The organism is Kitasatospora sp. NPDC048715, assembly GCF_043198905.1.
Lineage (GTDB): Bacteria > Actinomycetota > Actinomycetes > Streptomycetales > Streptomycetaceae > Kitasatospora > Kitasatospora lactacystinica.
On record NZ_JBICVH010000017.1, the window covers coordinates 223,502 to 279,514 of the forward strand.

General features: G+C 73.1%; 44 protein-coding genes, 1 rRNA gene and 1 pseudogene (1 of these 46 running past the window's edge). 16 read left to right on the forward strand and 30 right to left on the reverse strand.

Translation table 11 applies throughout. The features are described 5' to 3' along the window. A protein-coding gene (ftsX, locus tag ACGFSC_RS29890) for a permease-like cell division protein FtsX (protein WP_359904252.1) crosses the window boundary here: on the reverse strand, window positions 1-888 show its 5' portion. Its footprint begins 24 nt before the window's first position; the window shows 888 of its 912 coding nt (coding positions 1-888); the start codon lies at window positions 886-888; the stop codon falls past the left edge of the window. A gap of 78 nt (window positions 889-966) precedes the next feature. Then, entirely contained in the window at window positions 967-1,656 is a 690-nt protein-coding gene (ftsE, locus tag ACGFSC_RS29895) for a cell division ATP-binding protein FtsE (protein ID WP_030059730.1), read from the reverse strand. A 351-nt stretch (window positions 1,657-2,007) separates the two neighbouring features. On the opposite strand from ftsE, the gene ACGFSC_RS29900 reads away from it, so the two are divergent. Continuing rightward, window positions 2,008-2,202 (forward strand): hypothetical protein, encoded by a 195-nt coding sequence (locus ACGFSC_RS29900; protein ID WP_359904255.1) that lies wholly within the window; start codon window positions 2,008-2,010, stop codon window positions 2,200-2,202. 67 nt (window positions 2,203-2,269) lie between these two features. On the opposite strand, the gene prfB is transcribed toward ACGFSC_RS29900, so the two are convergent. From prfB to ACGFSC_RS29915, 3 genes are all read right to left on the reverse strand, one after another. Beyond that, window positions 2,270-3,382, reverse strand: a complete 1,113-nt coding sequence (gene prfB, locus ACGFSC_RS29905; protein WP_359904258.1) for a peptide chain release factor 2 — start codon at window positions 3,380-3,382, stop codon at window positions 2,270-2,272. 81 nt (window positions 3,383-3,463) lie between these two features. Beyond that, window positions 3,464-4,741, reverse strand: a complete 1,278-nt coding sequence (locus ACGFSC_RS29910) for a serine/threonine-protein kinase (RefSeq protein ID WP_359904260.1) — start codon at window positions 4,739-4,741, stop codon at window positions 3,464-3,466. A 225-nt stretch (window positions 4,742-4,966) separates the two neighbouring features. Beyond that, the gene (locus ACGFSC_RS29915) at window positions 4,967-6,880 is read right to left on the reverse strand and encodes a serine/threonine-protein kinase (RefSeq protein WP_359904263.1); all 1,914 of its coding nucleotides are present in this window, start codon (window positions 6,878-6,880) and stop codon (window positions 4,967-4,969) included. Window positions 6,881-7,259: 379 nt separating this feature from the next. Between ACGFSC_RS29915 and ACGFSC_RS29920 the strand changes: the two genes are divergently transcribed. Both ACGFSC_RS29920 and hemC read left to right on the forward strand, forming a co-directional pair. Next, window positions 7,260-10,112 (forward strand): FtsK/SpoIIIE domain-containing protein, encoded by a 2,853-nt coding sequence (locus ACGFSC_RS29920; protein ID WP_359904266.1) that lies wholly within the window; start codon window positions 7,260-7,262, stop codon window positions 10,110-10,112. 741 nt (window positions 10,113-10,853) lie between these two features. Next, window positions 10,854-11,786 (forward strand): hydroxymethylbilane synthase, encoded by a 933-nt coding sequence (gene hemC / locus ACGFSC_RS29925; protein ID WP_359915649.1) that lies wholly within the window; start codon window positions 10,854-10,856, stop codon window positions 11,784-11,786. 519 nt (window positions 11,787-12,305) lie between these two features. Here hemC and ACGFSC_RS29930 read toward each other — a convergent pair. Together ACGFSC_RS29930 and ACGFSC_RS29935 are read right to left on the reverse strand one after the other, a co-directional pair. After that, window positions 12,306-12,860 carry a hypothetical protein gene (locus ACGFSC_RS29930; RefSeq protein WP_359908497.1) on the reverse strand — a complete coding sequence of 185 codons (555 nt, stop codon included), beginning with the start codon at window positions 12,858-12,860 and terminating at the stop codon, window positions 12,306-12,308. A 17-nt stretch (window positions 12,861-12,877) separates the two neighbouring features. Continuing rightward, complete coding sequence (locus tag ACGFSC_RS29935) at window positions 12,878-13,288, reverse strand: ATP-binding protein (RefSeq protein ID WP_359908500.1); 411 nt, start codon at window positions 13,286-13,288, stop codon at window positions 12,878-12,880. 219 nt (window positions 13,289-13,507) lie between these two features. On the opposite strand from ACGFSC_RS29935, the pseudogene ACGFSC_RS29940 reads away from it, so the two are divergent. The 4 genes and pseudogenes from ACGFSC_RS29940 to ACGFSC_RS29955 all read left to right on the forward strand — a co-directional run. After that, window positions 13,508-13,690 (forward strand): annotated as a pseudogene (locus ACGFSC_RS29940) (helix-turn-helix domain-containing protein); the annotation flags it as partial. An 87-nt stretch (window positions 13,691-13,777) separates the two neighbouring features. Continuing rightward, entirely contained in the window at window positions 13,778-14,764 is a 987-nt protein-coding gene (locus ACGFSC_RS29945; protein WP_359908579.1) for a transcriptional regulator, read from the forward strand. Window positions 14,765-14,778: 14 nt separating this feature from the next. Beyond that, complete coding sequence (locus ACGFSC_RS29950) at window positions 14,779-15,138, forward strand: hypothetical protein (RefSeq protein ID WP_359908503.1); 360 nt, start codon at window positions 14,779-14,781, stop codon at window positions 15,136-15,138. Between the two features lie 263 nt (window positions 15,139-15,401). After that, window positions 15,402-16,238 carry a hypothetical protein gene (locus ACGFSC_RS29955; protein WP_359908506.1) on the forward strand — a complete coding sequence of 279 codons (837 nt, stop codon included), beginning with the start codon at window positions 15,402-15,404 and terminating at the stop codon, window positions 16,236-16,238. 298 nt (window positions 16,239-16,536) lie between these two features. Here ACGFSC_RS29955 and ACGFSC_RS29960 read toward each other — a convergent pair whose 3' ends face one another. From ACGFSC_RS29960 to ACGFSC_RS30025, 14 genes are all read right to left on the reverse strand, one after another. Then, window positions 16,537-17,382: a hypothetical protein gene (locus ACGFSC_RS29960; RefSeq protein WP_359908509.1), complete on the reverse strand. Its 846-nt coding sequence runs from the start codon at window positions 17,380-17,382 to the stop codon at window positions 16,537-16,539. A gap of 70 nt (window positions 17,383-17,452) precedes the next feature. After that, window positions 17,453-18,277 (reverse strand): hypothetical protein, encoded by an 825-nt coding sequence (locus ACGFSC_RS29965; protein ID WP_359908512.1) that lies wholly within the window; start codon window positions 18,275-18,277, stop codon window positions 17,453-17,455. Between the two features lie 122 nt (window positions 18,278-18,399). Next, window positions 18,400-19,362: an enoyl-CoA hydratase-related protein gene (locus tag ACGFSC_RS29970; RefSeq protein ID WP_359908515.1), complete on the reverse strand. Its 963-nt coding sequence runs from the start codon at window positions 19,360-19,362 to the stop codon at window positions 18,400-18,402. Further along, window positions 19,359-20,630 (reverse strand): cytochrome P450, encoded by a 1,272-nt coding sequence (locus ACGFSC_RS29975; protein ID WP_359908582.1) that lies wholly within the window; start codon window positions 20,628-20,630, stop codon window positions 19,359-19,361. Before ACGFSC_RS29975 ends, ACGFSC_RS29970 begins: the two co-directional genes overlap by 4 nt. A 263-nt stretch (window positions 20,631-20,893) precedes the next feature. Further along, on the reverse strand, window positions 20,894-22,273 hold the full coding sequence (locus ACGFSC_RS29980) for a cytochrome P450 (RefSeq protein ID WP_359908518.1): 1,380 nt from the start codon (window positions 22,271-22,273) through the stop codon (window positions 20,894-20,896). Window positions 22,274-22,347: 74 nt separating this feature from the next. Next, window positions 22,348-22,938 (reverse strand): ATP/GTP-binding protein, encoded by a 591-nt coding sequence (locus tag ACGFSC_RS29985; protein ID WP_359908521.1) that lies wholly within the window; start codon window positions 22,936-22,938, stop codon window positions 22,348-22,350. Then, window positions 22,913-23,287 (reverse strand): DUF742 domain-containing protein, encoded by a 375-nt coding sequence (locus ACGFSC_RS29990; protein WP_359908523.1) that lies wholly within the window; start codon window positions 23,285-23,287, stop codon window positions 22,913-22,915. Before ACGFSC_RS29990 ends, ACGFSC_RS29985 begins: the two co-directional genes overlap by 26 nt. Further along, window positions 23,284-23,685 carry a roadblock/LC7 domain-containing protein gene (locus ACGFSC_RS29995; RefSeq protein ID WP_359908526.1) on the reverse strand — a complete coding sequence of 134 codons (402 nt, stop codon included), beginning with the start codon at window positions 23,683-23,685 and terminating at the stop codon, window positions 23,284-23,286. Before ACGFSC_RS29995 ends, ACGFSC_RS29990 begins: the two co-directional genes overlap by 4 nt. Further along, the gene (locus ACGFSC_RS30000) at window positions 23,682-24,968 is read right to left on the reverse strand and encodes an ATP-binding protein (protein WP_359908529.1); all 1,287 of its coding nucleotides are present in this window, start codon (window positions 24,966-24,968) and stop codon (window positions 23,682-23,684) included. Before ACGFSC_RS30000 ends, ACGFSC_RS29995 begins: the two co-directional genes overlap by 4 nt. 420 nt (window positions 24,969-25,388) lie before the next feature. Beyond that, window positions 25,389-30,335 (reverse strand): NAD-glutamate dehydrogenase, encoded by a 4,947-nt coding sequence (locus ACGFSC_RS30005; RefSeq protein WP_359908532.1) that lies wholly within the window; start codon window positions 30,333-30,335, stop codon window positions 25,389-25,391. A 284-nt stretch (window positions 30,336-30,619) separates the two neighbouring features. Next, window positions 30,620-32,245 carry an L-glutamate gamma-semialdehyde dehydrogenase gene (pruA, locus tag ACGFSC_RS30010; RefSeq protein WP_359908585.1) on the reverse strand — a complete coding sequence of 542 codons (1,626 nt, stop codon included), beginning with the start codon at window positions 32,243-32,245 and terminating at the stop codon, window positions 30,620-30,622. A 166-nt stretch (window positions 32,246-32,411) separates the two neighbouring features. Continuing rightward, on the reverse strand, window positions 32,412-33,068 hold the full coding sequence (locus tag ACGFSC_RS30015) for an HAD hydrolase-like protein (RefSeq protein ID WP_359908535.1): 657 nt from the start codon (window positions 33,066-33,068) through the stop codon (window positions 32,412-32,414). 47 nt (window positions 33,069-33,115) lie between these two features. Beyond that, window positions 33,116-33,625, reverse strand: a complete 510-nt coding sequence (locus tag ACGFSC_RS30020) for a DUF6912 family protein (protein WP_359908538.1) — start codon at window positions 33,623-33,625, stop codon at window positions 33,116-33,118. A gap of 146 nt (window positions 33,626-33,771) precedes the next feature. Continuing rightward, window positions 33,772-34,905, reverse strand: coding sequence for a patatin-like phospholipase family protein (locus ACGFSC_RS30025; protein WP_359908541.1), 1,134 nt, complete (start codon window positions 34,903-34,905; stop codon window positions 33,772-33,774). A gap of 334 nt (window positions 34,906-35,239) precedes the next feature. Here ACGFSC_RS30025 and ACGFSC_RS30030 point away from each other — a divergent pair, with 334 nt between their 5' ends. Beyond that, window positions 35,240-35,707, forward strand: coding sequence for an Rv3235 family protein (locus ACGFSC_RS30030; RefSeq protein ID WP_359908543.1), 468 nt, complete (start codon window positions 35,240-35,242; stop codon window positions 35,705-35,707). A gap of 101 nt (window positions 35,708-35,808) precedes the next feature. On the opposite strand, the gene secA is transcribed toward ACGFSC_RS30030, so the two are convergent. After that, window positions 35,809-38,571: a preprotein translocase subunit SecA gene (gene secA / locus ACGFSC_RS30035; RefSeq protein WP_359908546.1), complete on the reverse strand. Its 2,763-nt coding sequence runs from the start codon at window positions 38,569-38,571 to the stop codon at window positions 35,809-35,811. Window positions 38,572-38,836: 265 nt separating this feature from the next. Between secA and ACGFSC_RS30040 the strand changes: the two genes are divergently transcribed. Together ACGFSC_RS30040 and ACGFSC_RS30045 are read left to right on the forward strand one after the other, a co-directional pair. Then, a complete protein-coding gene (locus ACGFSC_RS30040; RefSeq protein WP_359908549.1) occupies window positions 38,837-39,394 on the forward strand; it encodes a GNAT family N-acetyltransferase in 558 nt (185 codons plus the stop codon). 132 nt (window positions 39,395-39,526) lie between these two features. After that, window positions 39,527-40,729, forward strand: a complete 1,203-nt coding sequence (locus ACGFSC_RS30045; protein WP_359908552.1) for a DNA glycosylase AlkZ-like family protein — start codon at window positions 39,527-39,529, stop codon at window positions 40,727-40,729. Window positions 40,730-40,741: 12 nt separating this feature from the next. On the opposite strand, the gene ACGFSC_RS30050 is transcribed toward ACGFSC_RS30045, so the two are convergent. Continuing rightward, a complete protein-coding gene (locus ACGFSC_RS30050; RefSeq protein ID WP_359908555.1) occupies window positions 40,742-41,494 on the reverse strand; it encodes a response regulator transcription factor in 753 nt (250 codons plus the stop codon). Between the two features lie 195 nt (window positions 41,495-41,689). Then, complete coding sequence (gene hpf / locus ACGFSC_RS30055; protein ID WP_359908558.1) at window positions 41,690-42,385, reverse strand: ribosome hibernation-promoting factor, HPF/YfiA family; 696 nt, start codon at window positions 42,383-42,385, stop codon at window positions 41,690-41,692. A 369-nt stretch (window positions 42,386-42,754) separates the two neighbouring features. On the opposite strand from hpf, the gene ACGFSC_RS30060 reads away from it, so the two are divergent. Further along, the gene (locus ACGFSC_RS30060) at window positions 42,755-43,483 is read left to right on the forward strand and encodes a ComF family protein (RefSeq protein WP_380635851.1); all 729 of its coding nucleotides are present in this window, start codon (window positions 42,755-42,757) and stop codon (window positions 43,481-43,483) included. Between the two features lie 75 nt (window positions 43,484-43,558). Here ACGFSC_RS30060 and ACGFSC_RS30065 read toward each other — a convergent pair whose 3' ends face one another. The 3 genes from ACGFSC_RS30065 to mtrA are packed head-to-tail and all read right to left on the reverse strand — an operon-like array spanning window position 43,559 to window position 48,213. Then, complete coding sequence (locus ACGFSC_RS30065) at window positions 43,559-45,448, reverse strand: LpqB family beta-propeller domain-containing protein (RefSeq protein ID WP_359908561.1); 1,890 nt, start codon at window positions 45,446-45,448, stop codon at window positions 43,559-43,561. Beyond that, on the reverse strand, window positions 45,423-47,534 hold the full coding sequence (mtrB, locus tag ACGFSC_RS30070) for an MtrAB system histidine kinase MtrB (protein WP_380358111.1): 2,112 nt from the start codon (window positions 47,532-47,534) through the stop codon (window positions 45,423-45,425). Before mtrB ends, ACGFSC_RS30065 begins: the two co-directional genes overlap by 26 nt. A 1-nt stretch (window position 47,535) precedes the next feature. Then, entirely contained in the window at window positions 47,536-48,213 is a 678-nt protein-coding gene (gene mtrA / locus ACGFSC_RS30075) for an MtrAB system response regulator MtrA (protein WP_030247322.1), read from the reverse strand. Between the two features lie 308 nt (window positions 48,214-48,521). On the opposite strand from mtrA, the gene ACGFSC_RS30080 reads away from it, so the two are divergent. The 5 genes from ACGFSC_RS30080 to ACGFSC_RS30100 all read left to right on the forward strand — a co-directional run bounded on the left by ACGFSC_RS30080 (window position 48,522) and on the right by ACGFSC_RS30100 (window position 54,078). After that, window positions 48,522-49,724, forward strand: coding sequence for a hypothetical protein (locus ACGFSC_RS30080; protein ID WP_359908563.1), 1,203 nt, complete (start codon window positions 48,522-48,524; stop codon window positions 49,722-49,724). A 5-nt stretch (window positions 49,725-49,729) separates the two neighbouring features. Next, a complete protein-coding gene (locus ACGFSC_RS30085; protein ID WP_359908566.1) occupies window positions 49,730-50,431 on the forward strand; it encodes a DUF4129 domain-containing protein in 702 nt (233 codons plus the stop codon). Further along, window positions 50,428-51,633 (forward strand): DUF4350 domain-containing protein, encoded by a 1,206-nt coding sequence (locus tag ACGFSC_RS30090; RefSeq protein ID WP_359908569.1) that lies wholly within the window; start codon window positions 50,428-50,430, stop codon window positions 51,631-51,633. Before ACGFSC_RS30085 ends, ACGFSC_RS30090 begins: the two co-directional genes overlap by 4 nt. Next, window positions 51,630-52,640 carry an AAA family ATPase gene (locus tag ACGFSC_RS30095; RefSeq protein ID WP_380358103.1) on the forward strand — a complete coding sequence of 337 codons (1,011 nt, stop codon included), beginning with the start codon at window positions 51,630-51,632 and terminating at the stop codon, window positions 52,638-52,640. The genes ACGFSC_RS30090 and ACGFSC_RS30095 overlap by 4 nt, the downstream gene beginning before the upstream one ends. 127 nt (window positions 52,641-52,767) lie before the next feature. Continuing rightward, window positions 52,768-54,078, forward strand: a complete 1,311-nt coding sequence (locus tag ACGFSC_RS30100; RefSeq protein WP_359908572.1) for a DUF58 domain-containing protein — start codon at window positions 52,768-52,770, stop codon at window positions 54,076-54,078. 43 nt (window positions 54,079-54,121) lie between these two features. Here the strand turns inward: ACGFSC_RS30100 and ACGFSC_RS30105 are convergent, their stop codons facing one another. The 3 genes from ACGFSC_RS30105 to rrf form a co-directional block, all read right to left on the reverse strand. Beyond that, window positions 54,122-55,279 carry a DUF6596 domain-containing protein gene (locus ACGFSC_RS30105; RefSeq protein WP_359908573.1) on the reverse strand — a complete coding sequence of 386 codons (1,158 nt, stop codon included), beginning with the start codon at window positions 55,277-55,279 and terminating at the stop codon, window positions 54,122-54,124. Between the two features lie 8 nt (window positions 55,280-55,287). Next, a complete protein-coding gene (locus tag ACGFSC_RS30110; protein WP_359908576.1) occupies window positions 55,288-55,695 on the reverse strand; it encodes a YciI family protein in 408 nt (135 codons plus the stop codon). A gap of 227 nt (window positions 55,696-55,922) precedes the next feature. Beyond that, window positions 55,923-56,013: ribosomal RNA gene (gene rrf, locus ACGFSC_RS30115) — 5S ribosomal RNA — on the reverse strand; the annotation flags it as partial.

Sequence of the window (56,013 nt, forward strand, 5' to 3'; positions counted from 1 at the left end):
GGTGAAGAAGGCCGCGACGCCGGCCATGCCCATACCCACCACGATCAGCAGCGGTATCACCGCGAGCACCGAGCCGAGCCCGATGAAGTGGATGAACTGCACCCGGTCGGCCAGCCAGTTCTGGACGAAGAAGTGCCCGCCGATCAGCAGTCCGGAGGCCATCGCCGCGCCCAGCAGCGCCGAGAAGGCCGCCTCGGCGATGAAGGGCATCTGGACGTAGAAGTTCGAGGCACCGACCAGGCGCATGATCCCGGTTTCGCGCCGCCGGCTGTACGCCGACACCCGGACGGTGTTGACGATCAGCAGCAGGGCGACGAACAGCATCAGCACCATGATCACGAAGGCCGCCGTCTGGAGGCCGTTGAGCAGGCCGAACAGGTTCTCCAGGATCTTCCGCTGGTCCTCGACCGACTTGACGCCGGGCTTGCCGGCGAAGGCGCTCTGGATCACGTCGTACTTGGTCGGGTCGTTGAGCTTGACCCGCCAGGACTGCGGCATGGCGTCCGGACCCAGGACGGAGATGAGCGGGTTGTCCGGGTTCATCTCCTTCCAGTGCTTGTACGCCTCGGGCGAGCTCTCGTAGGTGGACGACTGGACCACCGAGGTCATCTTGTCCAGCTGGTCCTTGATGTCCTGGACCTGCTGGTCGGTGGCCGCGCCCTTGTCGCACTGGGGCGAGTTGCGGGCGTCCGCCTTCGTGCAGAAGTAGATGCTCACCTCGACCTTGTCGTACCAGTACCCCTTCATGGAGTTCACCTGGTCGCGGACCAGGAGCGAGGAACCGGCGAGGGCGAGGGAGAGCGCGACGCTGACCACGACCGCGATGGTCATGGTCAGGTTGCGTCGGAGACCCACACCGATCTCCGACAGGACGAACTGGGCACGCATGCGGGATACAACTCCAGGGTCGGTACTGCTCTGGTCTGGCGGGTCGGGCCGGCGGCCCCACGGGTCAGCGCTGGTCGGTCAGTGCTGGTATCCGTAGACGCCGCGGGCCTGGTCGCGGACGAGCAGCCCCTTGTCGAGTTCGATGACGCGCTTGCGCATCTGGTCGACGATGGCCTGGTCGTGGGTGGCCATCAGCACCGTGGTGCCGGTGCGGTTGATGCGGTCGAGCAGCTTCATGATGCCGACCGAGTTCTGCGGGTCGAGGTTGCCGGTGGGCTCATCGGCGATGAGCAGCATCGGACGGTTCACGAAGGCGCGGGCGATGGCCACGCGCTGCTGCTCACCACCGGACAGCTCGCCCGGCATGCGGTCCTCCTTGCCGCCGAGGCCGACCAGCTCCAGCACCTCGGGCACCACCTTGTTGATGGCGCTCTTGGGCTTGCCGATCACCTCCAGGGCGAAGGCGACGTTCTGCGCGACCGTCTTGTTCGGCAGCAGGCGGAAGTCCTGGAAGACGGTGCCCAGCTGGCGGCGCATGTGCGGCACCTTCCAGTTGGACAGCTTGCCGAGGTCCTTGCCCAGTACGTGCACCGCGCCCGTGCTGGGACGCTCCTCGCGCAGGCACAGGCGCAGGAAGGTGGACTTTCCCGAGCCGGACGAGCCGACCAGGAAGACGAACTCACCCTTCTCGATCTCCAGCGAGACGTTGTCCAGGGCGGGACGGTTCTGCTTGGGATAGGTCTTGGAGACGTTGTCGAATCTGATCACGGCTGCATCACGGAGGCCATCCTAGGCGGCGCCAGTCCTCGGTCGATCCGCCCCGGAGGCCCGGTCCATGGGCGGGCGAAAGGAGCGCGGTGGGCTGCTCCCGGTCTGGGACCATACGCGAATCGGCGACCGGCCCGCAGGGGCCGCCCGTGACAACGGCCGGACTCTGCGGGAGAATGTCCGCTTATGCCCCGAATATTGCGAGGCATCTCACAGCCCGGAAGCCGGAACTGCCGGAACCTGGCAGAGTGGAGGTGGGCGACCGTGTCACGGCCGCTCCCCCGTACAGGGCAGTGCATGGAACCAAAGCCCCGTCCGGTGCGTTGGCTGTAGCAGCGAGGAGGAGATCGCATGACCTGCGACCATCTGGTGTGCGCCAACTGCAACGGCCGCGTCAGCGACGGGCGTTGCCCGGTGTGCCGGGCCAACCGGGCCCGGCTTCAGGAGCAGCAGAGCCCGTTCGCCGCGCTCTCCCCCGCGATGCTGCTGGCCCTGCTGGCCGGACTGCTCGCGGTGGCGCTGATCGCCCGGCAGGCACTGGCCTGACGACCCACGACGCGTACGACGAAGGGCCCCGACCGCTGCGGTCGGGGCCCTTCGTCGATGTCGGCCGTTACTCGGCGCTGGTCTCGCGCTGCTTGCGCCAGCGGATCCCGGCCTCGATGAAGCCGTCGATGTCGCCGTCCAGCACGGCCTGCGGGTTGCCGGCCTCGTACGCGGTGCGGACGTCCTTCACCATCTGGTACGGGTGCAGCACGTAGGAGCGCATCTGGTTGCCCCAGGAGCTGCCGCTGTCCTTGAGCGCGTCCATCGCCGCCTTCTCCTCCTGGCGGCGCCGCTCCAGCAGCTTGGCCTGGAGGACGTTCATCGCGGACGCCTTGTTCTGGATCTGCGAGCGCTCGTTCTGGCAGGAGACCACGATGCCGGTCGGGATGTGCGTGATGCGCACCGCCGAGTCGGTGGTGTTGACGCCCTGGCCGCCGGGGCCGGAGGCACGGTAGACGTCCACCCGCAGCTCGCCCTCGTCGATGTCGACGTGGTCGGACTGCTCGACGACCGGGAGGACCTCGACGCCGGCGAAGGAGGTCTGCCGGCGGCCCTGGTTGTCGAACGGCGAGATCCGCACCAGGCGGTGGGTGCCCTGCTCGACCGAGAGGGTGCCGTAGGCGTACGGCGCCTTCACGGTGAAGGTCGCGGACTTGATGCCGGCCTCTTCGGCGTACGAGGTGTCGTACACCTCGGTGGGGTACCCGTGCCGCTCGGCCCAGCGCAGGTACATGCGCATGAGCTGCTCGGCGAAGTCGGCGGCGTCCACGCCACCGGCCTCGGCACGGATGTTGATCAGCGCCTCGCGGGCGTCGTACTCGCCGGACAGGAGGGTGCGGACCTCCAGCTCCTCGACGGCCTTCTGGAGGGAGACGAGCTCGGTCTCGGCCTCGGCGCGGGTGTCCGCGTCGTCCTCGGCCTCGGCGAGCTCGAACAGCACGCCCAGATCGTCGATGCGGCTGCGCAGGCCCTCGACCCGGCGCAGTTCGCCCTGGAGGAAGGAGAGCCGGCTGGTCACCTTCTGCGCGTTCGCGACGTCGTCCCACAGGGTGGGGGCGGCTGCCTCCTCCTCCAGGACCGCGATGTCGGCCCGGATCTTGTCCAGGTCGAGGACGGCCTCGATCGACCCCATGGTCGTATCGAGGTTCTTGAGCTCTTCGGAAGGATCGACGGCTGCCACGCCCCCAGGGTAATGGTTCCGGGAGTGGTCATGACGACACCCCCGGCTCCCCGGGGGTCACGGCCGCCGTCACGGCCGCCGTCACGGCCGCGCCGGCGGCTCCGGCTGCGGGGCCCGCGGGCCGGTGCCCGACACCGCCGGACGGGCCGGGTGGCCGCCGTCCGGGACGGTGGCCGCGAACGCCGTCCAGGCCGCGGCGGCGCCCGCCAGCAGCAGGACGGTGGCGATCAGGACGGCCAGCATCCGGCGGCGGCGCAGCAGGGCCTGGCGGTCCCGGCGGTGGCCCGGGGCGGCGCGCTGGGCGCGGGACTCCAGCGCGTAGGCGGCCAGCTCGTCGGCGGACGGGCGGCGCAGGCTGGTGTGGGTGTCCCGGGTGGAGTCCGGGGCGGCGCCCGGCACCAGCGGGACGGCCGGACCGCGGCGGCGCTTGTGGATGCCGGGGCCGGCGTCGATCTCGGCGTAGACGGCCTCGCCGGGGGTCAGCTGCTCCTCGACCGGGGCCCGGCCCTGGCCGGGCACGGCGAGCACCGGCAGGCCGGCCAGCGAGGGCAGCTGCTCGCGCAGCCGGGAGGCCAGCTCGGCGGCGCGCAGCCGGGAGGCGGGGGCCTTGGCCAGGCACTCGGAGATGATCCGCCACAGCCCGTCCGGCAGGCCGGGGATCGGCGGCACCTGCTCGGTGACGTGCCGGCGCAGCACCGCGCCGGTGTGGCCGCCGCCGAAGGGGGTGAAGCCGGCCAGCAGCTCGTACAGCACGGTGGCGAGGGCGTAGATGTCGACGGCGGCGCGCGGCTCCAGGCCCTCGATGATCTCGGGGGCGAGGTAGTCGGGGGTGCCGATGATCCGGGTGGCCCGGGTCCGGCGGGGGGCGTCGACCAGGCGGGCCACGCCGAAGTCGGTGAGCTTGGCGCGCGGGGCGCCGCCCGGGCCGGGGGCGGCGGCGAGGTCGAGCAGGACGTTCTCGGGCTTGACGTCGCGGTGGACGATGCCGGCCGCGTGCGCGGCGGCCAGGCCGTCGGCGACGTCGGCGATGATCGAGGCGGCGGTCTGCGGCGGCAGCGCGCCGTCCCGCTCCAGCCGGGAGCGCAGGTCGGTGCCCTGGACCAGCTCCATCACCAGGGCGAGGTCGCTGCCGTCCACCACCATGTCGCGCACGCCGACCACCCGGGGGTGGTCGAGGCTGGTCAGCGCGGTGCGCTCCTGGACGAAGCGGCCGACCAGCACCTGGTCGGCGGCGAGGTCCTCGCGCAGCAGCTTGACCGCCACCGGGCCGTCGGGCCCCTCACCGAGCCAGACCGTGCCGGCCGAACCCCGGCCGATCACCTGGTGGACGGTGTACCGGCTGCCGATCTTGCGTGCCAATGCTGCTCCGTGGGCGGCGCGGGAGCGCTCCGGGGGTCCGGCGCGCTCGGTGGGGCGGGACAACAGCGACCAACCTACGCGCCCGGAGGCCCTGCGCGGGCCGCCCGAGGGGCCCGGAGCGGGAGTCCCGGCCGAGAAATCTCGCGAATTGTCGACATAGCGTCAAAATTGCCGCCCGGGGCGGGCCGGGGCCCGGATCGGCTCCGGCCCCGGCCCGCGGCGGCGCTAGCTGCCGACGAGGCCGTTCACCCAGTCGCGCGCCGAGTCGAACCAGCCCACGACGTTGTCCCAGTACTGCGGCAGCGGCGTGAAGTTCCACAGCGCCAGCCCCGCCACGGCGAGCACCAGCAGCACCATCAGACAGCCCTTGAGGCAGCCGAGCCCCGGAATGTACATCCGGTTTCGGCTGCGCGGACGCGGCTCACGGGCCGGCGCGGGCTCGCGGCGGGCCGGTGCCGGCGGCTCCTCGCGGCGCTGCGGCGGGGCCTCCCGGTACTGCGGCGCGGGCGGCTCGGCCCGGCGCGCCACCGGGGCGGGCGCGGGCGGCGGCGGGTAGCCGCCCTGCGACTGCCCGTACCCGGACGGGGCCTGCCGGTAGCCACCGGGCGGCTGCGGACGGCCGCCCTGGCCTCCTTGGCCCCGCTGGCCCCCCTGACCGCCCTGGCCGCCCCGGCCCGCCTGGTAGGGCGGCGGGGCCACCGGCGGACGCTGGGCGTAGCCGGGCGGGGGCGGGGACTGGCGGTAGCCGCCGGGCTGCTGCGGCCCGGCGGGGCCGCCCGGGGCGCCCTGGCCCGGCCGGTGCCCCTGGCCGGCGTGGCCCCCCTGGCCGGCCTGGTAGGGCGGCGGGGCGACCTGCGTCTCCGAGTGGCCCTCGTAGTCCTCCGGACCGAAGTAGCCGACCTGGGTCTGCTGGTTGCGGTCCCGCGCCGCGCGCAGCTGGGTCTGCCACGGGTGCGGCGCCTCCTCCTGCGGCGGCGCGACGGGCGGGGGCGGCGGCACCGCGACGGGCGGCATCACCCGGGTGCGGTCCGCGGCGCCCTGCGGGGGCGCCGGCGGCGGCTGGGTGCCCATCACCCGGGTCGCCGCGGCCGGGTCGAACGACCCGGCCGGGGTCGGCGGCAGCACCTGGGTGCGGTCCTCGGTGCCCGGGGCCACGGCGCCCGGCATCGTCGCCATCGGCGACATCGGCGACATCGGCGACATCGTGGTGGGGACCGCGGTCGGCTGCGGGTCCGGCAGCAGCAGGGCACCGACCGCCAGCGCCTCGTCCACCGCCGGCGGGGAGGCGTGCACCCCGACGCCGGCCGCGACCACCCGCAGCGCGTGGGCCAGCGAGGTGGCGCCGGGCCGCTGGGCCGGGTCCTTGCGCAGGCAGCGCTCGATCACCGTCCAGAGCGGCTCGGGCATCGTGCTGGGCCGCTGCGGCTCGTGGGCCAGGTGGGCCTGGAGCACGGCGAGCGCGCTGTCCCCCTGGAACGGCTGCCGGCCGGTGACCAGCTCGTACAGCATGATCCCGGCGCCGTACACGTCCACCGCGGAGGTCTGCGGGCGGCCCTCGGCGGACTCCGGCGCGACGTAGGCGGGGGTGCCGACGAACTCGTGGGTGCGGGTGACGCCCGGGGAGTCGGCGAGCCGGGCGATGCCGAAGTCGGTCAGCAGCGGGTGCATCCGCTCGGCGCCGTCCACCACGGTGGAGGCGAGCAGCACGTTGGCCGGCTTGAGGTCGCGGTGGACGATCCCGTCCGCGTGGCTGGCCGCCAGCGCGTCCGCGACCTGGGCCATCAGCAGGGCGCCGGCGATCGGGCTGAACGGGCCGTTGGCACGCAGGTAGCGGGCCAGGTCGGGGCCCTCCACCAGGTCCATCACCAGGGCCAGCAGCTCGCCCTCGACGACCAGGTCCCGGACCCGGACGATGTTGGGGTGGGTCAGCCGCAGCAGCAGCGAGCGCTCGCGCAGGAAGCGCATCACCACGTCGGGGTCGGCGGCCAGCTCCTCGCGCAGCACCTTGATCGCCACCCGCTGCCCGGGCGCACAGCCCGGCACCTGCGCGTCCTCGCGCACCACGCCGCGCCAGACGGTCCCGGTCGCACCCCGTCCGAGGGTCTCCTCCAGCAGATATTTGCTGCCGACTGGCCGCACCTGTCGCACTCCTCGCCGTGCCGCCCGCGCGGGGCGCTCCTCCGCCGGTGCGGTGAGCCTGCCGGGCCCGTGTCTGCGGCCACTCTAACGGTGCCGGTTCGGGTTTTCGGGGTGGCCGGTAGGCCATCCGTACGGTCTGGGGAAGGGTTGGGGGACATCCCCTAGGGAAGGTCCCGGGCACCCCGCGAGGAGGCGGTCGGCCCTGACTCCCCGTCGCCCCGTCACGGCGCCGATCGCAAGATCGTCAAATCCGGTACCGTGCGCGGACCGTCCTCGACGGATGGCAGGATGGACACTCGCCACTCGTGTGGCCCAACGGTGCCCACGGCACCGGGCAGCGGTACCAGGTTCACATCAGCAGAAGGGACCCGCGGGCGAGATGCAGATCCGGCTGACCGTCCTCCGACCGCGCAGCGGCCCGGCCGCCGCCGGCTCCGCCATCCCCTACGTGGACGTGCTGGTCACCGCGCCCGTCGGCACCGCACTCGGCGCCATCGCGGGTGCGCTCGCCGGCGCCGTGGGCGTGCGCGGGCCACGGGCCGCCACCCACGTGCACCTGTACGCCGGGGCGCACCGGGTCGACGAGCACACCCTGCTCGGCCACCCCCCGCTGCTCGACGGCGCCGTCCTCAGCCTGAACGAGCCCGACCCGACCGCCGACGACCCCGACGACGCCCCCGCCGCCGCCGAACTGCGCGTGGTCGGCGGCCCCGACGCCGGCGGCGTGCACCGGCTGCACGGCCGGGAGATCCGGGTCGGCCGCTCCGCCGAGGCCGACGTCCCGCTCGACGACCCGGACGTCTCCCGGCTCCACCTCTCCCTGCACCTCGCCGAGGACGGCCGGGTCTCCACGCGCGACCTCGGCTCCACCAACGGCACCACGCTGGACGGCCGCCTCGTCCCGCCCGGACCGCCGGAGGCCGCCGTCCCGCTGGAGCCCGGCGCCGTGCTGCGGATCGGCGAATCCACCCTCCAGGTGACCGCCCCCGACCCGGCCGAGGCCGCCGGCACCACCCGCGCCGCCCTGCCGGACGGCAACGGCCACCTCCAGCTCGCCGCCCCCGGCCCGACCCGGCCCGCGCCGCCCGTGGTCGAGCCGCCCACCGCCCCCGAACCGGCCCCCGGCCGCGGCCGCGGCCTGTTCTCCCTGCTGCCCGGACGCACCGCCGAACCGCCCGGCCAGGAGAGCGCCGAACGCCACCACGCCGCGGTGCGGCTGCGCCAGACCGCCGCCCAGCGCGAACGCTGGCCCGACCTCGCCACCCTGCTGCTCAACGCCGTCGGCCCCGGCCCCCGCCTCTGGGAACGCGGCCCCGGCCACCCCGACGCGCTCACCCTGCGCCTGGGCACCGCCGACCGCCCCGGCGGCCCCGGCACCACACCCGGCACCACGCTGCCCGCCGTCCCGGTCACCCTCGACCTCCAGACCGCCGGCAGCCTCGGCCTCAGCGGCCCGCGCGAGCGCCTGGACGCGCTCACCCGCGCCGTCGTCGCCCAGCTCGCCGCGCTGCACCCGCCGACCGGGCTGAGCCTGGTCGTGGTCGACGCCGACCGGACCCGCACCGCCGAGGAGCGCGCCGACACCTGGGCCTGGGCCCTGTGGCTGCCCCACCTGCGCCCGGTCGACGGCCAGGACTGCCGACTGCTGATCGGCCTCGACGACGAACAGGCCACCGCCCGGCTGACCGAGCTCACCGCCCGGCTCAGCGGCCCCAGCGGCCTCGGCGGCCACCCCGCGACCGTGGTCGTGGTGGACGGCCGGCCGGCCACCGAAGCCGCCCGCCAGGCACTCGACCTGCTGCTGCGCCAGGGCCCGGCGGTCGGCATCTTCCCGATCTGCCTCGCCGAGCAGCCCGAACTGCTCCCCCGGGGCCTCGGCGCCACCGCCCTGATCACCGGCGAGGTCGGCACCCAGCTCTCGCTGAACCGCCCGGTCGCCCGCGGCCGGGAAGCCCTCCACGAGGTCTCGCTGGACGCCGTCTCGGACGCCTGGGCCGAACGGCTGGCCCGCGTCCTCGCCCCGCTGCGCGAGGCCGTCCCGGCCGCCCGCGGCCCGCTGCCCGACGTACTGCGGCTGCTCGACCTGCTCCAGCTCGACACCGTCACCCCGGCCAAGCTGTCCGCCCGCTGGGAGGCGCACGCCGGCGGCATCGGCGCCGCCACCGCCCTGCTCGGCACCACCCGCGACGAGCTCTGCACCCTCGACCTGGCCGACCCCGAACTCACCCTCCCCTCCCCCGACCCGGGCGGCCCGCACCTGCTGATCGGCGGCGCCCGCGGCTCCGGCAAGACCGAACTGCTGCGCACCCTGGTCGCCTCGCTCGCCGTCTCCGAACGGCCCGAGCGGCTGACCGTCACGATCATCGAGGGCCGGGCCACCCCGGACGGCCAGGACGGCCTCGACGGCTGCACCGACCTGCCGCACGTCACCGGCCGGGTGAACGCCGCCGCCGACCCGCGCGCCGCACTGCTCGCCGCCGAGGCACTGGAGGACGAACTCGCCCTGCGGGAGCGGCTGTTCGACGGGCTGGACTTCGCCTCCTGGCACGCCGCACGGATCCTCGACGAACAGGGCCTGGACGGGCGGGGCCCGGACGGGCGGGAGGCGCACGCGGAGCACCCCAGGGTCCCGGTACCCGCCGCCGTCGGCGGCGGCGCGGCCACCACACCCCGGATCATCCCGCCGCGCAGCGCGGAGGGCCCCCGCCCGACCGGACCCGCCGCCGCGCCCGCCCGGCTGGTCGTCGTCGTCGACGACTACGACGCACTGCTCTCCCCCACCTCCGCCGCCGGCCGCCCGCTCACCCGCGCGCTGGCCGCCGTCGCCCGCCGCGGCGGACCGCTCGGCGTGCACCTCGCCGTCGCCACCGGCCGCCCGGAGGAGAGCGCCGGCACCGAGGTGGACGAGGCCGCGCTGCTCCGGATCGCCCTGCGCACCGACGACCCGGCCGACTCCGACCTGCTGATCCACCTCGGCGACGCGGCGGCCCTGCCCGAGGACACCCCCGGCCGCGGCTACCTCCGCCTCCCGGACGGCGGCGTCACCGCCTTCCAGACCGCCCGGATCAGCGGCCGCATCCCGCGCACCGCCACCCTGCGGCCCACCGTCGTCGCCATAGACCCGCTCCAGCTCGGCGCCCCGCCGGCCCGCCGCCCGGTCCGCGAACTCGGCAACGGCCCCACCGACCTCGCCCTCCTCGCCAGCGCCCTCCAACGCGCCGCCGCCCGCTGAGGCTCCGGGCGCCCGCCCAGGCCACGAAAGCAACGGCGGCCCAAGCCCGTTGCCGCTTCGCCAACGCCGAAGCGGCAACGGGTGCGCGGGAAGTCGACCCCGCCGACTTCCCGCGCGAGGAGTCCAGAACCCCCACGCCCCCAACACAGGACGCCCCCACCTGGCATTTCCGCAAGGACGAAAGGTCCGGGCGGGACAAGCCGGAACAGCGGCAACAGGTCCGGTGGCCGATCCATGGAGTTGGGTGGGCCCGCGTCCTCCGACGCAGGCCCGCCCAAAGAAAAGCGAAAGAGAAGGAAGCACCCCACCCTCCCGCCCCTTCCAGAAACCCCAAAGGCAACGGCGGCCCCGGCCAAGCTTGGCCGGGGCCGCCGAAACCACCGCCGAGCAGCACTCACTTCACCTCACCATCCGTTGCCGCTTCGGCCCAGGCCGAAGCGGCAACGGCATCGTGACGCCACGGCCCCTGCATGGGAAGTCGGCCGAGCCGACTTCCCATGCAGAACCAGGAGAAGAAGCACGGCCACTGAAGTAGGCCGGACTTGATTCAGTGTCGTCCAGCCCCCCCGCCGAACGAGTTCGGCGGGGGGGCTGCGCAGGCGGGCTTGGCGAGGCGAATGGTTTGGCTGGTTGCACGACGCCAAGGACTCCTGCTCGGTTTCCGACATAACGTCGGAAATCGGACGCGTTTGACGCGAGTAGCATGCGGTCAACACCTCGTCAGATGCCGGGAGTTGGCTTATGAGCACACTGGTGGTGGGGTCGCGGGCCAGTCACCTGGCGCGGGCTCAGGTCACGGAGTTCCTGGCACCGCTGCGGGAGCGCTTCCCCGACGTGGTCTTCCGCCAGCGAGTGATCACGGAAGCCGGTGACCAGGACCGCAGGTCGGCCCTGAGGGATGTCTCGGAGCGCGGCGGTGGCTCGGCGTTCTCGGTGAACCAGGTGAACGCGCTGGTGTCCGGCGAGGTCGACGTGATCGTGCACTCGCTCAAGGACCTGCCGACCGCGAACCCGCCCGGCCTGATCCTCCTGCCCCCGCCCACCCGCGCGGACGTTCATGACGCGCTGTGCGGCAGCACTCTGGCCGGCCTCCCGCAGGGCGGCAGGATCGGCACGTCGGCGTCGCGCCGGATCGCCCAGCTGCTGCACGTCCGCCCGGACCTGGTACCGGTAGAGATCCGGGGGAACGTCCCGACCAGGCTCGGCAAGCTCCGGACGCAGCAGCTGGACGCCGTGATCCTGGCGGCCGCCGGGATCAAACGGCTCGGCCGCAGCGAGGAGATCAGCGAGATCCTTCCGATCGGGCCGTTTCCCCCGTCGCCCGGGCAGGGCGCGCTGGGCATCCAGATCCGGGAGGACAACGAGTCGGCCCGAGAGCTCCTGGCCGGTTCCGGTGACCCGGTGACCGACGCGGAGGTGCGGGCCGAGCGGGCGATGCTGGCGGAGCTCCACGGCGGATGCTCGGTACCGGTCGGCGCCTTCGGCAAGGCCGACGGCGACGTGCTGACCCTGCACGGGCAGGTCACCTCCGTGGACGGCAGCCGGCAGGTGGAGGCCAGCCTCTCCGGCCCGCCGAGCGAGCCGGAGAGGCTGGGTGTTCAGGTGGCGAGCCTCCTGCTGGACCAGGGCGCGGAGGGCATCCTGGCAGAGGTCCGGCCCACAGTCGCCGCATAGGCCCGTAGGCCGGCCAGGTCCAGGGCCGCATAGGTGATGATCCGGTCCGCACCGGCCCGCTTGAGCATGGTGAACAGCTCCGCCAGCGGGCGGAAGTCCCGCCGACCTGCCCGTGGGCCCGCCCGTCGCCGCCTTGTGCGCAGGAAGTCGGCCCGGCCGACTTCCTGCGCAGGGGGGGCTGAAACCGCCATGCTCGCCAACACAGGACGCCCACCCACAAGGTCCGGGCGGAGCAGCGGCAACAGGTCCGGTAACCGATCAATGAAGTTGGGCGGGCCCGCGTCCTCCGACGCGGGCCCGCCCAAAGAGAAGGAGAAGGAAGCACCCCACCCTCCCGCCCCTTCCAGGCACCCCAAAGGCAACGGCGGCCCCGGCCAGGTTTGGCCGGGGCCGCCGAAACCACAGCTGAGCCCATTCACGGCGACCCAGAGCCCGTTGCCGCTTCGGCAGGGCCGAAGCGGCAACGGCACGCGCACCGCCACTCCTGCGCAGGAAGTCGGTGGGGCCGACTTCCGGCGCTTACGGGCGGGTGGTGGCTTGGGTGCGGCAGTGGGTGAGGGCGTATTTGATGCGGGTGTCGGGGTTGGGGGTGGTGGTGAGGAGTTCGCCGGCGGTGACGAGGGTGGTCCAGTAGGTGGTGGGGTTGCCGGTGCGGGGGAGGGGGCGGGCGGCGGCGAGGGAGAGGTAGGCGGCGGTGAGGTTGCCGGTGGTGAACCAGCGGTGCAGGCCGTGGTGGTGGCCGGGTCGGATGCCGCCCATGGCGTCGATGGCGAGCAGGAAGAGGTCGACGACGGTGAGTTCGGTGTCGGTGAGGGAGGCCGGGACGTCGAAGATGCCGAGGGCTTCGAGGAGTTCGCCGGTGTCGGTCTCGGAGTTGGGCCGGGGGTTGGCGAGGAGGGCGTCGTGGCACTCGTTGAGGCGGCGGACGGTCTCGGCGAGGGGGATGGTGAGGGCGAGGCAGACCGCGCGGGCGGAGGGCACCGGCTTGTGGGTGCGGCGGGCGAGGAGGGCGTAGGTGTCGGCGGGGGTGCGGCCGCGGGAGAGGGCGTGGCCGGCGAGGGTGGTGAGGTGCATGGGGGGTTCTGGTGCTTTCAGGCGGTGACGAGGGCGGGGCCGGGGGCGGGGGCGACGAGGGCCCAGACGTACTTGCCGATGCCGCCGGGGCGGTTGGCGCTGCCCCAGCGTTCGGCGAGTTCGTTGACGAGGAGCAGGCCTCGGCCGTGTTCGTCGTCGGGGGTCGGGGAGTGGAGGGTGGGGTGGTCGGTGCCGGCGTCGTGGACTTCGAGCCGGAGACGGGAGCCGGTGACGGTGAAGCGGACCTCGATGTGACAGTCGTCGGGGGCGTCGGAGTGCTGGACGGCGTTGGCGAACAACTCGCCGAGCAACAGTTCGGCGGTGTCCGAGTACCGGTCCCCGGCGGGGAGGGCGGAGAGGTACGCCCGGAGCAAGTACCGGGCCAGCGGCGTGGACTCGATACGGGAGTCGAGGCGCGCGACGAACATGCGGGGGCGATGAGAAGTGAGCATGGGGCACCTCGAAGAGGCGGAACAGGTGGTCATGAGCTCGTGGCCGCCTGAGGAGAAGGCGAAGCCAGGGGTAGCTGCATCCATTGAACGGTCCGGGAGTTGCCCCGAACCAGAGCGGAAGATGAGCACCTTTCAGGCATAATCGACGCACTACCCCGCCTGACCTGGGGCCCTTCGAACCGAGCGGGGGCGATTGTGACTCCGAGGAGGAAGCGACTCGCGCAGCGCCGAAAGGCACTGGGCTACAGTCAGGAGGCATTCGCCGCCGAACTGGGAGTGGCAGTCTCCACGGTCACCCGCTGGGAGGCCGGCGCGACCAATCCCCAGGGGTTCGTACACCCCAAGATGGCAAAGGTCCTCAGGGTCACCCCCGAGAGCCTGGCGGACCTCCTCGCACCAGAGGTGACAGCCCCTGACCGTTCGGTGGTCTACGCCGCTGCCCCACCTCTTGGTGATACTGACGACATGAAGCGCCGCGACGTCCTGAGTCTGCTCGCCGTGACCGGAGCGCTCATCGCCCTGCCCGATACCGAAAGGCCCTCGCCCCGATCCGGCGTGGCCACGTCCCTGACAGAAGTCGGGCCGGAACTGAACACGCACCTCTGGAAGCTGTTCGGGCTCTCCGACTCCAAGCAGGTCGTGTACCCGATGGTCAAGCACCAACTGGCTCTCCTGGCGAAGGGGCTGGGGGAAAGCCAGAGCGATGCCTCGCGCCAGCAGCTCTGTGCGCTGGTGGGAGATCTATATCAGCTCGCGGGTGAGATCTTCTTCGACGCCAACCGCTACACCGACGCGGCGCAGTGCTACACACTCGCCGCCAGCGCAGCCAGGGAAGCCAGCGCTTTCGACCTGTGGGCTTGTGCACTGACGCGGCACGCCTTCGTGGAAGTCTACGAACACCGTTTCGCTGTCGCGACTCCGATTCTGGCAGTGGCCTCTCAGGTCGCAGAACGAGGAGACAGCCAGCTCTCAACCCGGTACTGGGTCGCGGCGGTCCAGGCGGAGGCATTTGCAGGCCTCGGCGACCTTGAAGCAACCGAACGAGCACTGGGCGCCGCCGAGCAGGTACACGATCTGTCCGGCCACCTGCACAATGGCGGTTGGCTTCGGTTCGATGGTTCACGTCTCGCCGAGGAACGCGGCACCTGCTATCTCGCACTCGGCCGCCCGGATCTGGCGGAGCAGGCACTGACATCCGCGCTCTCCCAGCGGCTCTCGCTGCGTCGCAGAGGCGCGGTGGTCGCGGAGTTGGCCGCGCTGAGCGTCGAGCGCGGTGATCTGGATCAGGCGAGTCATTACACTCACGCTGCTCTGGAGTTGGTCGACCAGACCGGCTCGGGCTACATCGGCAGGAAGTTGCAGGCGGTCAGGAGCCGCCTCGTTCCGCTCGCGGCCGATAGTCGCGCCTCAGCCCTGTACCAGCAGATTTCGGCGCTTGACAACGTCGCCTGACGAAGGAGCAATTCATGCCGTCCGACGGGCAATTCTTCCGCGAAGCGTGGATCGCCGGTGTGTCGAAGCACTATCCGGGCGAGCCGAAAGCAGGCTATGTCGCCGCATGGGACGAGACTCCTGAGTGGGAGCGGGAGTGCGCCGCCGCCGTCTTCGGCCAGGTCCGTGACTTCATCATCGTGAGCGGCGGCAACACGTCAAAGCTCACCCGGGAGCAGAAGAGCCGATTCGTCGCGACGTGTTGGATCGCTCAGATCCACAAGCACATCGAGAATCCGAAGCCGGGCTACGTCGCTGACTGGGTCGATCTGCCGTCGTGGCAGCAGGAGACCGATGCGGACATCTTCGAGGCGATCGAACGCACTCGTCCTTGAGTATCGCGCTCCACCCCCGCCCCCCGTGCCGATGGGCGGGGGTGGGGCCCGAGGCCGCCGGGTGGGACGGGATGCGTGGGAAGTCGGCGGGACCGACTTCCCACGCAACGGTGGGGGGCGTACTTGCTGCGGGGCCCGGGCCTCACACGAATGACTCGCACTCCGTGTAGTCGTTGTGCTACTTTCCGCATCATCAACAGAACATAGGAGACCCCGGCGGTGGTGACACACCCCGGGGTCGGGCACCAGGAGCAGGACTCCAGATGCAGATTCATCGTAGCGCGCACGTGCGCGCATTCACCGTGCTTCCGAACGGCCTGTTGCAGGACCGGCGGCTGAGTTACACCGCCCGGGGCCTCCTCGCCGACCTCCTCTCCCGTCCGGACGGTTGGCGGGAGGACGGGCGGCAGATGGCGGACAGCAGTCCGCAGGGGCGGGGTGCCGTCCGACGGGCGCTCAAAGAACTGAAGGACGCCGGGTACTACCGGGTCGACAGGGTCCGGATGGCCGACGGAACGGTCCGGTCCGAGGCCCATGTCTTCGACACCCCGCAGCCCGAACCGGCTGTCCCCCGCCCGGCCTCCGGTGGTCGAGGGACCGGCATCACTGTCACCCCTCCCGTAAAGGACCCGGGGCAAGAACCCACCCTCCCGGATGAACGGACGCGGGCCGCCGTGGCCACGCTGTTCCGGGTGATCCGGCCCGAACCCCGTCTGCGCCTCGGCGAGGCCGAGGCGCGAACGCTGGCTCCGCTCGTCGCGCAGTGGCTGGAACGAGGCTGCGACGAAGCCGGGTTGGCCCACGCCCTGCTCCCCGGGCTGCCCCAGCCGATGCACTCCCCCACGGCGATCCTCCGGGACCGGCTGCGGCGCAAGCTGCCGCCGGAACGCCCCGAAGCGCCCCCGCCGACGCCGTACACCGAGTGCGGCCGCTGCCACGATCCGGTGCCCCGGCCGGGAATCTGCCGCGCCTGCGCGGGCCTCGGCGCGAGAACCGTCGCCGTCGGCACGGGAGCCCCCGCCACCCCCGGCGGCGTCGCCCGGGCCCGCTCGGCCCTGCGCGGGCGGCACGAACCGCTCATCGCGGCGGGCAGCGGCTGACCGCCGCACGCCCTGCGCCGGTTCAGCGCTCCACGGCCCCTCCCCCGGTTGCGGTCCCGCTACGGGCGGGCGCCGGGGCCGGGGCCGGCGAACAGCTCCCCGAACGCCCGTCGGTCGCCGCTCCTCCATCGGGCCCGCTGTGACGGTTGCACGCTCCCACCTGTCCGCACGGGCCGCCGGGTTCCCACCGGAGTACGGCAAAGGCCCCGACGAACCCGGTGGTTCGTCGGGGCCTCCGCCGCCGGCCGGTCGGGCCGCCAGGCGGTCAAGCCGCCAAGCCACCAAGCCGGTCAGGCCGTCAGGCGCACTTGATGTCGCGGTTCACCACGGCCATCCCGGCGATCTTCGCGCCGTCCACGGTGAACTCGTACTGCCAGCCCTGCTGTCCCTCGACCGGCAGCACGTACTTGCCGCTCTTGGCCTGCTGGAGGCCCTTGGCGCCGTACGCCTGCTGGAGCGCCTCCAGGGTGGAACCGGCGCCGATGCCCTCGGCCGTCCTCGCCTCCGCCGGGGCGACCAGCTCGCGCAGACCCGTCGCCGCGAAGGAGACCCGGCCGGTGGCCAGGTACGCCGCTTCCTTGGCCTCCTTCGCCACCCTCAGGTCGACCAGGGCCATCGTCGAGTCGGCGATCAGCTTGGCGGCGGCGGCCGAGTCCGCGGCCCCGGCGGCCGAGCCCGCGGCGGCGGCCGCCGCGTCCTTGGCGGAGGCGTTCGGCGGCAGGGTGCCCTCCGGGGCGGGCGCCTTCCCGCTGGCCGCGTCGGCCTTGGCGTTCAGGTCCTTGTACCGGGCCTCGGTGGCCGCCTCGGCGGCCATCCGGGCCTGGTCCGGTGCCGGGCCGCCCTTGTAGACGAAGTCCGTGCAGCCTTCGAGCAGCGAGACCGGTGCGCTCTCCAGGGCTCCGGTGGCCAGCCCGGCGTCCTTGGCCATCCCCGGCTTCAGCCCCCGGTACCCGGCTGCCGCGAAGGCCTCGGGCCCCTTCGGCGTGGGCGCCGCCGTGGGCGCCCCGGTGGCGGCCTGGGCCTTGGCCGTGCCGTCCTTCCCCTTGTCGGAGGAGCCGGTGGAACAGGCCGCCGCCCCGACGGTGAGCAGCGCCACCGAGACGCCGACCCCTACCGCACGCATCGACCTGCGCGTCTTTCCCATGTCGCAATCCCCCTTGGTCGTACCGGCGATCACCGTACCGGGGCCACGACCATGATCCACAATTGAGTTCTCAGGAACAGTAGGTGTTGTGCTTGAGCAGGGCGAGGCCGGCCACCTTGCCGTCGGCCACGGTGAACTCGTAGAACCAGTCCGGGCCGCCGCTGCCGCTCTCGGCCGGGAGTTCGTACGTGCCGCCCTTGGTCGGCTTGAGCTCCTTGCCCTCGTAGGCGCGCTTGAGCTCCTCCTCCGTCGAACCCGCGCCGACGCCCTCGGCGGTGCGGGCGTCCGCGGGCGCCACCACCTGGCGCAGGCCCTCGGTGCCGAAGTTGACCCGGCCGGTGGCCCTGAGGGCCTCGTCCCGGGCCTTGCGGGCGGGCGTGACGAGGTCCAGGTCCTTCTGGAGCTCGGCGAACTCCTTCTGGTCGGCGGCATCCTGCTGGAGCTGCTCCTGGAGGCGCGCACTGTGCTCCTGCAGTTCCTTCAGCGAGGCCCCGGCCGCCAGCGGCGGGAGCGTCTTCCGCTTCGCCCTCATCTCGTCCATCCTGGCCAGCGCCTTGCCGGCCTTCGCGTGGACCTCCGCCTCGTTCGCCATCCGGACCGGATCCGGCGCCGGGCCGCCCTTGTACGCGTAGTCGGTGCAGCCGTTCAGCACCGAGACCGGCGACGGCTCCAGGGCTCCGGCGGCGAGCACCTCGTCCTTGGTCATCGACAGCTGCAGTCCCCGGTAGCCGTTCGCGCCGAACGGCTGCGGCGGCGTGGCGGCCGCCGCGCTCGCACCGGCCTTCCCCGCGCCGCCCTCGTCGCCCCCGCCGCCCTCGCAGGCCGCCGCCCCGGCCACGACCAGAGCCATCGTCAGTACGGCCACCGCCGCACGGGTGTTGCGGATCGTCCCCACGGTGATCCCCTCCCCTTCGTCGATCGCACACGGTAGCGAACGTGCGGGCACGATCCACAATCGTTTTCCCCACGTACGGAAGGGGCCCGCGCGAGGACGCGGGCCCCTTCCGCACGCACGCGTCAGGAGGCCGGGGGCCGGGCGGCGAGGCCGCGGGTGTAGTGGGCGGCGGCGAGGACCGAGGCCATCAGCTCGGAGTCGAGCACGGAGGCGTCGGCCAGCCGGGTGGCCGACGCGTGCGAGGCGAGCAGCGTCTTGGTGACCCGCAGGGCGGCCTCGGGGCGGCGCGTGACGGGCCTGGCCCACTCGTCCACCGCCCCGTCCAGGTCCTGCTCGGGGACGACCCGCTGCAGGATGGCGAGCTCCCGCGCCTCCACCGCGCCGACCGGCCGGCCGGTGAGGATGATCTCCCGGACCCGGGCCGCGCCGACCTCGTGGAGCAGGCGGGGCAGCAGCCCGCCCCAGGCGACGGGCAGGCCCAGGGCCAGCTCGGGCAGCCGGAAGACGGCGTTGTCGGCGCCGACCCGCAGGTCGCAGGCGAGCGCCAGGGCGAAGCCGGCGCCGGTCGCCCGGCCCTGGACCCGTGCGACGGTCACGGCGGGGCTGTTGGTGAGGGCGTCGCAGACCCTGCGCGCCCTGTCCCCGTAGCTGCGTATCCGGCCGCCGGTCGGGTCCTCGTCCAGGCCCGCGAAGAGTTCCTCGCGGTCGCCGCCGAGGCAGAAGTCCCGGCCCGCAGCGGACAGCACGATCACCCGCACGGCCGGGTCGGGCACGGCGAGGAGGGCGAGGAGTTCGTCCAGCATGGCGGAGGTGACGGCGTTCCCGGTCTCCGGGCTGTCCAGCTCGACGTGGAGCACCGCTCCCCGGAGCTCGGAACGGACCGTACGGACCGGCGCGGGCCCGGGTGCCGGCTCGGAGGCCGGCTCGGGTGCCGAAGCGGGGCCCAAAGCGGGTGCCGGCTCGGGTGCCAGGGCGGAGGCCGGCTCGGGCTGGGCGTACCAGCCGGTGGGCGCCGGGGGGTTCGCCGGGTACGGGGGCCGCATCGCGTACGGGTGGTACTGGGGAGCCTGCGAGGAGACGTTCATGCGGCCACTCTCAGGGACGTCACCCGGTGGAAGACCATCCGGGGCGCGTGCTCCGGCGGGCTCACCGCCCGCAGCGTCGGGAAGCGCTCCAGCAGCTGGCCGAGCAGGGCGCGCGCCTCCAGCCGGGCCAGGCCCGCGCCGAGGCAGTAGTGGGCGCCGCCGCCGAAGGTGAGGTGGGTGCCCCGGCGGAGCGGGTCGAAGGTGTGCGGGTCCGGGTTGCGGCGCGGATCGCGGTTGGCCGCGCCGTACATCACGTGGACCATGGTGTCCTTGGGGAGGAACGTCCCGGCCAGCACGGTGTCCTCGCCCGCGACGCGGCTGTTGACGCGGATCGGCGGGTCGTAGCGCAGCGCCTCGTCGATCGCCTCGTCGATGTGCTCGGGCCGCTCCCGCAGCCACTCCCACCGGCCCGGCGACTGCAGCAGCTGCCACACCAGCGAGGAGAGCAGCGTCGCCGTGGTCTCCAGCGAGGCGATGGTGACGAACATGGTGAGCTGGTAGACCATCCGGTCGGTGGCCTCGCGGTCGGACTCCAGCCCGTCCCAGGTGCGGATCCAGCCGGCGATCACGTCGTCGCCGTCGTTCTCGCGGCGTTCCCGGACGAGGCGGGTGAAGTACTCGCGCAGGTCCATGGTGGCCTGCTCGGAGACCGCCAGCTGGCTCTTGGTGGGCAGCAGTTCCTGGGCGTGCACCTGGTTGTGGGTCATCGTCAGGATGTGCGGGTAGTCCGCGGGCGCGATGCCCAGCCAGCGACCGACGGTGCCGATCGGCAGCTGCTCGCCGACCACGGTGGCGAAGTCCGCCTCGCCGTCCGTCCGTATTCGCTCGGCCAGGCGGTCGAGCAGCCCCGTGACGTCGGCCTCGATCTCCGGCGCCATGTCCCGCAGCGTGTTCCGGTCGAAGAGGCTCCCGAGGCTGCGCCGCTGCCGGGTGTGCTCGGGGGCGTTGAGCCGGGAGAGGGTGCGGCTCATCTCCTGGGTGGCGACGGCCTCCCAGCGCTCCGTCCCGGTCTGCCGCTCCTGCCAGGCGAAGTCGGGGACGAGCCAGGTCCTGCCGCGCAGGACCTGGTCGCACGCCTCGTAGCCGGTGACCAGGTAGCCGCCCCAGGGCGCCGGGACGAGGTCCCCGAGCGCCCGCAGCCCGTCGTAGACCGGGCTCGGATCGGCGAGCCCCTCGGCCGACCGCAGCCTCCGCAGCAGCGGGACGGCGGCACGGCGGTCGACCCTGCCGTCAGGGTGCTCCGACTCCGCGGGGCGGGCTTCCAACATGGCGGTCACACGGGCTCCTTCAACACGCGGGCGGGCAGTACGGCGGCGTACTACCCAGCAACAGCGCGCTCAAGCGTCGATCCGTGTTGCCCACGTCACGTACTGCACCGCCGTCGCACGCCGTTCACCTCGCGGTGACCGGGCGGCTTCCGGCGGCGCGTCGGACCGGGATCCCCGGGGCCCCGGACGCCCGGGGCCCTGAATCGGGCCCCGGATCGGGCCCGGGATCAGACCCGAAATCGGGCCCGGGACCGGACCCGGATTCAGACCCGGAAGACGTCCAGGAAGGAGCTCCACCAGCCCTTCTTCTGCGGCGCCCGGGCGGGCGCGGCGGCGGTGGGCTGCGGGTACGCCTGCGCCTGCTCGGAGCCGGCCGGCGAGGGGGCCGGGGCGGGGTCCGCGACCGGCCGCGCGGTGCGGGCGGCCACCGGACTGAACCGCACCGGCAGCGAGACCAGGCCGCGCTGGAACGGGCCCGGCCGCCACTCCACGCGCTCCGCGGGAACCGCGAGCGTGACGTCCGGGAGCGCGTTGAGCAGGCACTCGATGGCGCTCAGGGCGATCAGCTGGGCCGGGGACTTGGCCGGGCAGGCGTGCGGGCCGGCGCCCCAGGCCAGGTGGGCCCCCTTGCTGAGGGTCAGCCGGGCGTCGGTGAGCGCGGGGTCGCTGTTGGCGGCGGCGAAGCTGATCACCACCGGGCTGCCGGCGTCCATCGGGACGCCGCCCAGGTTGAGGTCCTGCATCGGGTAGTGCGTCGCGTAGTTGGCGATCGGCGGGTTGTTCCACAGCACGTCGTCGAGGGCGTCCTCGATGCGCAGTCCGGAGCCGCCCTCGCCGGACAGCAGCAGGAGCAGCGCGTTGCCGATCAGGTTGCGCTCGGGCTCGACGCCGGCGCCCATCAGCATGACCAGCTGGTCCTTGAGCTCCTCGTCCCGCAGGCCGGCCGGGTGCTGGATGAGCCAGGAGGTGATGTCGTCGCCCGGCTGGCGGCGCTTCAGCGCGACCAGGTCCATCAGGCAGGAGGTCAGCTCCTCGTTGGCCTGGATCACGTCGAGGCCGTCGAAGAGCGCGGACATGCTGCGGGTCAGCCGGTCGCCGATGTCGGCCGGGCAGCCGAACAGCTGGTTGAACAGCAGCAGCGGCAGCAGCTTGGCGTAGTCGTTCAGCAGGTCGGCCCGGCCCAGCGCGCTGAACTGGTCGATCAGGTAGCCGGCGATCCGCTCGACGTGCCGGTTGAGCCGGTTGTCGTTGAGCCGGTCCAGGCTCTCGGTGACGGCCTTGCGCAGCCGCAGGTGCTCGGCGCCGTCCGTGAAGAGGCAGTTGGGCCGGTAGAACATCATCGGCAGGACGGGGCTGTCCATCGGCACCCGGCCCTCGTTGAGCGCCGCCCAGCGCCGCGAGTCCCGGGCGAACATCCCCGGGTTCTGCAGCACCCGCAGGGCGGCCTCGTGCGAGGTGACCAGGGTGGCGTCCACTCCGGGGGCCAACTCCACCGGCGCGGCGGGACCGTGGGCGCGCAGCTTGTCGTAGACCGCGTCGGGGTCGGCCGAGAACATCTCCCCGTAGAGCGGCGTGCTCACGCCGACGTGCATCGGGCAGCCCGGCGGAGGCGACTGCGGGACGGGTCGCTGCAGAGATTCCATGGGTCGTTCCTTGGGGGGTGGCCCCGGGCGGGTGCGGACCCGGGAGACGTGAGGGGAGGGAGGCGTGGGGGAGGTCAGGAGGCGCGTTCGAGCAGGTGCCGGACGAGCGTCAGCAGGGCGTCGGCCGAGGACCGCTGGTCCCGCGCGTCGCAGAACACCACCGGCGTGTGCGGCAGCAGGTCGAGCGCCTCGCGGAGCTGGTCCTCGGTGTAGTCGCTCTGCCGGTCGAAGCTGTTGACCGCCACCGCGTACTCCAGGCCGTACTGCTCGATCAGGTCGATGACGGGGAAGGTGTCCGCGAGGCGGGTCGGGTCGGCCAGCAGCAGGGCGCCCAGCGCCCCCCGCGCCATGTCCTCCCAGAGCTGCATGAACCGCTGCTGTCCCGGCGTGCCGAACAGGTACAGCACCAGGTCGTCGCCGAGGGTCAGCCGGCCGAAGTCCAGGGCGACGGTCGTGGTCTTCTTGTCCGGTACGCCACGGAGGTCGTCGACACGGATGGACGCCTGCGTCATGCTCTCCTCGGTGCTCAGCGGGGCGATCTCCGACAGCGCCCCGATGAGCGTGGTCTTGCCGACCGCGAAGTGCCCCACGACCAGGATCTTGACAGCGGTCGTCACCGCGCCGGGGACGTAGATGTCCTCAGGCGAACCGGCGTTGAAGTCCATGCAGTACCTTCTCTAGAAGTCTCGGGTCCGGGGCCTGGGCCGGGGGCGGGGCCGACCGGCGCAGCAGCCGTCCCTCCCGGATCAGGTCCGTCAGCAGCAGCCTCACGACCCCGACCGGCAGCTCCAGCCGGGCCGCGACCTCGGCCACCGAGAGGTAGCCGCCGGAGCACAGCTCCCAGATCGCCCGGGTTTCGGGGCTCGGCAGGGCGGGGAGGTCCTGCTCGGGCGCGACGGTGACCAAGGTGATCAGAGACAGGTCGTCCGCATTCGGTAATTCGCGTCCACCGGTGATGACGTAGGAGCGGATGAAGCCGCCGGTGACCCGCTGTTCCTCGCCGCCGGCCGTCATGAGCCGCTGAGCGTGCTCTGGCGCGGCGCCGCCGACATCGCCCGTCCGAGCGCGCCCACCTGCTGCTGCATCCGGAAGGACATCGCCTCCATGTCGACGTCGGGGGCGGTGGAGGCGGCCAGGTACGCGCCGCTGCCGGCCGCGATCAGGAAGATCCAGCCGTGGTCGTACTCCAGCAGGGTCTGGCGCCAGAGCCCGCCGCCTCCGCCGACGAACGGGGCGACCGCGCGGCTCAGCGACTGCATCGAGCTCATCGCGGCGGCGTTGGTCTCCGCCTCGTCGCGTCCGATCTCGCTGGAGCGTTCGAGCAGGAGGCCGTCGGCGGAGACGAGGATGGCGTGCCGGGCGCCGGGTACCTGGAGTACGTCGTTGAGCACCCAGGAAAGATCACGGCTCACTGGATCTCGGTTCCTTCCGTGGTCATGGTGTTGCGCCCGGACAGCGTGCCGCGCTGGAACGCGCCGAGGCGGGACGGCGTGTGCTGGCCGGTGCTCCGCACCGGCTCCTCGGCCCGACCGGGGTCCAGCGGGTTGGGGACGACCGACACGGGGCGCTGGCGGCGGCGCCGGGGCAGCAGTCCGTCCGCGGTGGTCTCCGGTCCCGCCGTCGCCGCGTACGGCGCCGGCACCGGGGCCAGGGGCGCCGCCGGCTCGGAGAGCGACACCAGCCGCTGGCCGGCTCCCGGCGCCCAGGACTGCGCGGGCTGCTCCACCGGCGCGGCCTGGGCCTGGTAGTCGGTGTAGTCGGTGTGCTCGGCGACGGGCGGGGCCGCGACCTCGCTGCTGAGCAGCTCGGCGGGCAGCAGCACCACGGCGCGCACACCCCCGTACGGGGAGACCGAGTCGACGGAGACCCGGAAGCCGTAGCGGGCGGCCAGCATGCCGGAGACGGCGAAGCCGAACTTCGGGGGGTTGCCCAGGCTGGTGAGGCCGATCGGCGCGCCCGGGTTGAGGAGCAGTGCCGCGCGGTCCTTCTCCTCCTGGCCCATGCCGAGGCCGGCGTCGTCGATGATCAGGCAGACGCCGGTGGGGACGGCCTGGACGCTGACCTCCACCGGGGTGTCCGGGGCGGAGTAGTTGGTCGCGTTGGCGAGCAGCTCGGACAGCACCACGGCGACCGGCTCGACGACCTTGCTGGCGAGCGAGACGCTGACCCGGGAGTGGATCCGCACCCGGTCGAAGTGCCGGATCCGGCCCTGGGCGCTGCGGACCACGTCGTAGACCGAGGCGACGCTCTCGCGGCGGCCCAGCCAGCCGCCGCAGAGCACCGCGATGCCCTGGGCGCGCCGGCCGAACTGGCTGTTCGTGTGGTCGATCGTCATCAGGTCGGCGAGGATCTGCGGGCTGTCGCCGTACTTCCGCTGCACCTTGTCGATGACGACCTGCTGCTCGTCGGCCAGGCCCTGGAGCGTCCGCATCGCCGACTTGAGGACGGCCTTGGTGTCCTCCTCGGCGTCCCGGCGGACGGCGGTCAGCTCGGACGCGTGCTGGCCCTGCAGGTGGTCGTGCAGCGCGGCGAGCTCGTCGCTCCGGCGCTGTGCCAGGGCGCTCGTCTCCTCCAGGGAGGCGTTGCGCCGCCGCAGGGCGAGGTTCGTCCTGCGGGCCTGGAGGGCCGCTCCGACGGCTGCGAGCATCACCACGATGAAGACCCAGAAAAAGGGTTCCTGCACAAATGACGTCATGAAACTCTCTTCAGGTGGCATCGCGTGGAGCCGGTCCGGGCCCCGAAACGCGAATGGGACTGGCGGCCCGAACCTCCCCGAAAGGCACCTGATGTCACATCACATCGAAGTGCATTCCGGCACGAGACCTGCGGCGACGCCTATCGCGGAGTCAGCCTACTGCAACTCATGCCATGTCAGAACAGATACCAAAAAGGGCAGTTGGGGCGAAATTCCACGACTTGCTGGGAACTCTGACAAGAAATGACGGCATTCGTGACGCCGCGTTAACCACAGGGACACGTCCCGACCACACTTCGATTCGCGCGCAGGGTGATTGCGCCGTCACGCCCCGGAATCGACGGCCCTCCGGACACGGCGGCCGCGCATGCGGAAGGGGCCCGCGTCCGTGGACGCGGGCCCCTCCGGTGCAGCCGTCCGTCAGCGCATCGAACCGGTGCGCAGCAGGGTGCGGATGACGCGCATCGCGACCGAGAGGCTGGACAGCTCGTAGTTGTCCGAACCCCTTATGTCGTCGAGGGTGCTCTTGGCGCGGTTCAGCAGGGTCGAGTTGAGCTCGGCCCAGGCGGTGTACCGCTCCTCCGGGGTGGCGCCCTCGGCGCCGCAGGCCAGGACGTCGGCGGTCAGCGCCGCGTGCGCCGCGAAGAGGTCCTCGCGGATCGCGGCCCGGGCCATCGACGACCAGCGGTCGGTGCGGGGCAGCTCGATGATGCGGTCGAGCAGGTGCGAGATCTGGAGCCGGTCGCCCAGGTCGTAGTAGAGGTCGGCGACCTCGGCGACGTCCTTGCCGGAGCGGTCCGCGACCTCGGCGACGTCCAGGGTCGGGAAGACCGAGGAGAGGCCGGCGATCCGGGTGGCCAGCTCCTCCGGCACCCCGGCCGCGGCGAGCTCGCCGTACACGGACTCGAACCAGGTCAGGTCCTCGCCGCGCAGCGGCTTGGGCAGCGAGGCCCAGACCTGGTTGACGCGGTCGTGGAAGAACTCGATGGTGCCGGCGATGTCGAGCGGCTGGCGGCGGTTGTTGAGCATCCACCGGGTGGCGCGCTCGACCAGGCGCCGCGAGTGCAGTCGCATCTTGGTCTGCACCCGGGCCGGGACCTTGTTGTCCAGGTCCTCGATCTCGGCCCAGATCGGCTCCAGGTCGAAGACGGCCCGCGCGGCGGTGTGCGTCCGGGCGATCTCCTCGTAGGTCGCGCCGGTCTCCTCCTTCAGGCGGAAGGCGAAGGTGCAGCCACCGCGGTTGATCGTGTCGTTGACGATCAGCGTGGTGATGATCTCGCGGCGCAGCGCGTGGTTGTCGATCGCGTCGGCGAACTTCGCCCGCAGCGCGCTCGGGAAGTACTCGTGCAGCGCGCTGCGGAAGAACGGGTCGTCCGGCAGCTCGGTGGCCAGCAGCTCCTCGGCCAGGATGATCTTGGTGTACGCGAGCAGGACGGACATCTCGGGCTGCGAGAGGCCGCGGCCGTTCTGCTGGCGCTCACGGATCTGGCGCTCGGTGGGCAGGAACTCCAGGCCGCGGTCCAGTTGGCCGGCCGACTCGAAGCGGCTGATCATCCGGGCGTGCACGTTGACCATGCTGTGCGCCTGGGCGACGGCGTTGGCCAGCACGACGTTCTGCGCGTAGTTGTTGCGCAGCACCAGGTGGCCGACCTCGTCGGTCATCTCGGCCAGCAGGACGTTGCGCTGCTTGACCGTCATGTCGCCCTCGGCGACGACCTGGTTGAGCAGGATCTTGATGTTGACCTCGTGGTCCGAGGTGTCCACACCGGCGGAGTTGTCGATCGCGTCGGTGTCGATCCAGCCGCCGGTGCCCTCCGGGCCGCCGGTGGCCGCGTACTCGATGCGGCCGAGCTGGGTGCAGCCGAGGTTGCCGCCCTCGCCGATGACCCGGGCGCGGACCTGCTCGCCGTTGACCCGGATGGCGTCGTTGGACTTGTCGCCGACCTCGGCGTTGGTCTCGCTGGACGCCTTGACGTAGGTGCCGATGCCGCCGTTCCAGAACAGGTCGACCGGGGCCTGGAGGACCGCCCGCATCAGCTCGGCCGGGGTCAGCTTGGCCGCCTCGACGCCGAGCGCGGCCCGGACCTGCGGGGTCAGCTGGATCGCCTTGGCCGACCGGGGGTACACCCCGCCGCCGGCCGAGATCAGCGACTTGTCGTAGTCGTCCCAGGAGCTGCGCGGCAGCTCGAACAGCCGGCGGCGCTCGGCGTACGAGGAGGCCGCGTCCGGGTTCGGGTCCAGGAAGATGTGGCGGTGGTCGAAGGCGGCGACCAGGCGGATGTGCTCGCTGAGCAGCATGCCGTTGCCGAAGACGTCGCCGGACATGTCGCCGATGCCGATGACGGTGAAGTCCTCGGTCTGGGTGTCGACGCCGAGCTCGCGGAAGTTGCGCTTGACCGACTCCCAGGCGCCGCGGGCGGTGATGCCCATGCCCTTGTGGTCGTAGCCGGCCGAGCCGCCGGAGGCGAACGCGTCGCCCAGCCAGAAGCCGTAGGACTCGGCGACGCCGTTGGCGATGTCCGAGAAGGTCGCGGTGCCCTTGTCGGCGGCGACGACCAGGTAGGTGTCGTCCTCGTCGTGGCGGACCACGTCGGCCGGGTGCACGACCTCGCCGCCGACCAGGTTGTCGGTGATGTCGAGCAGCGCCGAGATGAAGGTCTTGTACGAGGAGACGCCCTCGGCCAGCCAGGCGTCGCGGTCGACCGTCGGGTCCGGCAGCTGCTTGGCGACGAAGCCGCCCTTGGCGCCGACCGGGACGATGACGGTGTTCTTGACCATCTGAGCCTTGACCAGGCCCAGGATCTCGGTGCGGAAGTCCTCGCGCCGGTCGGACCAGCGCAGGCCGCCGCGGGCGACCTTGCCGAAGCGCAGGTGGACGCCCTCGACCTGCGGCGAGTAGACCCAGATCTCGAACGCCGGGCGCGGGGCCGGCAGGTCCGGGATGGCCTTCGGGTCGAACTTCATCGACACGTAGGAGTGCCACTCGCCGGAGGCGGTGCGCTGGAAGAAGTTGGTCCGCAGGGTGGCCCTGATGAGGTTCAGGAAGGAGCGCAGGATGCGGTCCTCGTCCAGCGAGACGACCTCGTCGAGGGCGCCGGACAGCTCCTCCAGGATGCCCTCGGTCAGCTCCAGGGCGCCCGAACGGTGGCTCGGGCTCAGCCGGGCCTCGAACAGGTTGACCAGCAGGCGGGTGGTGTGGGTGTTGTTGCGGAGCGCGTCCTCCATGTAGTCCTGGGAGAACGTGGAGCCCGCCTGGCGCAGGTACTTGGCGTACGTGCGCAGCATCATCGCCTGGCGCCAGGTCAGCCCGGCGGTCAGCACCAGCTCGTTGAAGCCGTCGTTCTCGGCCTTGCCGGTCCAGGTGGCGGCGAAGGTCTCCTGGAAGCGCTCGCGGGCCTCGTCGGTGAGCTCGGTGGCCTCGCGCAGCTTCAGGCCGAAGTCGTAGACCCACGCGGTGGTGCCGTCGGAGCGGCGCAGCGCGTACGGGTGCTCGTCCAGCACCTCGACGCCCAGGCGCTGGAGCACCGGCAGGACCTCGGTGAGCGAGATCGGGCCGCCGACCCGGTAGATCTTGAAGCGGCGCTCGTCGTCGCCGGCGCCGACCGGCTGGTACAGGTTGAGGCGGAAGTCGCCCTCGCCGTGCAGCGACTCGATCTGCTTGATGTCGGCGACGGCGGTGCGCGGCGGGAAGTCGGCGCGGTAGCCGTCGGGGAAGGCGTTGGCGTACTTGTGGCCGAGTTCGGCCGCCTTCTCCTCGCCCAGCTCGGTGTGCAGCTGGTCGTGGAAGCCGTCCATCCAGAACCGCGCGGCCTCGGCCAGCCGGTTCTCGATCCGCTCGATGTCCGTGTCGGAGAGGTGCGGCAGCTCGGTGCCCGGGGCGACCCGGACCACGAAGTGCAGGCGGGTCAGCACCGACTCGGTGGCGTACACCGTGTAGTCGATGGTGGCGCCGTTCAGCTCCTCCTTGAGGATGTCGGTGATCAGCAGCCGGATGCGCGTGGTGTAGCGGTCGCGCGGCAGGTAGATGAACGCCGAGAAGTAGCGCCCGTACTCGTCCTGGCGCAGGAACAGCCGCAGCTTGCGGCGCTCCTGGAGGTAGAGCACGCTCGTCGCGATGGAGAGCAGCTCGGAGGCCGGGGTCTGGAAGATCTCGTCCCGCGGGAAGGTCTCCATGATCTGGAGCAGGTCGCGGCCGTCGTGGCTCTCGCTGGAGAAGCCGGACTCCTCCAGTACCTCCTGGACCTTGCGGCGCACGACCGGGATGCGGGTGACCGACTCGGTGTAGGCGGCGGAGGAGAACAGGCCGAGGAAGCGGCGCTCGCCGATCGGCTCGCCGGCGGCGTTGAACTTCTTCACGCCGACGTAGTCCAGGTAGGACGGGCGGTGCACGGTGGCCCGGCTGTTGGCCTTGGTCAGGACGAGGAGCTTCTTCTCGTGGGCCTTGGCGCGCACCGGCGCGGAGAGCCGGCCGAAGGCCTCGCTGACCGCGTGGTGGGCGTCGTCGTGGCTGTGCGGGTCGGCGCGCAGGATGCCGAGGCCGGTCCCGGCGACGGCCTTGAGGACCTCCTCGCCCTCGTGCTCGACCAGGTCGTACTCGCGGTAGCCGAGGAAGGTGAAGTGGTCGTCGGCGAGCCAGCGCATCAGCTCCCAGGCCTCGCCGACCTCCTGCTCGGGCAGGCCGGCCGGGGGCTCCTCGGCCAGCTCGTCGGCCAGGCGCAGCGCGCTCTCGCGCATCTTGCCCCAGTCCTCGACGACCTCGCGGACGTCGCCGAGCACGCGGCGCAGGTCGGCCTCGATGGAGCGCAGGTCCTCGCGGTCGGTCTCGCGGTCGACCTCGATGTGCATCCACGACTCGACGGTCGCGTCGGCCGGCCAGTCGGTGCCGGCGGCCTGGCTGCGGGAGCAGGCGTCGACGTCCAGGATCTCCAGCAGCTTGCCGGTGATGTCACGGCGGACGACCAGCTGGGGGTGGATCACGATGTGGATCGCGCGGTCCTGGCGGGACAGCTCGTTGGTGACGGAGTCAACCAGGAAGGGCATGTCGTCGGTGACGACCTCGACCACGGTGTGGCCGCAGGACCAGCCGTTCTCCTCGACCGAGGGGGTGTGGACCCGCACCTCGGCGGTGCCCTGCGGGCGCTTGAGGCCCAGCCGGTAGTGGGAGGCGGCCGCGCCGTAGACGTCGACCGGGTCGCGGTCGACCAGGTCCTCGGGCGCGGTGTGGAGGTAGTAGTGGTGCAGGTACGCGGTCAGAGCGCCATTGCTCAGACCTTCCCCCGGCGCCGCTCCCCCCACCTGGCTGTTCTCAGCGGCTGCGGCTGCCTTCTTGAGCAGTTCGGCCTTGGCTGCGTCCAGCTTGGTCTGCATGACTTCTTGGCTCCTGTCGCGCGCCGTTGCGTGACTCGGTGGTGTGTGGATGTACACCGACGGGTCACCGCAATCCTGCCGCACCATCCGACTGAAAGGGGCTCATGGCGCGCATGAAACGTCCTCCCAGCGGGTAGGACGACTCATTCGTCCTGCAGCCACCCGACGACGCCAGCCAGCCTAACCGGATCAATCGAAGGTGGACAGGGACAGGTAGGCGCAAACCCGCAGGAAGTCGGGTCCGTCCTGGACAGCATGTCCAAACCGGAGTCCGGTGTTCACTCTCAGCCCATGTGCGGGTAGCCGTGGTGCGTCGGCGGGACGAAGGACTCCTTGATCGACCGTGCGGAGGTCCAGCGGAGCAGGTTCTGCGCGGCGCCCGCCTTGTCGTTGGTGCCGGAGGCCCGGCCGCCGCCGAAGGGCTGCTGGCCGACGACGGCCCCGGTCGGCTTGTCGTTGATGTAGAAGTTCCCGGCAGTGAAGCGCAGCTCCTCGACGGCCTGGGCGATGGCGTAACGATCCTGCGCGATCACCGAGCCGGTCAGGCCGTACGGGGCGCCCTCGTCGACCCGGCGGAGCACGTCGTCCCAGCGGGAGTCCTCGTAGACGTGGACGGCGAGGATCGGGCCGAAGTACTCGGTCCGGAAGATCTCGCCCCGGTGGTCGGAGGAGACCAGCACGGTCGGCCGGACGAACCATCCGATCGCGTCGTCGTACTGTCCGCCGGCCGCCAGTTCGATCGTCGGATCGGCCTTCGCCCGGTCGATCGCGTCCCGGTTCCTCTCGAAGGCGCGCCGGTCGATGAGGGCGCCCATGAAATTGGACAGGTCGGTCACGTCGCCCACCGCGAGCGCGTCCACCTCGGCCAGGAAGTCGTCCTTGATCCGCTGCCAGAGGCTGCGCGGCAGGTAGGCGCGGGAGAGCGCCGAGCACTTCTGGCCCTGGTACTCGAAGGCGCCGCGGATCAGCGCGGTCCTCAGGATCTCCGGGTCGGCCGAGCGGTGGGCCAGCAGGAAGTCCTTGCCGCCGGTCTCGCCGACGATCCTCGGGTACGTGCGGTAGCCGCCGATGTTGGCGCCGATGGTCTGCCACAGGTACTGGAAGGTGGCGGTGGAGCCGGTGAAGTGCAGCCCGGCGAGCGCCGGGTCGGCCAGCGCCACCGGGGAGACCTGGAGGCCGTCGCCGGTCACCAGGTTGATCACCCCGGGCGGCAGGCCGGCCGCCTCCAGCAGCCGCATCAGGTGGTGGGCGGCCAGGGTCTGGGTCGGCGCGGGCTTCCAGACCACGGTGTTGCCCAGCAGCGCCGGGGCGGTGGGCAGGTTGCCGGCGATCGCGGTGAAGTTGAACGGGGTGACCGCGTAGACGAAACCTTCCAGCGGGCGGTGGTCGGTGCGGTTCCACACGCCGGGCGAGGAGGCCGGCTGGTCGGCCAGGATCTGCCGGGCGAAGTGGACGTTGAACCGCCAGAAGTCGATCAGCTCGCAGGCGGAGTCGATCTCCGCCTGCTGAGCGGTCTTGGACTGGCCGAGCATGGTGGCCGCGTTGAGCGTCTCCCGCCAGGGGCCGGCGAGCAGGTCGGCGGCGCGCAGGAAGACCGCCGCGCGGTCGTCGAAGGAGAGCGAGCGCCACTGCCGCCCGGCGGCCAGCGCCGCGTCCACCGCCGACCGGGCGTCCTCCCGGGTGGCGTTGCCGAGCACGCCCAGCTTGGCGGCGTGGTGGTGCGGCTGGACGACCTCGATCCGCTCGCCGCCGCCGAAGCGCTGCTCGCCGCCGATGACCATCGGCAGCGGGACCTGCTCGGCGGCCAGCTCGTCCAGCCGCCGGACCAGCCGGCCCCGCTCCGGGCTGCCGGGCGCGTACGCGTGCACCGGCTCGTTGACCGGCACCGGGACCTCGGTGACTGCGTCGATGGGCATGGTGGCTCCGTCCTGGCGGCTGGTCGGGTGTGACACCAGCCTGACCAGCCGGGGCGCGATCCGCCCGTTCAGACACGCGGACGGCGGACGTGGCGCCCGCCACGTCCGCCCGCTTCCCGGGGCCCGCGGTCCGGCCCGGGACTGCGGCAGGGCCCGGGGTTCAGCCCGCGATCCGGCCGGCCAGCTCGACCGCCTCGGCCAGACTGTCCACCACCGGGACGCCGACCGGCTCCAGCTTCTCCCGGGTGTGCGAACCGCCGGTGTAGAGCACCGCGTGGGCGCCCGCGCCGAGCGCCGCCACGGCGTCGTCCGCGGCGTCGCCGATCAGCACCGTACGGGCCGGGTCCACCCGCTCGCCGAGCGCGGCCAGGTGCCGGGTCAGGTGCTCCGCCTTCTGGCCGCCGGACGGGCCGCTGCGGCCGTCCACCCGCAGGAAGCCGCCGGTCAGGCCGAAGGTGTCGACCAGCGGGAGCAGCGCGTCGTGCTCGTACATCGACAGCAGCGACTGGCTGTTCCCGGCCGCCCGCCAGCCGTCCATCAGCTCGCGCACGCCCTCGGTCAGCCCGCAGGAGGCGCTGAGCTCCCGGTAGCGGTCGTGGAACGCGTCGTCGAGACTCAGCCACTCCTGCGCGGAGGGCATCCGGCCGAGCAGGCGCTGGTAGAAGCGGGGGATCGGGATCTCGTACTGCTCGCGGTACTCCTGGAGGCTCATCGGCTCGATGCCGACGGTCGCGAACGCGGCATTGCTCGCCCCGAGCACCGCCTCCATGTCGTGGAAGAGCGTGCCGTTCCAGTCCCAAACGATGTGAGTGCGCACAGGGTGAAACGGTAACCCGACCGGGTGACACGCCGGTAGGACGGACCTCACGCGAGCAGGGCGGGGATCTCCTGGGTCGCGTACCAGAGCAGGTCGTGGTCCTCCGCGCCGTCCACGGTGAACTGGGCGTCCTGGTCGCCCGCGTCGGCCGCGGCCACCGCCGCCACCGCCGCCGCCACGTCCGTGACCACCTCGTCGTCGGCCACGTCGGCGTGCACCGCGGCCGCCTTGGCCAGCCGCACCGGGCCGGCCAGAACCACCCGGCCGAGCGAGGCCTGGTCCTGGTACTCGTCCCCGGGGAAGGGCCGCACCGACGCGTCGGCCACGTCCAGCGCCACCACCACCCGGCGGCACGGGGCCTGCGGGTCGGCGGCCAGCAGCCGCAGCGAGGACTGCGCGGCCCGGTTCAGCGCCGCGTACTCCAGCTCCTCCAGGTCGTCGCTGACGTACCACTCGCGCAGCGCGGGCGTCACGGCGTACGCGGCGGACTGGTCCAGGGCGCCGCCCTCGCGCGCCGCCGCCAGGCCGGTCAGGGTGGTGGGCACGTACACGCGCATCGGTGGCACTCTCCGGTTCGTCCAGCAGGGTTCGTCCAGCGGGGTTCGTCCAGCGGCACCGATCCTCCGGCGCCCCAAGACTCCAGCGCCCCAAGAATAGGCGCCGCCGGACGGCCCGTGATCGCCTCCCGTCCCGGGCCGGGCCCTCACCGCCGGGGCCGCAGCGCCTCCCGGCCGGTGCGCAGGGCGCTCTCCAGGACCGCGCCGCGGCGGGCCGGGTCCATCATGTTCGGGCCCATCGCCGCGAGGTCCGCCGGGGTCGGCGCGAGCAGCAGCACCCGGACGCCCTCGGCCCGCAGCAGCGCGGCCTCGCGCAGCAGCTGCCGGGTGACGGCGTGGCGGTAGCGGCTCACCAGCTGGGCGAGCACGCCGCGGGGGCGTTCCCGGGCGCGCCACTCGCGCAGGGCGGCCAGGGTGTCGCGGCCGGACGCGAGCCCGCCCCGCCGCCCGGCCCGCCCCGGCCGGGGGTCCAGCCGCAGCGCCATCGGGGCGAGCACGTACACCTCGTCCAGCCCCCGGCCGAGCATCAGGTCGGCGTTGGTGGCGGACCAGCAGCCGCCGTCCACGTACGCCGAGCCGTCCAGCCGCACCGGCACGAACCAGCCGGGGATCGCGCAGGAGGCCATCACGGCGTCGGGCACCGGGACGGCCGGGGCGCCCGGGTCGCCGAAGACGACCCGGCGGCCGCTGCGGTAGTCCACGGCCACCACCCGCAGCGGCGATCCCCCGCCGCCGGGCTCCGGCCGGCCGTCGTCGCCGGCCGGTCCACCGCCGCCGAGCGGTCCGGTGTCGCCGAGCAGGCCTCGCACCAGCTCGCCGACCGGCGCCAGCGAGCCCCGGCCGTGCGGTGCGAGCGCCGAGACCATGGTCAGCAGCGGGTACTCGCGCGGATGCCGGACGGCGTCGCGCAGCAGCCCCGGCGAGCCGATGCCGACCCGCGGGCGGGGCGGCAGCGCACCGCCGACGGCGGTGTCGTAGTCGAAGTCCACCCCGGCCAGCGGGCCCTCGGTGATCGGCAGGCCGCGCTGGTGGTCGCGCAGGTGCTCGGGGCGGACGCCGCCGGCCAGCATCGCGGCGAGGATCGCGCCCGCCGAGGTGCCGAGCAGGACGTCGGCCTCGCCCGGCTGCCGCCCGGTGGCCTCCTCGACGGCGCACAGCGCACCGACCGTCCACGCCGCGCCGAGCATCCCGCCGCCGCCCAGCACCAGGCCGCGCCGGGGACCGCCCGCGGCGGGCCGAGCGGTGCCCGCGGCCGACGCCGCCGCCACCCGTGTCGCCATACCGGCCGCCCCTCGTCGTGGGAGCCCGGCCGTCCGCTCCCGGTCAGGGTCCGATGGTGCGCTCCGGGCCGGTACGGCGCAACGCGGCGGCCGCGCGCCGCCACCCGGTCCGCCCAGTCGGAGCGTCCCCTTTCGGGCCGTACGGTCCGTCCCCGCACGTCAACCGGGCGCCGCCGACCGGCCCGTCCGGCCCGTCGCCGCACTGGCCGGTTCCCCCGGATAGGTGAACTCCGGAGCCTGCCCCGGGCACTGCGGAAACCCGTTGCCGCCCCGCGCCGGACGCCTCCAGCCTGGACCCGTCCGTACCCGCACCACCCAGCCGAGGAGCCACCCCGTGACCGTCCGGTTCACCGCCCGTCCCACCGCCCACCCGGACCGCCGTCCGCGCGACGCCGGCGGCTGCGACCCGGCCGGCCGCCGGCCGCGCCACCCGCGCGCCGCCTGCACCGCCTCCCCCGGACCCGACTCCCCCGGGCCCGACTCCGGGGCGCTGGCCGCCCGGTTCGCCCACCGGCTGGTCGAGGTGCTCACCGGCGCCCGGCCCTCCGGCCAGCTGATGCGGCACACCAGCCTGGCCGGCTACGGACAGCTCGCCTCGCTGGTACGGGCCGGAGCGCTGCGCCGCGGCGGCCCCGCCGACCGGCCCCGGCTCGGCCCGGTGCACGACCGCTCGCCCGCCCCGGACGCGGTCGAGGCCTGCGTGCGGGTCGACCTCGGCCGGCGCCACCACGTGGTGGCCTTCCGGCTGGAGCAGCGCGGCCCGGCCGGGCAGTGGCAGTGCACCGCCGTGGAGGCCCGGTGAGCGCCCCGCCGCACCCCCGGCGGTACACGACGGCGCAGGGCGCCGTCCCGGTCCGGGAACGGCGCCCTGCGTGGCGTCCTGGCTGGTGTCCGGCGGCCGGCTCAGCCCTTGCGGCGACGGCCCTTGGCCGACTTCGCGGCCTTGCGGCGCTCGGCGCGGGTCAGCCCGTCGCCCTCGTCCTCCGGCGCGAGGTCCTCGAAGTCGCCCTCGATGACACCGCCGCCGACCTCGTCCGAGGGGGCCGTGTAGTGCAGCCGCTGCGGCTTCGGGGCCTCCAGGCCCTTGGCCTTGATCTCCGGGCGGGCGGCGTCCTTCTCCAGCTTGTCGAGCACCACCTGGGCGTCCTCGACCGGGACCTCCTCGACCTGCTGCTCGACCTGGACCTCCAGGTTGAACAGGTAGCCGACGGACTCCTCCTTGATGCCCTCCATCATCGCGGTGAACATGTCGAAGCCCTCGCGCTGGTACTCGATCAGCGGGTCGCGCTGCGCCATGGCCCGCAGGCCGATGCCCTCCTGGAGGTAGTCCATCTCGTAGAGGTGCTCGCGCCAGCGGCGGTCCAGCACCGACAGCACGACCCGGCGCTCCAGCTCGCGCATGATCTCAGCGCCCAGCTGGTCCTCGCGGGCGCCGTACTGGCCCTGGATGTCCTCCTGGATGGACTTGATCAGGAACTCGGGGGTCAGACCGGCCTGGCCGCCGGCCTCCTCCTCCAGCTCCTCCAGGTCCAGGGTGACCGGGTAGAGCTGCTTGAGCGCGGTCCAGAGCTTCTCCAGGTCCCAGTCGTCCTCGAAGCCCTCACCGGTGGCCGCCCGGACGTACGCCTCGACGGTGTCGTCCATGAAGTGGCCGACCTGCTCCTGGAGGTCCTCGCCCTCCAGCACCCGGCGGCGCTCGCCGTAGATGACCTCGCGCTGGCGGTTGAGCACCTCGTCGTACTTGAGGACGTTCTTGCGGATCTCGAAGTTCTGCTGCTCGACCTGGGTCTGCGCGGAGGCGATGGCGCGGGTGACCATCTTGGACTCGATCGGCACGTCCTCCGGGACGTTGGCCATCGAGAGCACGCGCTCGACCATGCCGGCCTTGAACAGGCGCATCAGGTCGTCGCCCAGCGACAGGTAGAAGCGGGACTCGCCCGGGTCGCCCTGACGGCCGGAGCGGCCGCGCAGCTGGTTGTCGATCCGGCGGGACTCGTGCCGCTCGGTGCCGAGGACGTAGAGGCCACCGGCCTCCTTGACCTCGTCCTGCTCGGCCTTGACCGAGGCCTTGGCCTTCTCCAGCGCGGCCGGGAACGCGGCCTCGTACTCCTCCGGGGTGTCCGTCGGGGTCAGCCCGCGCTGCGCCAGCTCGGCCGCCGCGAGGTGGTCGGAGTTGCCGCCGAGCATGATGTCGGTACCACGGCCGGCCATGTTGGTGGCGACGGTGACGGCGCCCTTGCGGCCGGCCTGCGCGACGATCTGCGCCTCGCGCTCGTGGTGCTTGGCGTTCAGCACCTCGTGCGGGATGCCGCGCTTGCGCAGCTCCTGCGACAGGTACTCGGACTTCTCGACCGACACGGTGCCGACCAGCACCGGCTGGCCCTTCTCGTGCTTCTCGGCGATGTCCTCGACCACGGCGGCGAACTTGGCCGGCTCCGACTTGTAGATCAGGTCGGGCTGGTCGATGCGCAGCGGCGTCTTGTTGGTCGGGATCGGCACCACGCCGAGCTTGTAGATCTGGTGGAACTCGGCGGCCTCGGTGGTGCCGGTACCGGTCATGCCCGCGAGCTTGTCGTACAGGCGGAAGAAGTTCTGCAGGGTGATGGTGGCCAGGGTCTGGTTCTCGTTCTGGACCTCCACCCCCTCCTTGGCCTCGATCGCCTGGTGCATGCCCTCGTTGTAGCGGCGGCCGGCCAGGATGCGGCCGGTGTGCTCGTCGACGATCATGACCTCGCCGTTCATCACGACGTAGTCCTTGTCCCGCTTGTACAGCTCCTTCGCCTTGATGGCGTTGTTCAGGAAGCCGACCAGCGGGGTGTTCACCGACTCGTAGAGGTTGTCGATGCCCAGGTAGTCCTCGACCCGGCTGACACCCTCCTCCAGGATGCCGACGGTGCGCTTCTTCTCGTCGACCTCGTAGTCGCGGTCGACCTTCAGGCGCTGCACCAGCTTGGCGAAGTCGGCGTACCACTTGGTCGCCTGGTCGGCCGGGCCGGAGATGATCAGCGGGGTGCGGGCCTCGTCGATCAGGATCGAGTCGACCTCGTCGACGACCGCGAAGTAGTGGCCGCGCTGGACGAGTTCGTCCTGCGACCAGGCCATGTTGTCGCGCAGGTAGTCGAAGCCGAACTCGTTGTTCGTGCCGTACGTGATGTCCATCCCGTACTGGCGCTTGCGCTCGACGGGCGTCATGCTGCCCAGGATCACGCCGACCTCGAGGCCGAGGAAGCGGTGCACCCGCCCCATCCACTCCGAGTCGCGCTCGGCGAGGTAGTCGTTGACCGTGATCAGGTGGACGCCCTTGCCGGTCAGCGCGTTCAGGTACGCGGGCAGGGTGCCGACGAGGGTCTTGCCCTCACCGGTGCGCATCTCGGCGACGTACCCGTAGTGCAGGGCGGCGCCGCCCATCAGCTGGACGTCGTAGTGCCGCTGGCCGAGCACGCGCTTGGCGGCCTCGCGGACGGTGGCGAACGCCTCGGGGAGGATGTCGTCCAGGCTCTCGCCGTCGACGAGCCGCTGCTTGTACTCGTCGGTCAGTGCGCGCAGCTCGGCGTCGGTGAGGTTGACGAAGTCCTCTTCGATGGAGTTGACCTGGGCAGCAATCCGCTGCAGCTTGCGAAGGATCTTGCCCTCGCCGGCGCGCAGGATCTTGTCGAAGACGGACACGTGAGCGGGCTCCTTGCCTGTATTGGCACTGGACGACTGCACGGCGGGTCACCCCACCGCACGGGCCATCGTATGCGAGGAGTCCAACCCCCCGGGAGGTGCGTCAGCACGGTATTCCCGTGTCACCCCCGCGGGCACATGGCCCGATAGCACCGCCCACCGGGGCAAAACGGTCGGCGAGCCCTGGAATCGGCCTCCTGGCGGGCGGGCGGACCGGCGGGATATTCGGATGCCCGGCCGCCTCACCCGGCGAAATAATCCGTTCATGGAAGAAACCAGCACCGAACCGGTCGTCCTGACCACCGAGCGGCTCGTCCTGCGGGCCCCGCAGGAATCCGACGTCGACGCCGTCTTCGCGGCGTGCCAGGATCCGGAGATCCAGCGCTGGACCGTCGTTCCGTCTCCGTACCGGCGCGAGGACGCGGAGTTCTTCGTGCACGATCTCGCCATCGAGGGCTGGCGCACCGGAGCGAACCGGATCTGGTGCGTGTTCGAGCGCGAGTCCGGCGCCCTGGTCGGGTCCCAGGGGCTCGTCCTGCGCGCCCACGACCCGGGCTCCGCCGAGATCGGCTGGTGGGCGGTGAAGGAGTTCCGCGGCCGCGGCTACACCACCGAGGCCGCCCGCGCCGTCTCCCTCTTCGGCCTGCGCGAGCTCGGCCTGCGCCGCCTGGAGTGGCAGGCCTACGTCGGCAACGAGGGCTCCCGCGCGGTCGCCGCGAAGGCCGGCTACCGCTTTGAGGGCACCCTGCGCTCTTACGCCGAGCAGCGCGGCGTCTTCCACGACGCCTGGATCGCCTCCCTGCTGCCCTCCGACCTGGCCTGAGGCCTCGGCGCCGGCCCGGGCCCGCGAGGCCCGCGGGCCCGGGTCGGCGCCGTTGCGGTCCGTTGCGGTCCGCTGCGGTCCGCACCCCGCCCCCGGCCCGCGCTGTCAGTGCCCGGGGCTACGCTCCCCGGCATGACCGCCGCTGACGCCCGCCCCGCCCCCGTCGCCGTCCTCAGCGCGGACGACGCCCGCCGGATCGCCCTGCGCGCCCAGGGCCTGCTGGGCGCGCCGGACCGCCGCGGCGGGGTGCGCGGGGTGCTGCGGCACCTGGGCGCCGTCCAGTTGGACACCATCTCGGTGCTCGCCCGCTCGCACGAGCTGGTGCCGTACGCCCGGCTCGGCGCGGTCGGCCGCCCGGCCGTCGAGGCGGCCTACTGGGGCGGCGGCACGAGCTTCGAGTACTGGTCGCACGCGGCCTGCGTCCTGCCGGTCGAGGAGTGGCCGCTGTTCGCCTTCCGGCGCCGCCGCTACCGCGACCGCGGCCACCTCTGGGGCCACCAGGTCGCACCCGAGACCTACCGCGCCGTGCTCGACAAGCTGCGCGCCGAGGGGCCGTTGACCTCCACGGAGCTGGGCGGCGCCAAGCGGACCGCCGAGTGGTGGGACTGGTCCGACACCAAGATCGCGGTCGAGCGGGCGCTGGCCTTCGGGGACGTGGTCTGCACCGAGCGCCGGAGCTGGAAGCGGGTCTACGCGCTGGCCGAACAGGCCGTCCCGGCCGAGCTGTTCGGACAGGACCGGTCGGACGAGGACTGCCTGCGCACGCTGGTCGGCCAGGCCGGCGCCGCGCTCGGCGTGGCCACCCGGGCCGATCTGCTGGACTACCACCGGCTGCGCGCCGAGCAGTTGGACCCGGTGCTCGCCGACAGCGGGCTCGTCCCGGTCGAGGTGGCCGGCTGGGGCCCGGACGGCGCCCCGGCCCCGGCCTGGGCCGACCCGGCCGCCCTCGCCACCGTCCCGCGCGGGCGCCACCGCACCACGCTGCTCTCGCCGTTCGACTCGCTGGTCTGGGACCGCGCCCGCACCGAGCGGATCTTCGGCATGACGCACCGGCTGGAGGCGTACACGCCCAAGCACAAGCGGGTGCACGGCTACTTCGCGATGCCGCTGCTGGCCGGCGGCCGGCTGGTCGGCCGGGTCGACCCGGCCCGCGAGGGGCGCACCCTGGTCGCCCGGCAGATCTCGCTGGACGGCGGCGGTGCCCGGCACGTCGAGGCACTGGCGACGGCGCTGCGCGAGGCGGCCGACTGGGTCGGCTGCGACGGGGTGCGGGTCGGGACGCTGCACGACGAGCGGCTGCGCCCGACCCTGGAGAAACTGCTGACGGACCGCTGAGTCCCGCCCGGCTCACCCTATTTCGAGGATCTTCTCCCGCATCGCGTACACCACGGCCTCCATCCTGGAGTGCAGCTGGAGCTTCTCCAGGATGTTGCGCACGTGGTTCTTCACGGTGTTCTCGCTGATGAACAGCTCCTTGGCGATCTCCCGGTTGTTCATCCCGGTCGCCACCAGCTTGAGCACCTCCAGCTCCCGGTCGGTGAGCCGGGGCGCGGGCACCAGGTCCCGGTCGTCGGAACGGCGCTGGATCATCGACTTGAACTCGGTGAGCAGCTTGGACGCCATCGAGGGGCTGATCTGCGACTGCCCGTCGGCGACCGCGCGGATCGCGGTGGCGACCTCGTCGGTGGAGATCTCCTTGAGCAGGTAGCCGGTGGCCCCCGCCTTGATCGCCTCGTAGAGGTCGGCCTCCTCGTCGCTTATCGTCAGCATGATGATCTTGGTGCTGGGCGCCACGTCCTTGATCGCCGTACAGGCCTCGATCCCGCTGCGGCGCGGCATCCGGACGTCCATGAGGATGATGTCGGGCAGCAGGTCGGCGGCCTTCAGCACGGCCTCGGCGCCGTCCCCCGCCTCGCCGACGACCTTGATGTCCGGCTCCTCCGCGAGCACGATCTCCAGCCCGCGGCGGAACAGCGCGTGGTCGTCCACCACCAGGACGCGGATCGGCTCACTCCGGCGCGGCTCGTACGCGGACTCGTCCTCCGCCCCCAACGGCAGCCCTGGCCCGGACCCGGGCCCCAGCCCGAAGTGATCCCCCATCCGCTCCTCCCCCTTCGCGGGTCGTCGTGCGCCAATCATTCCACGCCCCGAACCCGCTGCGGTCACCCTCCGGTGTCGATTCCCCCGCATCGGGTGACCCCTTCGCCGGGCGCCCCGAACGGCGGACACGCCCGAACGCCGGTGACCCCGGCGGCCAGGGCCGCCGGGGTCACCCCTCCATCACCGCTCGGACGGTCAGTCCTCGTCGTCGGACCCGCCGATCGCGCCGCCCGCCCCGCTGCCCGGCCCGGCCGCGAGGTCGGTCTGCAGGTGGATGACGCCGTAGTGGTAGCCGTGCCGGCGGTAGACCACGCTCGGCAGGCCGCTGTCCTTCTCCACGAAGAGGTAGAAGTCGTGGCCGACCAGCTCCATCTCGTAGAGCGCCTGGTCCAGCGCCATGGGGGCGGCCGGGTGCGTCTTCTCCCGGACCACCAGCGGGCCTTCGCCCTCCACTTCCAGGGATCCCATCATGGTCTTGCGGACGGCGCCGTTCGTCTCGCCCTCCGGCGCCGTCGTGGCCGGGAGCGCGGCCAGGGCCGCGGTCGCCTCGGCGACGCTGATCGGGGTGCGGCCGTTCGCGCCGCCCTTGTGCACCCGACGCCGGTCCGCGGACTTGCGCAGCTGCGCGTCGAGCTTCGCCGAGGCCAGGTCGAGCGCCGCGTACGGGTCGGCGGCGGCGGCTTCGGCCCGGATCACGGGGCCGCGGCTGCGGAGAGTGATCTCGACCCGATCGGAGCGGTCGGCCTGCCGCGGGTTGTGCTCCTTGGACACCTCGACGTCCAGGCTGATGGCCTTGGCGTCGAACTTCTGGACCTTCTCCAGCTTCTCGGCCACGTGCTCGCGGAACCTCTTGGGCACCTCGGTCTTGCGGCCCTTGACGACGATGTCCACGCAGAACTCCGATCCCTCGTGCTGACGCCGATCCGGGTGCTACCGGACCGGACTGAGACCCAGCTGGACCAGCCCATCCACTGCTGACCCCCCGCCCCCGCCGCCAGCGGCGGGAAACGACTGGCCCTCACCTCACTTCCTCCCCACCAGGGACGGTTGAAACCCCCTGGGCCTTATCGAACACCTCACACGGGTTTTCCGCCTCCCCAGGCGATGAGGAGGGTATGACCCGATACTGCGGTCGGGCGGTCAAGCTGGTCCACCCTGTCTACCCTCTCGCGGGTGAAGTATGGGTAAATACCTGGACAACGCCCCCCATACGGCGGATCCTGTGCTGACTCTCCGTGCCTGCCACCGCCAGGAGCAGCCGTGCCGCCGTCCCCCGCCGCCACCCGCCCGCCGGCCGCCCAAGGGCCGTTCGGCCACGCACTGGCCGGGCTGCTGGACGTCCTGCTGCCCGCCGACTGCGCGGGCTGCGGCAGCGAGCGCACCCAGCTCTGCCCGGCCTGCCGGCGCGCGCTGGCCACCGCACGGCCGGCCCCGACCGTGCTGCCCTGGACGCACGCCGCCGCGCCGTACACCGGTGCCGTCCGGCAACTGCTGCTCGCCCACAAGGAGCGGGGCGCGCTGCGGCTGGCCGGGCCGCTCGGCGAGGCCCTCGGACGGGCGGTGCGCTCCGCCCTGGGGGCACGGGCCGGGGCCGCGCCGCTGCTGCTGGTCCCGATGCCCTCGGCCCGCTCGGCCGTCCGCGCCCGCGGGCACGATCCGACGCTGCGGCTGGCCGGGGCGGCCGCCCGCTCACTGCGCCGGACCGGCCTGGACGTCCGGGCCGCGCCGCTGCTGCGGCACACCCGGCCGGTCGCCGACCAGGCCGGGCTGAACGCGGCCGAGCGGCGCCGCAACCTGCGCGGAGCCCTGACCGTGCTGCCGCGCGCCCGGACCGGGCCCGCGGGCCTCGCGGGCCGTCACCCGGTGCTGGTGGACGACCTGGTGACCACCGGGGCCAGCCTCGCCGAGGCCGCCCGGGCGCTGGCCGACGCCGGCCTGCCGGCCCGGGCCGGGGCCACGGTCGCGGCCACCGCGCGCCCGGCCGGCTGACCGCCGCCGCGTCAGCTCGCGCGGCCGGCCCCGCGGCGGGCCCGGGAAGGCCCGTCGGCCCGCCCGGACGCGCCGTCAGCCCGCGTAGAGGAAGGACCGGGGCTTGTCGATCAGCGAGGCTTCCCGCCACTGGTGGTTGACCAGGCGGAAGGCCTTGATCTCGCTCGGCTTGCCGTCCGCCTGCTTGACCTCGCCCATCGCGAGCACCGGCGGCGCCTGGGTCAGGCTGTCCCCCCGGGACTCCGAGGCCGCGACGGTCGTCATGCTCTCGGCGCTCTGCAGCTGGGTGTCCGTGCTCTGCGAGCCGTCGGTGCTGATGAAGTACAGCTGCTGGGTCCGGTCGGACTCCTTGCCGAGCACGAGCAGCTGGTCGGTCTCCGCCCAGGACACCGAGGCGACGTCGGTGAGCGTGGGGGCGGCCCGGCGCAGCCCGGTGATCTTCACGGTCGGCGCCTGCGGGGTGCCGTCGTGCACCACCAGTCCGAACCACAGCGAGCGGACGGCCGAGCCCGGGGTCCTGGCCACCAGGGCGACCCGGACGCCGTCCGAGGAGATCTTCAGCGACTGCACGGTCTGCCCGGTCAGCCCCTCGACCGGCACGGTGTACGACTTGGCGCCGCGCACCATCACCACCCGCGGGGCCTGCTTGTTGCGGTCCACCACCCAGAGGTCGCCGCGGCCGTCCCAGGTGGGCGAGGCGAAGCCGTCCTCCTTGTCGCCGCCCTTGGCCGGAGAGCTGAGCACCGGCTCGCCCATGGTCACCGCGCTGTCCGACAGCGGCACCGAGTAGACCTGGTGGCCGTCCTCGCTGATCGCCGCGACCTGGGTGCCGCTGCGGCCGACCGCGACGGCGCCGAGCGGCGGCTTGGTGTTCGACTGCGGCTTGCCGAGGACGCCGCGGACCGGATCGCCGGGGCCCCCCTCGTCGGTCGCCACCAGGGCGCCGTCGGCACGCTGGTAGTACTGCTTCCCGGGCGTCGGCCCGGCCAGCGCACCGGGGCCGGTGGGCGGTTCGTCGCCGCGGCCGACGGTGCAGGAACCGTGCGGCCCCTTCAGCTCCAGCCGCTCGACCTGGCCCTTGCCCTGGTCGGCGAGGGTGTAGAAGAACTGGGTCGCCATCCGCCGGCAGGCCATCGGCTCGCCGAGGTCGACCCCGCCGATCTGCAGGTGGGCGACCCTGCCGTCGTCGATGGTCACCCGCTCGACCCTGACGCCGCTCGGGAACGCCGTCCGGACCACCGGCGAGAGCCAGGTCGAGGGCCCGTCGGCCACCGCCTGGGCCGCCGTGGCCAGCGGGTCTATCCGGCGCCGCAGGTAGACCGGGTCGGCGACCAGCACCTCCTGGCCGACGTTCCCGGAGGCCACCGCCGACGGGTCGGGCGCGGTGTAGAAGAACCGCGCGACCTGCCGGAAGCTGTTCCGGAAGTTGGTCTCGTTCATGATCACGCCGGTCGGCAGCTTGTCGATCCGCCACTCGTCCTTCTCCCGGACGAAGGTGAAGTCGGACGAGACGTTGTTCTGCCCTGCGACCAGCTGGTACGAGTGCTTCTCGTCGACGGTGGCGACCAACTGCCCGCTCACCGGCACCGAGACCGTGGTGTCCGCGTCGGTGACGTCCTGGCCGCCCGGGATGGTCGTGGACGAGAGCACCCGGATCTCCGCCTCGGGCTTCCACTCCGCGGCGGCGCTCTCGGTGAGGTACTTGCGCGCGGTGTCGTACCCCTCGTCGGCGGTCACCGCGTCCAGGAACCCGGTCAGCAGCTCGCGCGGCTTGGCGCCCCGGCCGGGTGCCACCGGGTACACCCGGGCCTGCAGGTTCTTGTCGGCCGACCCCTGGGGCAGCTCCACCCGGGCGATGCCGCCGGAATCCGGCATGGTCGCGCAGCCGCTCGCCACCAGGGCGCCGACCAGCGTGCCGACCGCCGCGAGGAGCCGCGACTCAGTCCTGTTGCTCGTCCCTCGCACGCTGCGACCCCTCCGCGTCCGTCGTCCCGCCCGTCACGTCCGGCTCCGCCGTCCGCTGTGCCACCGACGGCCGTCCGGGCGTCGGGTCCACCATGACCTGGGCGCCGGTGGCCCCGTACCCGGCGGCCGTCCACACGCCCGAGGGGTCCGCGCGCGGCCCCTCCGGCAGTCGGCTGCGGCCCAGCCCGGGGCCGATGTTCAGCACCCCGCCGAGCCCGCTGCCGAGGCTGCTGCCCACGGCCTCCGGCGTCTCCGCCTGGTCCTCGACCGCGGCCGTCGCCGTCGCCCCGGACGGGCTGATCGCCCGCCGGTACGGCGTGCCCTGCGCGCCCAGGCCCCGGTTGTTGCGGGAGTCCTCCGGCTCCAGCCGGAACGGCGCCCGGGTGATCTCGCCGCCGCGGGTGCGCGGCAGGGTGAGCCGGAAGTGCGAGCCGCCGCCGGGCTCGCCCCAGGCCTGGAGCCAGCCGCCGTGCAGGTGGGCGTCCTCGACGGCGATGGACAGGCCGAGGCCGGTGCCGCCGGTGGTCCGCACCCGGGACGGGTCGGCCCGCCAGAAACGGTGGAACACCCGGGACGCCTCGCCCGGCTTGAGTCCGATGCCGTAGTCGCGCACGCCGACCGCGACCGCGCCGTCCGCGGAGCCCAGCCGGACCACCACGTCACGGCCCTCGCCGTGCTCCAGGGCGTTGACCACCAGGTTGCGCAGGATGCGCTCGATCCGTCGGGAGTCCACCTCGGCCAGCACCGGCTCGCCGTCGCCGCGGATCACCACGGCACTGCCCTTGGCCTCGGCGAGCGGCTCGGCGGCCTCGACCACCCGCGCGACGATCTCGCGCAGGTCGACCGGCTCGGCGTCCAGGATCGCGGCGCCGGCGTCGAAGCGGCTGATCTCCAGCAGGTCGGCGAGCAGCGACTCGAAGCGGTCCAGCTGGCCCTGCAGCAGCTCCGCCGAGCGGGCCGCCATCGGGTCCAGGTCCTCACGGCTGTCGTAGATGAGGTCGGCGGCCATCCGGACCGTGGTCAGCGGGGTGCGCAGCTCGTGCGAGACGTCCGAGACGAACCGCCGCTGCACCCGGGACAGCTCCTCCAGCTGCCGGATCTGCGCCTGAAGGGCGTTGGCCATCCGGTTGAAGGACTCGCCGAGGCGGGCGATGTCGTCCGTCCCGGTGACCTTCATCCGCTCTTCCAGGTGGCCGTCGGCGAGCCGCTCGGAGATCCCGGCGGCCATCCGGACCGGGGTGACCACCTGGCGCACCACGACCCAGGCGATGCCGCCCATGAGGATCACCACGAACACCCCGGCGGTCGCCAGGGTGCCGGTGACCAGGTTGAGGGTGTCGGTCTCCTGGCCGAAGGAGAACACGTAGAACATCTGGTAGCTGTTCCCGGCCGCGGCCGGACCGACGAACTGCATGCCGAGGGCCAGCCCGGGCTCGGACTTCCCGCCGCTCTCGGGCGAGCGGTGGATCCGGGTCGGCTGGTCGAACATCTGGCCGGGCTCGGAGGCGAGCTTGGCCCGCAGGGCGTCCGGGATGCTGATCGGCTGGATGTCGCCCGAGTAGCGCGGCGCGAAGCCGGCGGTGTCGGGGACGACGGCGCCGGTGCCGGGGGCCATGGCGATCACCGAGTAGACGGTCTGCCCGCTCCCGGCAAGGTCGTTGACCTGCCGCAGCAGCCAGGTGCCGGTCTCGTCGACGGTCGGGTCGGCGGTGCCCCGCAGCTTCTGGTCCCGGGCCTCGTCGATCTTCTTCTGCTCGACCTGGAAGCCGATCCGGGCCTGCGCGCGGGCGGCGTCCATCTTGGTGTCGAGCAGGCCGGTGCGCACCTGCGCCACCACGACCACACCCAGCACCAGGACGACCGCGATGGACGCGAGCAGGGACACCGCGACCACGCGCAGCTGGATCGACCGGCGGTAGAGCGTGGCCACCCGGTGCACGGGGCGGCGCAGCTGACGCTTGACCAGCGCCACCACGGCGGAAGGGCCTCGCCGGCGGCGGGTGGTCGAACTCAGCACGTCGCCGCGCACGGCACCGGCCCCGTCGGCCGCGGAACCCGACGGGGTGTCGTCTGCCCGGTCCGTCACGTCAGCTGGGTCCGGCCTTGTAGCCGACGCCGCGGACGGTCACCACGATCTCGGGGCGCTCCGGGTCCTTCTCGATCTTGGAACGCAGGCGCTGCACATGGACGTTGACCAGGCGGGTGTCCGCCGCGTGGCGGTAGCCCCAGACCTGCTCCAGCAGCACCTCGCGGGTGAACACCTGCCAGGGCTTGCGGGCCAGCGCGACCAGCAGGTCGAACTCCAGCGGGGTCAGCGGGATGCCCCGGCCGTCCCGCTTCACCGAGTGGCCGGCCACGTCGATCACCAGGTCGCCGATGGTCAGCTGCTCGGGCGTGGGCTCCTCGGCGCGGCGCAGCCGCGCACGCACCCGGGCCACCAGCTCCTTGGGCTTGAACGGCTTGGTGACGTAGTCGTCGGCGCCGGACTCCAGACCCACCACCACGTCGACCGTGTCGGTCTTCGCGGTCAGCATCACGATCGGGATGCCCGACTCCGCCCGGATCTGCCGGCACACGTCGATGCCGTCCCGACCGGGCAGCATCAGGTCCAGCAGGACCAGGTCCGGCTTGGTCTCCCGGAACGCCGCTAGCGCCCTGTCCCCATCCGCGACGAAAAACGGCTCAAAACCCTCACCCCGCAGCACGATGCCGAGCATCTCGGCCAGTGCGGAGTCGTCATCAACGACGAGGACGCGTCCCTTCATGCGTCCATCTTCTCATTACCGGATTGTGACCTGCCGCACAGCAGTGCCAATGCTCCAGAACGGCCAACTCCCCCACCGGTGCATTCCGGCCATACCGGGCGAATGCGCCCGCCGGGAACGCCCCCGGCCCCCTCCGGACCCCCTCCGGACCCGCTGCGGACCACCGCCCGACCCGCCGCCGAGGACCGTTGCCGATCAGCAACCGGATCGCCATGGGGCTGGTTTCCGGCCCCATGGCACGATGGGCGCTGCGCGCGGGCGGAAGATCCGTTCGCAGTCGCGCCCGTGACGCCCTCCGAGGAGCAGTGATGACCGACACCCCGGGCTGGGCCTCGCCCAGCTCGTCCGAGCCGCCCCGCGACGACGCCCGGCCCCCGGCCGACGCGCCCGCCGCCGTGCCCGGGCCGTCGGCACCACCGCAGGACACCGCAGGCCGCCCCGGCCCGGCCGGCGCCCCCCGGCCCGGAGAGCAGTGGGGACAGCAGTGGGGCCAGCAGTGGGGGCAGCAGCCTCCCGGCGGCCACCGCCCGTACGGCTGGGGCGCCCCGGCGAGCCCCAAGCCGGGCGTCATCCCGCTGCGCCCGCTGAGCTTCGGCGAACTGCTGGACGGTGCCGTCACCACCGTCCGCCGGCACTGGCGCACCGTGCTCGCGCTCTCGCTCGGCCTCGCCGTGCTCTCCCAGGCCGGCTCCGTCGTGGTCAACCTGCTGGTCAAGGGGAAGACCGGCGAGTCCACCCAGACCCTGCGGATGCTGGCCGGGCTGCCGCTGGAGCTGCTGCTCAACGTGTTCGCCACCGCGCTGCTCACCATCGTGGTCAGCCGCGCCGTCCTCGGCCGGTCGGTGACCGCCGGGGAGGCCTGGCGCGACGCCCGCCCCCGGCTGCTCCAACTGCTCGGGCTGACCCTGCTCACCGCCCTGCTGGGCCCCGGTGTGATCCTGCTCGGCTTCGCCCCCATGGTCGGGTACGGCCTCGCCGGCCAGGGCTCCGCCGCCGTCACCGGCCTGCTGAGCCTGCTCGGTCTGCTGACCCTGCCGGTCGCCGCCTGGCTGTGGATCCGCTTCAGCCTCGCCGCCCCGGCCCTGATGCTGGAGAAGCAGGGCGTGCTGACGGCACTGTCGCGCTCGCGGCGCCTGGTCCGCGGCGCCTGGTGGCGGGTCCTCGGCATCACCGTGCTGGGCTACGTGCTGGCGTTCGTCGTCGCGATGGTCGTCGTGGTCCCGGCCCAGCTCATCGGCCTGCTGCTGGGCTTCGAGAAGCTCAGCCGCCAGGGCCTGCCCGACGCCGCCGACCAGGGCGTCGCCATGCTGCTCCTGCTGGCGGTCGCCGGGATCATCGCCGGCACCTTCACCACCCCGTTCATCGCCGCGGTCGGCGTGCTGGTCTACATCGACCAGCGGATCCGCCGCGAGGCCCTGGACATCGAGCTCGCCCGCGCGGCCGGCCTGCCCGAGCACGGCGGCACCGGCTGGGGCGGCGGCCCGGGCGACCCGACGTCAGCGAGGCGCTGAGCCGGATGCCGAACTGGGGGGAAGGGCTGCTCGCCGCGGGCGGCGCACCGGTCACCGTGCCGCGTGACCCGGCGCGCGAGGCCGCCCGCGACGAACTGCTCGACGCGGAGTACCACAAGCACGACCCGTCCGTGCTGCAGCGGATCACGGACTGGATCTACGACCACATCGCCAGAGCGCTCGACAGCATCTCCGGCGACGGCACCACCGGCACCACCGGACTGATCCTCTTCCTGATCGTCGCGGTGCTGATCGGCGCCGCGCTCTGGTGGCGCCTCGGCGCACCGCGCCGCGCCGCCCGCACCGTCCCGGACGTGTACGGCGCCGAGGGCCCGCGCAGCGCCGACCAGTACCGGGCGGACGCCGCCGGGCACGCCGCCGCCGGACGCTGGACCGAAGCCGTCCGCGAGCAGATGCGCGCCCTGGTGCGCAGCCTGGAGGAGCGCACCCTGCTCGACATCCGCCCCGGCCGCACCGCCGACGAGGCCGCCACCGAGGCCGGCCGGGCGCTGCCCGAGCACGCCGCCGCACTGGCCGCGGCCGCCCGGACCTTCGACGACATCGCGTACGGCGAGCGCACCGCCGACCAGGACGCCTACCGGCTGCTGCACGAGCTCGACCGGACCCTGGAGCGCACCCGCCCGGTCCTCGCGCCCGACACCGCCGGTGCCGCCGTCCCGGCCCCGACCCCGGGAGGAGCGGCATGACCGGTACCGTCCCCACGCCCCCGCCCGGCACCCCGACCAGCCTCACCCCCAGCACGCGCGGCCTGTGGCGCCGGGCCCGCTGGTACCTGGCCGTCCTCGCCGCCCTGCTGATCGGCGCCGCCGCCGTGTCCGCCCTCGACCAGGACCGCCGATACCCGCCGCTGGACCCGCGCTCGTACGACCGCGACGGCGCCCACGCCGTCGTCGCCCTGCTCGAACGCCAGGGCATCAAGGCCGAGCTCAGCACCGACCCGACCACCACCCCGGCCGGACCGGACACCCTCGTGCTGCCCGAACCCGACCTGCTCGACCCCGCCCAGCTGCGCGCCGTCGCCGCCGCCCGGCACCGGCGGCTGATCCTGGTCGCCCCCGGCCCGGCCGCGCTCACCGCGCTCGCCCCCGGCATCCGGCTGTCCGACGACACGGGCGGACCGGCCTACGCCTCCGTCCGCTCCACCCCCGCCGACTGCTCGCTCACCGAGGCCGTCCGGGCCGGCAGCGCCCAGCAGGGCGGCATGCTCTACACCAGCGGCAGCCGCGGCGAGGGCTGCTACGCCCGCGGCCACGGCTACCCGCTGGTCGGCCTCCCCGTCGGCGACGGCGACCACGACGTCATCGTGCTCGGCAGCGGAACCTTCCTGCACAACGGCGAACTGACCAAGGACGGCGACGCCTCCCTCGCCCTCGGCCTGCTCGGCTCGCAGCCCCGCCTCACCTGGCACCTGCCCGACTACTCCGCCCCGCTCCCCGAGGGCGCCCGCACCAAGACCTTCGGCGACTACCTGCCGAGCGGCTGGCACTGGGCCGGCTACCAGCTCGCCGTCGCCGCCGTGCTCGCCGCCCTCTGGCGCGGGCGCCGGCTCGGCCCGGTGGTCAGCGAGAACCTGCCCGTGGTGGTCCGCGCCGCCGAGACCACCGAGGGCCGCGCCCGCCTGTACCGGCGGGCCAGGGCCCGCGGCCGCGCCGCCGAGGCGCTGCGCGGCGCCACCGCCCACCGCCTCGCCCCCGCCCTGGGCGTCCCGCTCCGGGCCGGCGCACCCGACTCCGACGCGCTCTGCGTCGCCGTGGCCGACCGGCTGCCCGCCCGGCCCGCCGGGGACGTCCGGGCCCTGCTGTACGGCCCGCCCCCGACCGACGACGCCGCACTGCTGCGGCTCGCCGACGACCTCGACGCCCTCGAAAGGCAGGTACGGAACCCGTGACCGACCAGGCAACCGCCCAGCTCCGCTCCGTCCCCGGCACGGCACCCGCTACCCCCGCCACCGACCCGCGCACCGCGCTGACCGCCCTGCGCGCCGAGATCGGCAAGGCCGTGGTCGGCCAGGACGCCGCCGTCACGGGCCTGGTCGTCGCCCTGCTCTGCGGCGGCCACGTGCTGCTGGAGGGCGTCCCCGGCGTCGCCAAGACCCTGCTGGTGCGCACCCTGTCCACCGCGCTCAGCCTGGGGACCAAGCGCATCCAGTTCACCCCCGACCTGATGCCCGGCGACGTCACCGGCTCGCTCGTCTACGACGCCCGCACCGCCGAGTTCTCCTTCCAGCCCGGCCCGGTCTTCACCAACCTGCTGCTCGCCGACGAGATCAACCGCACCCCTCCGAAGACCCAGGCCGCCCTGCTGGAGGCCATGGAGGAGCGCCAGGTCACGGTGGACGGCGAACCGCGCGCCCTGCCCGTCCCGTTCCTGGTCGCCGCGACCCAGAACCCGGTCGAGTACGAGGGCACCTACCCGCTGCCCGAGGCCCAGCTGGACCGCTTCCTGCTCAAGCTGATCCTGCCGCTGCCCGACCGCGACCAGGAGTTCCAGGTGCTCTCCCGGCACGCCGCCGGCTTCGACCCCCGGGACCTCCGCGCGGCCGGCGTCCGCCCGGTCGCCGGGCCCGAGCACCTGGTCGCCGCCCGCGAGCAGATCGCCAAGCTGACCGTCTCCCCCGAGATCCTCGCCTACATCGTCGACCTCTGCCGGGCCACCCGGCAGTCCCCGTCGCTGTCGATCGGCGTCTCCCCGCGCGGCGCCACCGCCCTGCTCGCCGCCTCCCGCGCCTGGGCCTGGCTGGCCGGCCGCGACTACGTCACCCCGGACGACGTCAAGGCGCTCGCCCTGCCCACCCTGCGGCACCGGGTCGCGCTGCGCGCCGAGGCCGAGATGGAGGGCGTCACCGCCGACTCCGTCATCCAGGCCGTCCTCGCCCAGACGCCCGCACCCCGCTGACCCGGGCACACCCCACCGCGGCACGCCGTCCCGCACCCCACCGCACCACACCCGTTTCCGGCCCTCCGGCCCACGGGCTACCGGCCCACGGGCCACCGACTCACGGGCTTCCGAAGGAGCGCACCGCATGGCCCTCACCGGGCGAACCGCCCTGCTCGCCGCACTCGGCGCGCTCGTCGTGGGCCTGCTGCTGCCGTCCTGGACTGGGATCGGCCTGGTCACCGGCGCGGTGCTGGTCGCCGTCGCGGTCGACCTGGTGCTCGCCGCCCCGGTCCGCACCCTGCGACTCGGACGGAGCGGCGACACCACCGTGCGGCTCGGCGAGCCCGCCACGGTCGAACTGACCGTCACCAACCCGTCCGGCCGACTGCTCCGCGGCCTGGTCCGCGACGCCTGGGCCCCGTCCGCCTGGCGCCCCGGCACCGCCGAGGCCGCCTCCCGGCACGCCCTGACCCTCCCCGGCGGCGAGCGGCGCCGGATCACCACCGTGCTCACCCCCACCCGCCGCGGCGACCACCACGCCCACCGGGTGACGGTCCGCTCGCTCGGCCCGCTCGGCCTGGCCGGCCGCCAGGGCTCGCACCTCGTCCCCTGGACGGTCCGCGCACTGCCCCCGTTCGCCAGCCGCAAGCACCTGCCCTCCCGGCTCGCCCGGCTGCGCGAACTCGACGGCCGCACCTCGGTGCTGACCCGCGGCCAGGGCACCGAGTTCGACTCCCTGCGCGAGTACCTGCCCGGCGACGACGTCCGCTCCATCGACTGGCGCGCCAGCGCCCGCCGGAACACCGTCGCCGTCCGCACCTGGCGCCCCGAACGCGACCGGCACATCCTCGTCGTCCTCGACACCGGCCGCACCTCGGCCGGCCGGGTCGGCGACGCACCCCGCCTGGACGCCGCCCTCGACGCCGCGCTGCTGCTCACCGCCCTCGCCACCCGGGCCGGCGACCGGGTCGACCTGCTCGCCCACGACTCCCGCAAGCGCGTCACCGTGGCCGGCAGCTCGGCCCACGAGGTACTGCCCGCCTTCACCAACGCGATGGCCGGGCTCGAACCCGCCCTGCACGAGACCGACATGCGCTCACTGGTGGCCACCGCACTCAAGATGGCCCCCCAGCGCTCGCTGATCGTGCTGCTCACCGGCCTCGACGCGGCCCCGGTCGAGGACGGGCTGCGCCCGCTGCTGCCCATGCTCACCAAGCGCCACGAGGTCGTCCTCGCCTCCGTCGCCGACCCGCAGCTGGAGGTCCTCGCCGCCGGGCGGGGCACCCTGGGCGCGGTCTACGGCGCGGCGGCCGCCGAACAGACCCGCGCCGACCGCCGGGCCACCGCCGAGCGCCTCACCCGCCACGGCGTCACCGTCCTGGACGCCCCGCCGGCCCGGATCGCCCCGGCCCTGGCCGACACCTACCTGGCGATGAAGGCCGCCGGCCGGCTCTGAGCCGCTGCCCTCCGGATGCCGCCCAGGCGGATCCGACGCTCCGTCACTCCCGGGTCCGCCCCCTCAACCCAGCGTTGAGCCGGGCCGCCTGACGGGTCAGGTGCTCGCGCTCGGCGAGGTTGGACGCCTTGAGCGCCGCCTCCGCGTACAGCCGCGACGCCGTCGCCGCGTCCCCGTCGCGCTCGTGCAGGTACGCCGCCACCGCCGTGTACCGGGGCAGCGCGTCGTCCAGTTCGGCGAGCTCCGCCAGCCCGGCGCGCGGACCGTCCGCCTCGCCGACCGCCACCGCGCGGTTGAGCCGCACCACCGGACTGGCGGTCAGCCGGACGAGCTCGTCGTACCATTCGACGATCTGCACCCAGTCCGTCTCCTCGGCGGTGGGGGCGTCGGCGTGCAGCGCCGCGACGGCCGCCTGGGCCTGGAACTCGCCCAGCCGGTCCCGGGCCAGGGCCCTGTGCAGGATCCCGATGCCCTCGGCGATCAGTCCGGTGTCCCAGCGGGCGCGGTCCTGCTCGGCCAGCGGCACCAGCGCACCGTCGGGCCCGGTCCGGCCGGCCCGCCGGGCGTGGTGCAACAACATCAGGGCCAGCAACCCCGCCACCTCGGGATGATCGATCACCGCCGCGAGCTGCCGGGTGAGCCGGATCGCCTCGGCCGCGAGGTCGACATCACCGGAGTAGCCCTCGTTGAAGACCAGGTAGAGCACCCGGAGCACGGTGGCGACGTCCCCGGGCTGATCGAACCGGACGCCGGAGACGGTGCGCTTGGCCCTGCTGATCCGCTGCGCCATCGTCGCCTCGGGCACCAGATAGGCCCGGGCGATCTGGCGGGTGGTCAGCCCGCCCACCGCACGCAGGGTCAGCGCGACGGCCGAAGAGGGCGTCAACGACGGGTGGGCGCACAGGAAGTAGAGCTGGAGCGTGTCGTCCGCACCGGCCGCGGGCCCCGGCCCCGGCTCCTGCTCGACCAGGTCCTCCCGACGGCGCCGGGCGGCATCCGACCGGGCCGCGTCCAGGAACTTGCGCCAGGCCACGGTGACCAGCCAGCCCTTGGGGTCGCGCGGCTGCCCGTCGGACCAGACCCGGACCGCCTCGACCAGCGCCTCCTGCAGGGCGTCCTCGGCCGCCGCGAAATCCGCTCCGCGGCGGACGAGGACACCGATGACGCTCGGCGTGAGGCTCCTCAACAGGGCCTCGTTCATCGGGCAGGTCACTCCGTGATGGTCGGCGGCATGGCGAGGAACGGGCGCAGTTCCAGCCACTCGTGGATCGGCTTCCCCCCGGCCCCGGGCGCGGCCGACAGCTCCCCGGCCAGCTCGACGGCGCGCTCGTAGCTGTCGACGTCGATCACCATCCAGCCGGCGATGAGGTCCTTGGTCTCCGCGAACGGACCGTCGGTGACCGGCGGACGCCCCTCGCCGTCGTACCGGACCCACGTCCCCTCGGGTGCGAGCGCCTGACCGTCGACGAACTCGCCGGTCTTCTCCAGCCGGTCCGCGAAGTCCTGCATGTAGGTGATGTGCGCCGTGACCTCCTCCGGCGTCCACTGGTCCATCGGCACGCAGTTGACCGCGTCCGGGGCACCCCGGTAGTGCTTCAGCAGCAGGTACTTGGCCATCGTCGTCTCCTCGGAGCTTGGTGCGACCCATTCTGGCCGCGCTCACCCCGGGGACGGTGCCGGGCACGGGTTCTCGACACGGCCGGCCGAGATTTTTTCGGCCCACCCGCGGCCGGCCTGTCGGGCCCGGAAGCCTCGTTGGGCCGGTTGGGCCGGTTGGGCCCATTGGGCCCGGAAACGCGAAGAACCCCCATCCGGATCCCGGATGGGGGTTCTTCTGAAGAATTGTTCGGCGGCGTCCTACTCTCCCACAGGGTCCCCCCTGCAGTACCATCGGCGCTGTAAGGCTTAGCTTCCGGGTTCGGAATGTAACCGGGC

What these genes read in the sequence shown, in the direction of transcription:
- ACGFSC_RS29900 (WP_359904255.1), top strand. Translation starts at nt 2,008, where the DNA reads ATGACCTGCGACCATCTGGTGTGCGCCAACTGCAACGGCCGCGTCAGC.
- ACGFSC_RS29920 (WP_359904266.1), top strand. Translation starts at nt 7,260, where the DNA reads ATGCAGATCCGGCTGACCGTCCTCCGACCGCGCAGCGGCCCGGCCGCC.
- hemC (WP_359915649.1), top strand. Translation starts at nt 10,854, where the DNA reads ATGAGCACACTGGTGGTGGGGTCGCGGGCCAGTCACCTGGCGCGGGCT.
- ACGFSC_RS29930 (WP_359908497.1), bottom strand. Translation starts at nt 12,860, where the DNA reads ATGCACCTCACCACCCTCGCCGGCCACGCCCTCTCCCGCGGCCGCACC.
- ACGFSC_RS29935 (WP_359908500.1), bottom strand. Translation starts at nt 13,288, where the DNA reads ATGTTCGTCGCGCGCCTCGACTCCCGTATCGAGTCCACGCCGCTGGCC.
- ACGFSC_RS29945 (WP_359908579.1), top strand. Translation starts at nt 13,778, where the DNA reads ATGAAGCGCCGCGACGTCCTGAGTCTGCTCGCCGTGACCGGAGCGCTC.
- ACGFSC_RS29950 (WP_359908503.1), top strand. Translation starts at nt 14,779, where the DNA reads ATGCCGTCCGACGGGCAATTCTTCCGCGAAGCGTGGATCGCCGGTGTG.
- ACGFSC_RS29955 (WP_359908506.1), top strand. Translation starts at nt 15,402, where the DNA reads ATGCAGATTCATCGTAGCGCGCACGTGCGCGCATTCACCGTGCTTCCG.
- ACGFSC_RS29960 (WP_359908509.1), bottom strand. Translation starts at nt 17,382, where the DNA reads ATGGGAAAGACGCGCAGGTCGATGCGTGCGGTAGGGGTCGGCGTCTCG.
- ACGFSC_RS29970 (WP_359908515.1), bottom strand. Translation starts at nt 19,362, where the DNA reads ATGAACGTCTCCTCGCAGGCTCCCCAGTACCACCCGTACGCGATGCGG.
- ACGFSC_RS29975 (WP_359908582.1), bottom strand. Translation starts at nt 20,630, where the DNA reads ATGTTGGAAGCCCGCCCCGCGGAGTCGGAGCACCCTGACGGCAGGGTC.
- ACGFSC_RS29980 (WP_359908518.1), bottom strand. Translation starts at nt 22,273, where the DNA reads ATGGAATCTCTGCAGCGACCCGTCCCGCAGTCGCCTCCGCCGGGCTGC.
- ACGFSC_RS29985 (WP_359908521.1), bottom strand. Translation starts at nt 22,938, where the DNA reads ATGGACTTCAACGCCGGTTCGCCTGAGGACATCTACGTCCCCGGCGCG.
- ACGFSC_RS29990 (WP_359908523.1), bottom strand. Translation starts at nt 23,287, where the DNA reads ATGACGGCCGGCGGCGAGGAACAGCGGGTCACCGGCGGCTTCATCCGC.
- ACGFSC_RS30000 (WP_359908529.1), bottom strand. Translation starts at nt 24,968, where the DNA reads ATGACGTCATTTGTGCAGGAACCCTTTTTCTGGGTCTTCATCGTGGTG.
- ACGFSC_RS30005 (WP_359908532.1), bottom strand. Translation starts at nt 30,335, where the DNA reads ATGCAGACCAAGCTGGACGCAGCCAAGGCCGAACTGCTCAAGAAGGCA.
- ACGFSC_RS30020 (WP_359908538.1), bottom strand. Translation starts at nt 33,625, where the DNA reads ATGCGCGTGTACGTGCCCACCACCCTGACCGGCCTGGCGGCGGCGCGC.
- ACGFSC_RS30025 (WP_359908541.1), bottom strand. Translation starts at nt 34,905, where the DNA reads ATGGCGACACGGGTGGCGGCGGCGTCGGCCGCGGGCACCGCTCGGCCC.
- ACGFSC_RS30040 (WP_359908549.1), top strand. Translation starts at nt 38,837, where the DNA reads ATGGAAGAAACCAGCACCGAACCGGTCGTCCTGACCACCGAGCGGCTC.
- ACGFSC_RS30045 (WP_359908552.1), top strand. Translation starts at nt 39,527, where the DNA reads ATGACCGCCGCTGACGCCCGCCCCGCCCCCGTCGCCGTCCTCAGCGCG.
- ACGFSC_RS30050 (WP_359908555.1), bottom strand. Translation starts at nt 41,494, where the DNA reads ATGGGGGATCACTTCGGGCTGGGGCCCGGGTCCGGGCCAGGGCTGCCG.
- mtrA (WP_030247322.1), bottom strand. Translation starts at nt 48,213, where the DNA reads ATGAAGGGACGCGTCCTCGTCGTTGATGACGACTCCGCACTGGCCGAG.
- ACGFSC_RS30080 (WP_359908563.1), top strand. Translation starts at nt 48,522, where the DNA reads ATGACCGACACCCCGGGCTGGGCCTCGCCCAGCTCGTCCGAGCCGCCC.
- ACGFSC_RS30085 (WP_359908566.1), top strand. Translation starts at nt 49,730, where the DNA reads ATGCCGAACTGGGGGGAAGGGCTGCTCGCCGCGGGCGGCGCACCGGTC.
- ACGFSC_RS30090 (WP_359908569.1), top strand. Translation starts at nt 50,428, where the DNA reads ATGACCGGTACCGTCCCCACGCCCCCGCCCGGCACCCCGACCAGCCTC.
- ACGFSC_RS30100 (WP_359908572.1), top strand. Translation starts at nt 52,768, where the DNA reads ATGGCCCTCACCGGGCGAACCGCCCTGCTCGCCGCACTCGGCGCGCTC.
- ACGFSC_RS30105 (WP_359908573.1), bottom strand. Translation starts at nt 55,279, where the DNA reads ATGAACGAGGCCCTGTTGAGGAGCCTCACGCCGAGCGTCATCGGTGTC.
- ACGFSC_RS30110 (WP_359908576.1), bottom strand. Translation starts at nt 55,695, where the DNA reads ATGGCCAAGTACCTGCTGCTGAAGCACTACCGGGGTGCCCCGGACGCG.